Annotated in this window: 52 protein-coding genes, 2 tRNA genes and 2 rRNA genes; 2 read left to right on the top strand and 54 right to left on the bottom strand. The window is 36.9% G+C overall.

Features of this window, described 5'->3' with window-relative positions; translation table 11 throughout:
• From J7Q84_RS16835 to spoIIE, 17 genes are all read right to left on the bottom strand, one after another.
• Positions 1-60 (bottom strand): 16S ribosomal RNA (locus J7Q84_RS16835); the annotation flags it as partial.
• 273 nt (positions 61-333) lie between these two features.
• Positions 334-1827, bottom strand: a complete 1494-nt coding sequence (gene lysS, locus J7Q84_RS16830) for a lysine--tRNA ligase (protein ID WP_209096237.1) — start codon at positions 1825-1827, stop codon at positions 334-336.
• Positions 1828-1960: 133 nt separating this feature from the next.
• A complete protein-coding gene (dusB, locus tag J7Q84_RS16825; protein WP_209096235.1) occupies positions 1961-2959 on the bottom strand; it encodes a tRNA dihydrouridine synthase DusB in 999 nt (332 codons plus the stop codon).
• 15 nt (positions 2960-2974) lie between these two features.
• Positions 2975-3190, bottom strand: coding sequence for a helix-turn-helix domain-containing protein (locus J7Q84_RS16820; protein ID WP_209096233.1), 216 nt, complete (start codon positions 3188-3190; stop codon positions 2975-2977).
• A complete protein-coding gene (folK, locus tag J7Q84_RS16815) occupies positions 3142-3654 on the bottom strand; it encodes a 2-amino-4-hydroxy-6-hydroxymethyldihydropteridine diphosphokinase (protein WP_209096231.1) in 513 nt (170 codons plus the stop codon). The genes J7Q84_RS16820 and folK overlap by 49 nt, the downstream gene beginning before the upstream one ends.
• A complete protein-coding gene (gene folB, locus J7Q84_RS16810; RefSeq protein WP_209096230.1) occupies positions 3651-4013 on the bottom strand; it encodes a dihydroneopterin aldolase in 363 nt (120 codons plus the stop codon). Before folB ends, folK begins: the two co-directional genes overlap by 4 nt.
• On the bottom strand, positions 4006-4845 hold the full coding sequence (folP, locus tag J7Q84_RS16805; protein WP_247739336.1) for a dihydropteroate synthase: 840 nt from the start codon (positions 4843-4845) through the stop codon (positions 4006-4008). The genes folB and folP overlap by 8 nt, the downstream gene beginning before the upstream one ends.
• Positions 4820-5716: an aminodeoxychorismate lyase gene (pabC, locus tag J7Q84_RS16800; RefSeq protein WP_209096228.1), complete on the bottom strand. Its 897-nt coding sequence runs from the start codon at positions 5714-5716 to the stop codon at positions 4820-4822. Before pabC ends, folP begins: the two co-directional genes overlap by 26 nt.
• A complete protein-coding gene (gene pabA, locus J7Q84_RS16795) occupies positions 5713-6297 on the bottom strand; it encodes an aminodeoxychorismate/anthranilate synthase component II (RefSeq protein ID WP_209096226.1) in 585 nt (194 codons plus the stop codon). The genes pabC and pabA overlap by 4 nt, the downstream gene beginning before the upstream one ends.
• The gene (gene trpE, locus J7Q84_RS16790) at positions 6294-7700 is read right to left on the bottom strand and encodes an anthranilate synthase component I (RefSeq protein ID WP_209096224.1); all 1407 of its coding nucleotides are present in this window, start codon (positions 7698-7700) and stop codon (positions 6294-6296) included. Before trpE ends, pabA begins: the two co-directional genes overlap by 4 nt.
• A gap of 184 nt (positions 7701-7884) precedes the next feature.
• Positions 7885-8808: a cysteine synthase A gene (gene cysK / locus J7Q84_RS16785; protein WP_209096221.1), complete on the bottom strand. Its 924-nt coding sequence runs from the start codon at positions 8806-8808 to the stop codon at positions 7885-7887.
• A 197-nt stretch (positions 8809-9005) separates the two neighbouring features.
• Entirely contained in the window at positions 9006-9881 is an 876-nt protein-coding gene (hslO, locus tag J7Q84_RS16780) for an Hsp33 family molecular chaperone HslO (protein ID WP_209096219.1), read from the bottom strand.
• A 5-nt stretch (positions 9882-9886) separates the two neighbouring features.
• Positions 9887-10675: a type III pantothenate kinase gene (locus J7Q84_RS16775; RefSeq protein WP_209096239.1), complete on the bottom strand. Its 789-nt coding sequence runs from the start codon at positions 10673-10675 to the stop codon at positions 9887-9889.
• A gap of 186 nt (positions 10676-10861) precedes the next feature.
• Positions 10862-12778: an ATP-dependent zinc metalloprotease FtsH gene (gene ftsH, locus J7Q84_RS16770; protein WP_209096217.1), complete on the bottom strand. Its 1917-nt coding sequence runs from the start codon at positions 12776-12778 to the stop codon at positions 10862-10864.
• An 89-nt stretch (positions 12779-12867) separates the two neighbouring features.
• On the bottom strand, positions 12868-13410 hold the full coding sequence (gene hpt, locus J7Q84_RS16765) for a hypoxanthine phosphoribosyltransferase (protein ID WP_209096215.1): 543 nt from the start codon (positions 13408-13410) through the stop codon (positions 12868-12870).
• Positions 13391-14821, bottom strand: coding sequence for a tRNA lysidine(34) synthetase TilS (tilS, locus tag J7Q84_RS16760; protein ID WP_209096213.1), 1431 nt, complete (start codon positions 14819-14821; stop codon positions 13391-13393). The genes hpt and tilS overlap by 20 nt, the downstream gene beginning before the upstream one ends.
• Positions 14822-15342: 521 nt before the next feature.
• A complete protein-coding gene (spoIIE, locus tag J7Q84_RS16755) occupies positions 15343-17766 on the bottom strand; it encodes a stage II sporulation protein E (protein ID WP_481747563.1) in 2424 nt (807 codons plus the stop codon).
• Between the two features lie 518 nt (positions 17767-18284).
• On the opposite strand from spoIIE, the gene arcA reads away from it, so the two are divergent.
• Positions 18285-19517, top strand: coding sequence for an arginine deiminase (arcA, locus tag J7Q84_RS16750; RefSeq protein ID WP_209096209.1), 1233 nt, complete (start codon positions 18285-18287; stop codon positions 19515-19517).
• A gap of 111 nt (positions 19518-19628) precedes the next feature.
• On the opposite strand, the gene J7Q84_RS16745 is transcribed toward arcA, so the two are convergent.
• The 27 genes from J7Q84_RS16745 to metG form a co-directional block, all read right to left on the bottom strand.
• Positions 19629-19700: transfer RNA gene (locus tag J7Q84_RS16745), tRNA-Glu, on the bottom strand.
• A 7-nt stretch (positions 19701-19707) separates the two neighbouring features.
• Positions 19708-19781, bottom strand: a tRNA-Met gene (locus J7Q84_RS16740).
• Positions 19782-19941: 160 nt separating this feature from the next.
• On the bottom strand, positions 19942-20397 hold the full coding sequence (locus tag J7Q84_RS16735) for a S1 domain-containing RNA-binding protein (protein WP_209096207.1): 456 nt from the start codon (positions 20395-20397) through the stop codon (positions 19942-19944).
• 89 nt (positions 20398-20486) lie between these two features.
• Entirely contained in the window at positions 20487-20855 is a 369-nt protein-coding gene (locus J7Q84_RS16730; RefSeq protein WP_209096205.1) for an FtsB family cell division protein, read from the bottom strand.
• A complete protein-coding gene (gene yabQ / locus J7Q84_RS16725; RefSeq protein WP_209096203.1) occupies positions 20852-21502 on the bottom strand; it encodes a spore cortex biosynthesis protein YabQ in 651 nt (216 codons plus the stop codon). The genes J7Q84_RS16730 and yabQ overlap by 4 nt, the downstream gene beginning before the upstream one ends.
• Positions 21499-21804, bottom strand: a complete 306-nt coding sequence (yabP, locus tag J7Q84_RS16720; protein WP_209096201.1) for a sporulation protein YabP — start codon at positions 21802-21804, stop codon at positions 21499-21501. The genes yabQ and yabP overlap by 4 nt, the downstream gene beginning before the upstream one ends.
• 53 nt (positions 21805-21857) lie before the next feature.
• The gene (locus J7Q84_RS16715; protein ID WP_209096199.1) at positions 21858-22130 is read right to left on the bottom strand and encodes an RNA-binding S4 domain-containing protein; all 273 of its coding nucleotides are present in this window, start codon (positions 22128-22130) and stop codon (positions 21858-21860) included.
• A gap of 14 nt (positions 22131-22144) precedes the next feature.
• Positions 22145-23608 (bottom strand): bifunctional methyltransferase/pyrophosphohydrolase YabN, encoded by a 1464-nt coding sequence (gene yabN / locus J7Q84_RS16710; protein ID WP_209096197.1) that lies wholly within the window; start codon positions 23606-23608, stop codon positions 22145-22147.
• Between the two features lie 14 nt (positions 23609-23622).
• Positions 23623-25218 (bottom strand): putative polysaccharide biosynthesis protein, encoded by a 1596-nt coding sequence (locus tag J7Q84_RS16705; RefSeq protein ID WP_209096195.1) that lies wholly within the window; start codon positions 25216-25218, stop codon positions 23623-23625.
• 152 nt (positions 25219-25370) lie between these two features.
• Entirely contained in the window at positions 25371-25907 is a 537-nt protein-coding gene (gene spoVT / locus J7Q84_RS16700) for a stage V sporulation protein T (RefSeq protein WP_209096193.1), read from the bottom strand.
• A 151-nt stretch (positions 25908-26058) separates the two neighbouring features.
• Positions 26059-29589, bottom strand: coding sequence for a transcription-repair coupling factor (mfd, locus tag J7Q84_RS16695; protein WP_209096191.1), 3531 nt, complete (start codon positions 29587-29589; stop codon positions 26059-26061).
• Between the two features lie 79 nt (positions 29590-29668).
• On the bottom strand, positions 29669-29893 hold the full coding sequence (locus tag J7Q84_RS16690; protein WP_209096189.1) for an anti-sigma-F factor Fin: 225 nt from the start codon (positions 29891-29893) through the stop codon (positions 29669-29671).
• A gap of 72 nt (positions 29894-29965) precedes the next feature.
• Complete coding sequence (gene pth / locus J7Q84_RS16685) at positions 29966-30529, bottom strand: aminoacyl-tRNA hydrolase (protein ID WP_209096187.1); 564 nt, start codon at positions 30527-30529, stop codon at positions 29966-29968.
• Positions 30530-30602: 73 nt separating this feature from the next.
• A complete protein-coding gene (locus J7Q84_RS16680) occupies positions 30603-31556 on the bottom strand; it encodes a ribose-phosphate diphosphokinase (RefSeq protein ID WP_209096185.1) in 954 nt (317 codons plus the stop codon).
• 18 nt (positions 31557-31574) lie between these two features.
• A complete protein-coding gene (gene glmU / locus J7Q84_RS16675) occupies positions 31575-32954 on the bottom strand; it encodes a bifunctional UDP-N-acetylglucosamine diphosphorylase/glucosamine-1-phosphate N-acetyltransferase GlmU (protein ID WP_209096183.1) in 1380 nt (459 codons plus the stop codon).
• A 246-nt stretch (positions 32955-33200) separates the two neighbouring features.
• Positions 33201-33494: a septation regulator SpoVG gene (gene spoVG, locus J7Q84_RS16670; protein WP_209096181.1), complete on the bottom strand. Its 294-nt coding sequence runs from the start codon at positions 33492-33494 to the stop codon at positions 33201-33203.
• Between the two features lie 151 nt (positions 33495-33645).
• A complete protein-coding gene (locus tag J7Q84_RS16665) occupies positions 33646-34017 on the bottom strand; it encodes a RidA family protein (RefSeq protein ID WP_209096179.1) in 372 nt (123 codons plus the stop codon).
• 86 nt (positions 34018-34103) lie between these two features.
• Positions 34104-34955 (bottom strand): pur operon repressor, encoded by an 852-nt coding sequence (gene purR / locus J7Q84_RS16660; protein WP_209096176.1) that lies wholly within the window; start codon positions 34953-34955, stop codon positions 34104-34106.
• Positions 34956-35009: 54 nt separating this feature from the next.
• Positions 35010-35879 carry a 4-(cytidine 5'-diphospho)-2-C-methyl-D-erythritol kinase gene (ispE, locus tag J7Q84_RS16655; RefSeq protein ID WP_209096174.1) on the bottom strand — a complete coding sequence of 290 codons (870 nt, stop codon included), beginning with the start codon at positions 35877-35879 and terminating at the stop codon, positions 35010-35012.
• 308 nt (positions 35880-36187) lie between these two features.
• On the bottom strand, positions 36188-36370 hold the full coding sequence (locus tag J7Q84_RS16650; RefSeq protein ID WP_209096172.1) for a small, acid-soluble spore protein, alpha/beta type: 183 nt from the start codon (positions 36368-36370) through the stop codon (positions 36188-36190).
• 79 nt (positions 36371-36449) lie between these two features.
• Positions 36450-36722, bottom strand: a complete 273-nt coding sequence (veg, locus tag J7Q84_RS16645; RefSeq protein ID WP_209096170.1) for a biofilm formation stimulator Veg — start codon at positions 36720-36722, stop codon at positions 36450-36452.
• Positions 36723-36926: 204 nt separating this feature from the next.
• Complete coding sequence (yabG, locus tag J7Q84_RS16640) at positions 36927-37802, bottom strand: sporulation peptidase YabG (RefSeq protein ID WP_209096168.1); 876 nt, start codon at positions 37800-37802, stop codon at positions 36927-36929.
• A gap of 157 nt (positions 37803-37959) precedes the next feature.
• On the bottom strand, positions 37960-38838 hold the full coding sequence (gene rsmA / locus J7Q84_RS16635) for a 16S rRNA (adenine(1518)-N(6)/adenine(1519)-N(6))-dimethyltransferase RsmA (RefSeq protein ID WP_209096166.1): 879 nt from the start codon (positions 38836-38838) through the stop codon (positions 37960-37962).
• Entirely contained in the window at positions 38816-39394 is a 579-nt protein-coding gene (rnmV, locus tag J7Q84_RS16630) for a ribonuclease M5 (protein WP_209096164.1), read from the bottom strand. Before rnmV ends, rsmA begins: the two co-directional genes overlap by 23 nt.
• A gap of 132 nt (positions 39395-39526) precedes the next feature.
• A complete protein-coding gene (locus J7Q84_RS18640) occupies positions 39527-40720 on the bottom strand; it encodes a ubiquitin-like domain-containing protein (protein WP_348519870.1) in 1194 nt (397 codons plus the stop codon).
• Between the two features lie 191 nt (positions 40721-40911).
• On the bottom strand, positions 40912-41679 hold the full coding sequence (locus J7Q84_RS16620) for a TatD family hydrolase (protein WP_209096160.1): 768 nt from the start codon (positions 41677-41679) through the stop codon (positions 40912-40914).
• A gap of 216 nt (positions 41680-41895) precedes the next feature.
• On the bottom strand, positions 41896-43878 hold the full coding sequence (gene metG, locus J7Q84_RS16615) for a methionine--tRNA ligase (RefSeq protein ID WP_209096158.1): 1983 nt from the start codon (positions 43876-43878) through the stop codon (positions 41896-41898).
• Positions 43879-44250: 372 nt separating this feature from the next.
• Between metG and J7Q84_RS16610 the strand changes: the two genes are divergently transcribed.
• Entirely contained in the window at positions 44251-44535 is a 285-nt protein-coding gene (locus J7Q84_RS16610) for an AbrB/MazE/SpoVT family DNA-binding domain-containing protein (protein WP_209096156.1), read from the top strand.
• Between the two features lie 53 nt (positions 44536-44588).
• On the opposite strand, the gene rsmI is transcribed toward J7Q84_RS16610, so the two are convergent.
• From rsmI to rrf, 10 genes are all read right to left on the bottom strand, one after another.
• Positions 44589-45455 (bottom strand): 16S rRNA (cytidine(1402)-2'-O)-methyltransferase, encoded by an 867-nt coding sequence (rsmI, locus tag J7Q84_RS16605; protein ID WP_209096154.1) that lies wholly within the window; start codon positions 45453-45455, stop codon positions 44589-44591.
• Positions 45427-45714 (bottom strand): GIY-YIG nuclease family protein, encoded by a 288-nt coding sequence (locus J7Q84_RS16600; protein WP_209096152.1) that lies wholly within the window; start codon positions 45712-45714, stop codon positions 45427-45429. Before J7Q84_RS16600 ends, rsmI begins: the two co-directional genes overlap by 29 nt.
• Complete coding sequence (locus J7Q84_RS16595; RefSeq protein WP_209096150.1) at positions 45704-46444, bottom strand: tRNA1(Val) (adenine(37)-N6)-methyltransferase; 741 nt, start codon at positions 46442-46444, stop codon at positions 45704-45706. The genes J7Q84_RS16600 and J7Q84_RS16595 overlap by 11 nt, the downstream gene beginning before the upstream one ends.
• Positions 46445-46587: 143 nt before the next feature.
• Positions 46588-46944 (bottom strand): DNA replication initiation control protein YabA, encoded by a 357-nt coding sequence (gene yabA / locus J7Q84_RS16590; RefSeq protein ID WP_209096148.1) that lies wholly within the window; start codon positions 46942-46944, stop codon positions 46588-46590.
• A gap of 12 nt (positions 46945-46956) precedes the next feature.
• A complete protein-coding gene (locus J7Q84_RS16585) occupies positions 46957-47784 on the bottom strand; it encodes a PSP1 domain-containing protein (protein WP_209096146.1) in 828 nt (275 codons plus the stop codon).
• Between the two features lie 4 nt (positions 47785-47788).
• Complete coding sequence (gene holB, locus J7Q84_RS16580) at positions 47789-48778, bottom strand: DNA polymerase III subunit delta' (protein WP_209096144.1); 990 nt, start codon at positions 48776-48778, stop codon at positions 47789-47791.
• Positions 48779-48812: 34 nt separating this feature from the next.
• Entirely contained in the window at positions 48813-49442 is a 630-nt protein-coding gene (gene tmk / locus J7Q84_RS16575) for a dTMP kinase (protein ID WP_209096142.1), read from the bottom strand.
• 16 nt (positions 49443-49458) lie between these two features.
• Positions 49459-50877, bottom strand: a complete 1419-nt coding sequence (locus J7Q84_RS16570; RefSeq protein WP_209096140.1) for an aminotransferase class I/II-fold pyridoxal phosphate-dependent enzyme — start codon at positions 50875-50877, stop codon at positions 49459-49461.
• Between the two features lie 79 nt (positions 50878-50956).
• On the bottom strand, positions 50957-51175 hold the full coding sequence (locus J7Q84_RS16565; RefSeq protein ID WP_209096138.1) for a sigma factor G inhibitor Gin: 219 nt from the start codon (positions 51173-51175) through the stop codon (positions 50957-50959).
• Between the two features lie 246 nt (positions 51176-51421).
• Positions 51422-51537: ribosomal RNA gene (gene rrf / locus J7Q84_RS16560) — 5S ribosomal RNA — on the bottom strand.
• Positions 51538-51596: the final 59 nt, after the last annotated feature.

The raw sequence follows: 51596 nt of genomic DNA, 5'->3' as shown, positions 1-51596 counted from the left end.
TTGCATGTATTAGGCACGCCGCCAGCGTTCGTCCTGAGCCAGGATCAAACTCTCCATAAAAGTGTTTGACTTGCTCATTTAAAACTTGACGTTTGTTTCTTGTTTTGTTCAGTTTTCAAAGAACTACTGTGCCGCTCAAGGCGACTTTAATATCTTATCATTTATTTAAAACGCTGTCAACAATCTTTTGTATTTCTTTTTCGATCTCGTTCGTGACAACGAATATAAATATACCAGTTTAAAGAAGGGAATGCAATAGTTTTTTAAAATATTTTTAATAACATTATTTTATATATAAAAGCTTCGGAGATCCAACCTCCGAAGCTTTTAACCTTACTTATGTCTCATTGTAGGGAATAATAGTATATCGCGAATAGATGGTGAGTTTGTTAATAGCATTACCAAACGGTCGATACCTATTCCTAATCCACCTGTAGGAGGCATACCATACTCAAGTGCTTCAATGTAATCATCATCCATCATATGTGCTTCGTCATTTCCTTGTTCACGCTCTTTTAACTGAGCCTCAAATCTTTCTTTTTGATCAATAGGATCATTTAACTCTGTAAATGCATTCGCATGCTCACGAGCAACAATAAATAATTCGAAACGATCTGTAAAACGAGAATCCTCATCATTTTTCTTCGCAAGTGGGGAAATTTCCACAGGATGACCGTAAATAAATGTAGGCTGTATTAAGTGTTCCTCTACTTTTTGTTCAAAGAACTCATTAATAATATGACCTACTTCCATATGTTGAGTTATTTCTATGTTATGTTCTTTCGCTAAAGCACGAGCTTCTTCTACAGTCATTTCATTCCAAAAATCCACTCCTGTATGCTCTTTAATTGCGTCAACCATATGAAGTCTCGTCCATTCTGGTTGTAAATCAATTTCGTACTCGCCATATGTGATTTTCGTAGTGCCAAGCACTTCTTTTGCAATATGTGCGATTAATTCCTCAGTTAATTTCATGATATCTTTATAATCCGCATACGCTTCATACAATTCAATCATTGTAAATTCCGGATTATGTCTCGTAGAAATGCCTTCGTTACGGAATACACGACCAATTTCATATACCTTTTCTAATCCACCCACAATTAAACGCTTTAGATGCAGTTCAATGGCAATTCGCATATACAACTCCATATCTAGTGCATTATGGTGTGTGATAAACGGACGTGCCGAAGCCCCACCTGCAATAGTATGTAGCATCGGTGTTTCTACTTCTAGGTAACCATTATCATCTAAATACCTTCTCATAGCACGGATAATTTTACTTCTCGCAATAAAATTTTCACGACTTTCCATGCTCATGATTAGATCTAAATAACGCTGGCGATAACGCTGTTCTACATCTTTTAAACCATGGTATTTATCCGGTAGAGGACGAAGTGATTTTGTTAACAATGTATAGTTTGTAACTTTAATAGATAGTTCGCCTACTTTAGTTTTAAAAACCGTTCCCTCTACACCGACAAGATCACCTAAATCGGCTAAGTCAAACAACTCGTATCCTTCTTCTCCGACTGCATCTTGACGAACATAAATTTGAATTTGACCTTCTAAATCCTGTATATGCGCAAAACCCGCTTTCCCCTTTCCGCGTTTTGTCATAATACGGCCTGCGATAGAAACAATTGCAGCTTGCTCTTCTAATTCTTCTTTTGAAAACTCACCATACTTTTGCAGTAATTGCTTTGTAGAATAAGTACGTTCAAATCTCTTGCCAAACGGGTCCATTCCTTTTTCACGCAAGCTATTCATCTTCCCCCTGCGCACAAGCAATTGGTCATTTAATTCTTCGTGACTCATTTTATCCACTCCAACTCTGATTAAGGTTACAATGTATATAATATAACATTTTCTCTCCAACTAGAAAAACTGCCAGTGCTTCACTGGCAGTTTTTTTATCTTAGAGGTAATTATAGGTTAGTGTAACCAAGCATGTCAAACGTTATCCCACGTGTATAGTACGTTGCTTTTCTTCTATTTCATCGACAAATGCAGTTAAAAGATTTACTAAATCGTTTCGAGTATTACACTCATTAACAGCATTTCGAACTCTCGCATTGCCTCTCACGCCCTTTAAATACCAAGCTGCATGCTTTCTCATCTCTCTTACAGCAATACTCTCATTTTTCAAATCTATTAAACGATCTAAATGAAGAATACATACATCAATTTTTTCACGCACACCTGGCTCTGGCATAAGTTCACCGGTTTCCAAATACTTGACCGTACGATAAATCATCCATGGATTACCTAAAGCAGCACGACCAATCATAACACCGTCTACTCCTATTTCATCAAGCATACGCTTTGCATCTTGAGGAGTTTCCACATCGCCATTTCCTATAACAGGAATATTCACAGACTGCTTCACTTGTTTAATAATGTTCCAATCTGCTTTCCCCTCGTACATTTGTGCACGAGTACGGCCGTGAACCGCAACTGCTTGACCACCTGCACGTTCAACTGCTTGAGCATTTTCAATTACATAAATATGATCTTCGTCCCAACCCGTACGCATTTTAACAGTTACAGGTTTTTCTACAGCATCGACTACAGCAGCCACCATCTCGTATACTTTTTTAGGATCTAGCAGCCACTTAGCGCCTGCATCACATTTTGTAATTTTGGGAACCGGACATCCCATATTAATATCTATTATGTCTGCAGTTGTATTTTTATCTACAAATTTCGCAGCTTCTACAAGTGTTTCTTTTTCACCGCCAAAGATTTGTAGGCTTAATGGCTTCTCACGCTCATCAATATACAACATATCCATTGTTTTCTGATTGTTAAATAATATTGCTTTATCGCTTACCATTTCTGCACATACTAACCCAGCACCAAATTCTTTTACAGTCAAACGAAACGCAGAATTACATACTCCTGCCATCGGTGCTAATACAACGGGGTTTTTCATTTCGATGTTTGCTATTTTCAACATCGTTATTTCCTCCCTTCATTTTGTCTTTTCTATCGGCATTAATTCTTCTCGCGTCAAATTGAGATTTTCAACTACCTCCGCAATAAAATCTTCCGAAGGAAGGCGGTTGCCTCTCTCAATTTCTCCAAGAACAGAAACTGATACTCCCAATTGTTTAGCAAAGCCTTCTTGTGTATAGCCTTTTAATTTTCGAAAAGCGCGAATGCGCCTCCCCCATTTTTCTGCTTCCATACCGTAACTCCCTCTCGCTTCTGCATCTCTTCTATTTGCACTTGTTTTATTTCCCCTACATTTGCATTTAACTCAATTAAAGGCACTAAAACGAATGCCCGTTCAAACATACGCGGATGAGGAACAATTAGTTGCTCTGTTTCAATATTTTCTTGATTATAGAGCAAAATGTCAAGGTCAATTGTTCTCGGACCCCATCTTATTTCCCTTTTTCTTCCTAATTCACATTCTACACTTTGTGTAATTCTCAGTAGTTCATCAGGTGATAAACTGGTAGAAATTTTTATTATGATATTTAAAAATTTATCCTGGTCTGTGTATCCAACAGGGTCTGTCTCATATACAGAAGAAATATCCTCTACAAAAATTTCAGATTGTTCATGCAGAAGTGAAACGGCTTGCTTTAAATAATCAAAACGGTTTCCTATATTAGATCCAAGACTAATAAAAGCCACATTGCTCATCCGCGTGACCTCATAATTTCAACTGCTACAGAACGGTAATGACCAGGAATAGGGGGATCTGGCTTGATGATTTTCACTGTACAGTTTCGAATTAAATCGTACTTATCTAAAATAATAGACGCTATCTTTTCTGCTAGGGTCTCCACTAATTTAACCGGCTTCCCTTCCACAATCATCTTACACAGTTCATATAATTCTCCATAATTTACTGAATGCTCAAGCTCATCAGTTTCACCAGCTCGCTTTAAACTTAATTCTACAGTTAAGTCTACCTTGAATCGCTGGCCGAGCTTGTTCTCTTCAGGAAATACACCATGATAGCCGTAAAACTCCATTTCATGGATGTGTATCTTATCCAATACAAATCCCTCCTTTCCCCATCATCATATCCATCATCTTTGCCATTCTAGACATTTCCAACACATCATGAACCCGAACGATATCGCAGCCTTTTTGAATCCCTAGACAAACTGTAGCTCCCGTTCCTTCCATTCTCTCTTCTACAGGTAATTCAAGAGCTTGCCCGATAAAGGATTTTCGGGACGTACCTAATAAGAGAGGATACCCTAATACAGTGAGTTGCTCCAAGTTCCTCATAACCTCTAAATTTTGATTAGGTGTTTTAGCAAAACCTATACCTGGATCTAAAATAATATTTTCATCACGCACTCCTGCCATTTTAACCAGCTTCACACTATCATATAAATCAGCAATCATGTCAGCCATTAAATTATTATAATTTCGATTCTCCCGATTGTGCATGAGAATAATTGGCACATTATAAAAAGCAGCAACCTCTCCTATCTTAGGATCAGCCTTCGCTCCCCATATATCGTTAATAATATTAGCCCCTGCTTCAATCGCTTGTTTAGCTACTTCTGCTTTGTATGTATCTACAGATATAGGAAGCTTAACCTTATTAGAAACAGCTCTAATAATGGGGATAACTCTTCTCAATTCCTCTTCTAATGGTACCGTCTCTGCCCCCGGTCTCGTCGATTCTCCTCCGATATCAATTATGTCCGCTCCTTGGCCGGCCATTTCTTCAGCATGTTTCACTGCAGCTTCAACTTCATTGTAGTTACCTCCGTCTGAGAAAGAGTCCGGAGTCGCATTTAAAATCCCCATAATTACTGTTTTCTCTTTAATATTAAGTTCATATGGTTCACACTTGATGTTTTGCACTGCCAAGCGTATTCATTCCTTTCAATTCATCATTTTTCCATAATGTCTTGCGATATACTTTATATTCCTGAGCAAGGAAGCTTGTTATCTCTCCCTGCTTGCCTTTGTATACAACATCACCTATTTGTTTAATAGGTACAATCTCTTGAATAGAATTTGTGACAAAAACTTCCTCACTTGTGAAAAGGTCGTCTTCTGTAAACAACCCAACATTACTTTGTATACCATATGTTTCTGCCATGCATAACACAAATTCTCTCGTAATACCATTTAAAATGCCTGTTTCTAAAGACGGGGTGCACAGTCTTCTATCCTTCACAAAAAATACGTTAGAAACAATCCCTTCCGCCACATGGCCTTCTTTCGTTAAAAAGATGCCTTCCTGATCCGGATCTGCTCCTATTTCTCGTTTTCCCAAGATGTTGTTTAAATAATGATGGGATTTTAGACGAAACATTCCCTCTGGAGTATTTCGAGTCTGCTTCAAAATTACACCCGTCTTTTCTATCACTTCATCCTGGACAGGTAATGATTTAATAAACACAATTGTAGTAGGAGATGTATACTCTTCCGTTTGCAGTCCAATCTCTCCGACACCAGCTGAGACATTAAAACGAACATATGCATTTCGCAAGTCATTCCGTTCAAGCAGTTCCTCAAGAACAGCTAGCACTTCCTCCTTCGACATACTCCAACTAATATTAAGCTCCCTAACAGCCCGATTCAATCGATTATAATGATCATTAAATAAAAAAGGATGTCCTTCATATATACGAAAGGTTTCAAACACACCTAAACCATACAAATACCCATGATCGTACGGAGATATAACAGCATGTTTTGCATTTACATACTGCCCATTCACAAAAATTATCATTGTACCGGACTCCGTTTATATTGCACAATAAAGTTTTTTAATAATTCCTTCCCGTGGGATGTCATTATGGACTCAGGATGAAATTGCACTCCTTCGATTGGCAGAGTTTTATGGCGGATTCCCATAATCTCACCCTCTTCTGTCCATGAAGAAATTTCTAAACAATCCGGCAAAGTCTCTTTTTTGACTATTAATGAATGATAACGAGTAGCAGCAAACGGATTAGGAATGTCAGTAAAGATCGTTTTTCCATCATGATACATTTGCGATGTTTTTCCATGCATTAATCTCTCTGCACGTACAACATCCCCGCCAAATACCTGGGCAATCGACTGATGTCCTAAACACACTCCAAAAATGGGTATTTTTCCAGCAAAGTATTTAATCACTTCCATACTAATACCCGCTTCGTTAGGGCTGCACGGCCCAGGAGAAATCATTAAAAAACTTGGATTCATTTCTTCAATTTCAGATATACTTACTTGATCATTTCGCCGCACAATTAACTCTTCTCCCAGTTCTCCTAGAAACTGAACTAAATTAAACGTAAAGGAGTCATAATTATCTATCATCAAAATCATAATTTCACCTGTCCATTCGTAATTTCACTACTTTCTTTTGCACGCCATAAAGCAATAGCTTTCTTTAAAGACTCTTTGTATTCATTCTTTGGATTTGAATCAATAACAATTCCTGCTCCTGCTTGGACATGGGCTTGGCCATTTTTAGCAAGCAAGGTACGAATTACAATATTTAATTCCATTTCTCCTGCATAGCTAATCCACCCTATCGACCCTGTATAAATCCCGCGTCGCACAGGTTCCAGCTCTTCAATAATTTCCATCGTACGTATTTTAGGAGCGCCAGTTATTGTCCCTCCCGGAAACACAGCTTTTACTACATCAAATGCATCGTATTGTTCACTTATCTCTCCACGTACATTAGATACAATATGCATAACATGAGAGTACTTTTCAATTACCATGAACTCATTAACTTCCACAGATCCGTACTCACAAACGCGCCCTAAATCGTTTCTTTCTAAATCTACCAGCATTACATGTTCAGCACGCTCTTTTTCATTTTCAATTAATTCATTTGCTAAAGCTTCATCTTCTGCTGCATCTTTCCCACGAGATCTTGTCCCTGCAATCGGACGAGTGCTCACTTCCGTTCCCTGCTTCTTAATGAGCAACTCTGGAGAACCGCTTACAATTTGAAAATCATCAAGCTCCATATAAGCCATATAAGGAGACGGATTAATTTCTCTCAATTTCGTATAAATTTCCATTGGATGTGAAAGCAATGGTTGCGTTTGACGAACAGATAAGTTCACTTGGAATATATCCCCTGCTGCAATGTATTCCTGTACTCTCTTTACTGCATCTATAAAACCTCCCTCTGTAAAAGAAACAGAAGGGCGAGCCTCATCTGCATGGGATAAACTTATATATGGCACATCTACAGACTTTGACCATAGCTGCTCTAACTCTTGTAATCGAGCTTCCGCTTGCTGCCGATTATTAGTATAGTGGGTAATTAACCACAATGCTTTTTCCTGCTGGTCGTATACAAACACATCATCAAACAACAAGAAATATACATCAGGAATATCGAGATCATCTTGTGCAATAGCAGGAATCTTTTCAATATAGCGGATACAATCATAACTAAAATAACCAATGGCACCACCTTGAAACGGCGGATAGTCTTTATTTTGTTCTGTTTTATACTTTTCCATATAACTCTGCATCGATTCTAGTGGATTACCATGCAGTACCGTTTCCTTGTCACCTTCTGTTATACGAAGCTCCTGGTTTTTTCCACGCAATATAGCTACAGGGTCCAAGCCCACAATATTGTACCTTCCTCCTCTGCCGCTTTCCAGCAACACATGGTAAGGCTTAGATTGTGATAATGCTTTGTATTGGGTAAAAAAAGATTTTTCATAAGATATTTTCTTTGCTAACGCCGTACGGTCCATTCTTGACGCACACTCCTATTTCATTAATGACTACACCCTATTTTACATGAGATTCCCTGAGTGTTCACTCTTTTCCTAATAACACAGCTATATCCACTAGCTGATGAATCAGTTTTGTTAATGCTGAATGTACTTAGCTTATGTAAAAAAAGCATTCCTCATTGATGAGGAATGCTTAAATTATTTATGATTCAAATTGATAAAGCGGTGTACTTAGATAACGCTCTCCATTACTTGGGATAATTGCAAGAACTTTTTTACCTTTTCCAAGCTCTCTGGCAACCTGAATAGCTGCGTAAATTGCTGCTCCTGATGAAATGCCAGCTAAAATCCCTTCCTCACGTGCAGCTCTTCTTGCATATTCAAATGCTTGATCATTTTTCACCTGAATGACTTCATCATATATTTTAGTATTTAAAATTTCCGGAATAAACCCTGCTCCGATTCCTTGAATTTTATGAGGGCCCGGCTTTCCACCCGATAAAACCGGAGAATCCGCAGGCTCTACTGCAAAAATTTTAATAGCTGGATATCGTTCTTTTAAGACAGAGCCAGCACCCGTAATAGTTCCGCCAGTTCCGATACCGGCAACAAAAGCATCCAATTGGTCCCCCATCTGTTCCACAATTTCCGGTCCTGTCGTTAGCTGATGAATTTCAGGGTTAGATGGATTCTGAAACTGTTGCGGCATAAAATACCCATGCTCCTTTGCAAGCTCTGCTGCTTTGCGGATAGCACCACCCATCCCTTCTTGCCCCGGTGTTAAGACAAGCTCTGCACCGTAAGCACGCAGTAGATTTCTGCGTTCCAAACTCATTGTTTCCGGCATTACAAGAATGGTTTTATATCCTTTAGCTGCAGCTACCATCGCAAGACCTATACCTGTATTACCACTTGTAGGCTCTATAATGGTGTTACCCTCTTTTAAAAGACCCTTCTTTTCAGATGCTTCAATCATCGCAAGAGCGATGCGATCTTTTACACTGCTTCCAGGGTTCATAAATTCAAGCTTTACATAAATATCAGCACTGTCTTCATCAACGATACGATTTAATTTAACAACGGGGGTTTTACCAATTAATTCAGCAACCGATTGAGCAACTTGCATTTCATCCACCCCTAATACTAAGTATTTTTATTGGTTTTATATAAATTCTCACAAAGTTGAGTCTTTTTGTCAACCCATTTCACTCTATTCATATGCAAAAGTTTAATTACCTAATACCAGTGGACAAAAACCTCGTATTACTTCAAAGAAATACAACTACTCATAAGAAATTTCGTTATTTTTCTTAGATAACATTTCTACAATTTACTTATTAAGTCTGTTAAATCTGCTTGTGTAAATATATACCTCTCGTTACAGAAATGACAATGTACTTCTGTTTCTTCTTCTTCCTCACGAATTTGCTCAAGCTCTACTTTCCCAAGACTGACTAGTACACCCTCAATCCGTTCTCGAGAACATGTACAACGAAATTGCACATCCATCGTTTCTAATAATTTAAGATTTTGTTCTCCAACCAATGTATTTAAAATTTCTTCTGGTGTTAACCCTTGCTCAATCAAATTAGAGATTGGCGGAATGACCTGCAATTGCTTTTCAATATACCCAATCGTCTCCTCCTCCGCACCCGGCATGATTTGTAGAATAAAACCTCCAGCCGCTTGGATGCTGTCGTCCCCATTTACAAGCACTCCCACTCCAACAGAAGCCGGTGTTTGTTCAGATACAACAAAGTAATAGGTAAAATCATCACCTAATTCTCCAGATTGCAGCGGAACCTGTCCAACAAATGGATCTTTTAACCCAATATCTTTAATAACCGTTAAAAATCCATCCGCCCCTACTGCCTTATATACACGAAGCTTGCCTTTTTCGTTTCCTTCAAAATCTACATGGGGATTGGATACATAACCGCGAACCTCACCCTTAGCATTTGCATCTACCAAAATTGTTCCAAGAGGTCCTCCCCCTTGGATTTTAATTGTGAGCTTTTGATCACCCTTCAACATTGCCCCCATCATAACACCTGCTGTTAAAGAGCGTCCAAGTGCTGCAGAAGCAGTTCTCCATGTATCATGGCGACATTGTGCTTCTTTTACAATATCCGTCGTTCTAACAGCATAGGCTCGAACTTGCCCATTAAATGCTAACGCCTTCACCAAATAATCTCTCATATTGGTCATTCACCCTTTTCCTGCTGTAAATTCATATTACGTTCATACAGCATATATAAGCCTTTTAATGTTAAAAATGGATCTACAACATCAATTACATCTGATTCTTCTGCAATTAATGACGCTAATCCACCTGTCGCAATGACAGTAGGTACCTTCTTAGCTTGGTTTTTCATTCTTTTTACAATACCTTCTACTTGTCCAACATAGCCGTAAAGAATACCAGATTGCATTGCACTTACTGTATTTTTCCCAACTACATCACTCGGTCTTGAAATTTCAATTCTCGGGAGCTTCGCAGCCCGAGTATACAAGGCTTCAGCTGAAATCATGATACCCGGTGTAATAGCCCCACCCATATAATGCTTTTCTTCATTAATATAACAATATGTAGTCGCTGTTCCAAAATCTACTATCACAAGCGGACTTCCATATAATTGGATAGCTGCTACAGCATTTACAATTCGGTCTGCTCCTACCTCTCTTGGATTTTCATATTTAATATTTAGACCCGTTTTAATTCCCGGCCCTACTATAAGAGGCTTCAATTTAAAGTATTTATGGCACATTCTTTCTAACGCAAACATAATTGGCGGTACAACAGAAGAAATAATAATGCCGCGAACATCATTAAACGTAATACCTTCATGTGCCAGCAATTCTTTTACAAGCATTCCGTATTCGTCTTCTGTTTTATTACGATTTGTCTCAATTCTCCAATGCTGTTTGAGCTGACCTTTCTCAAAAACGCCAAGTACAGCATTTGTATTCCCTACATCCAATACAAAAATCATGCTCTCACCACTTATCATCATTTTTTCCCCTTCATCATACCACAATTATTTCTACTACGGTTTTATTTACACTGTAGCATAATTCCAAGGAAGACTCGAAATATATTCTAACAGATGCAGTTTATTTTATTGATTCCCTAACCTCCATAAAAATAAGAGCGGCTTGTAATTCAGCCGCTCTTATTTTTATTTATCTTCTTCTTTTGGTTCTTCCTGTTTTTTAGAAGAAATATTAACTTTCACATCTTCTGAAGAAAGTGGGCTTACTTTAGCTTTACGCTCAGGTAATGTTCCATGGTCACACAGATGTCTGATTTGTTCTGCATCTAAAGTTTCAACTTCAAGAAGCGTTTTTGCGATAATTTCTAGCTTGTCGCGATTTTCTGTTAAAATCTCTTTTGCACGAGCATAGCTTTCTTTCATAATGTTTCTCATTTCCATATCAATTTCATGAGCGATTGCATCACTGTAATTTTGCTCAGAATGGAAATCTCTTCCTAAAAATACTTGCCCCTGCGAATTCCCGAATTGCATCGGGCCAAGCTTATCGCTCATACCAAATTCTGTCACCATACGTCTTGCAATACCAGTCGCACGTTGAAAGTCATTATGAGCACCCGTGCTGACTTCACCAAACACAATTTCTTCCGCTACACGTCCACCAAGCAACCCAACAATCTTATCAAGCAGCTCTGGCTTTGTCATAAAATAACGATCTTCTTTTGGAAGCATTACTGCATAGCCGCCTGCTTGACCCCGTGGCACGATTGTTACCTTATGAACCATATCTGCTTCATCTAAGACTACACCAATCACCGTATGACCAGCTTCGTGATATGCCACAATCTTGCGTTCCTTTTCAGAAATAACACGGCTTTTCTTAGCGGGCCCTGCAATAACACGATCTGTTGCTTCATCAATGTCAGCCATATCAATTTTCTTTTTGTTTTGCCTTGCCGCTACAAGAGCAGCTTCATTTAACAAATTCTCTAAATCAGCACCTGAAAACCCAGGTGTACGCATTGCAATTGTTTTTAAGTTAATGCTGTCATCAAGAGGCTTATTTCTAGCATGAACTTTTAATACGGCTTCCCGCCCATTTACATCTGGACGATCAACTGTAATCTGACGGTCGAAACGACCTGGTCGTAATAATGCAGGATCTAAAATGTCCGGTCTGTTGGTTGCAGCAACAATAATAATGCCTTCGTTTGCCCCAAATCCATCCATTTCAACAAGCAATTGATTTAGTGTCTGCTCACGCTCATCGTGACCGCCGCCTAAACCAGCACCGCGTTGACGACCTACTGCATCAATTTCATCAATGAAAATAATACACGGAGCGTTTTTCTTTGCGTTTTCAAATAAATCACGAACTCGGGATGCCCCCACACCTACAAACATCTCTACGAAATCCGAACCACTGATAGAAAAGAATGGAACCCCAGCCTCTCCCGCAACTGCTCTTGCCAGCAATGTTTTACCTGTACCCGGAGGTCCTACTAATAGAACACCCTTAGGAATACGAGCACCAAGCTCTGCGAATTTTCGAGGATCTTTTAAGAATTCTACTACTTCTACCAATTCTTGTTTCTCTTCATCTGCTCCCGCTACATCTTTAAAACGAACTTTTTTCTTATCATCATTGTATAGTTTAGCTTTGCTTTTTCCAAAATTCATCACACGACTTCCGCCGCCTTGCGCTTGATTAAGCAGGAAAAAGAATAAAATAAAAATGATAACAAACGGGATGATAGAGGTAAAGAAGGTTACCCATGCACTAGTTTCTTCAGCAGGCTCATATTTAACCTCAGTACTTGTCGAAACTTTATCTACCTTCTTTTGAAGCTCTTCACTGTTTGCTACGTATGTAACGAAATACTCATCTTGTTCAGATGCCTTCAACTGCCCTTTCACTTCAAAAACGCCATTTTTCGGCTGTAATTTAATAGAGCGGACCTCACCGTTTTCCAGCTTAGTAATGAATTGATCGTAACTGAGCGGCTTTGTTTGTTGGGTTGATCCATTAAAATAACTTACAACACCGATTACTACTAGAAAAATTAGTAAATAAAATATGGTATTACGAAAGATGCGATTCATCCCTAACCTCCTCTCACAACATACGGACTACATTCAATAGTACCATAGAAAAACATTCCAATCCAAATGGAAAGCCTGTCATTATCCTTTTATTTTGAATAAACACTAGGTTTTAATACCCCTACATACGGAAGATTACGGTACTGTTCTTTATAATCTAATCCATATCCCACTACGAATTCATTTGGAACAATAAATCCAACATAGTCCGCTTGAATATCTACCTTTCTTCCAGTTGGTTTATCTAACAATGTGACAATCTTCACGGACTTAGCTTTGCGGTATTTAAATAAATCTACAAGATAGTTTAATGTTAGACCGCTGTCAATAATATCCTCTACAATTAAAATGTCTCGTCCTTCGACAGAAGTATCTAAATCCTTTAAGATTTTCACCTCTCCAGAAGAAACGAATGCATGACCATAGCTTGATACTGCCATAAAATCCATTTCTAAATACGTATCCATACGCTTTAAAAGATCTGTCATAAACGGCATAGCTCCCTTTAAGACTCCAATAGTCAAAGGAACAGTATCCTTATAATCGGCTGCAATGATAGCGCCTAATTCTTTAACTTTTTCCTGTATTTCTTCTTCTGACACTAATACTTTTTCAATATCTTGATTCATCATGACTTATCCTCCTAGAAGACTCCTTGCTTTTATAATGTATCAATACATAACTATCTGCGTTTCTTTCTGCAGTTTCCAATGATGACTTTTGTATCAATGGTACCCAAATAATAACACCATCATTATCACAAACGATAGGCCAATAATCACGCAAATGCTTTGGAACTTTCTTATCAATAAAGATAGCTTTTATCTTTTTCGTTCCATTCATACCTTTAACCGTCATTCGGTCTCCATCTTTTCTCGATCGAACTGTCAATGGCAATTTCAATTCTTTTGTTAAGGCTACAAAAGTAGTTGTTGTATCATAAGAATCGAGAAAACAGCTACTCTTCTCCACAATAAGTTGATCACCATTTGGTAAATCAATGGTTCCGGGAACAGCAACATTATAAGAAAAAGGAAAACACTGCTCCTTATCAAAGGAGAATATACACTCTTCATATGTACGAATTACCTTTAAACCTTCTGGAAAATCCAGAGAACCAGATGGATGATCCCGCTTTATTAACGACAATACTTTGTTAATATGTATAGAGGAAAGAGACGAAGGATTGTCTTGATACAGATAGTTTAATATTAGTTGAATACCTCTTCTTTGTAAAGCCATAGCCATTGATTCAAAAGAAGGAATTGCTAGTACTACCTTATTTTTGTCCTTTTTCTTAACTACTTTATTCATTTTTTCTATGGCTAATTCCTGCAAATAATCCTCATCCTCTTGCATAATCTTGCTAAAGGTTTGAAAGCGTTCATGCACACGATGGTTTTCTTTCTTTAAATAGGGAAGAACATGTTTTCTGAAACGATTTCTTGTATAATCTTCTTTAAAATTACTTTTGTCTACTCTTGGAACAATGTCACGTTTCTTACAATATTCTTCAATTTCTTCTTTAGTTACAATAAGAAATGGACGAATAATCCAACCTGTGCTAAACTGCCTTTTCATAGGAATGCCAGCATACCCTGCTGCCGTGCTCCCTCTTACTAACCTCATTAGAATGGTTTCCACCTGGTCATCTCCATGGTGACCCAAGGCTAAATAATCACTGTTATATTTTTTCATTACTTCCTCAAAAAAACGATATCGGCATTCACGTGCAGCCGCTTGTACTCCTAACCCATGCTTTCTTTGATACGATGCTACATCAATTTGAACAAACTCACAAGGGATAGAAAGGTTGTCGCTTACCTTATGAACATAACGAAGATCTTCATAGGACTCTTCCCCACGAAACATATGGTCTACATGAGCTACAATAAGACGAAGATTGTACTTTTCCTTCCGAGAATGTAGGTAATAAAGAAGCGCTAAAGAATCTGCACCTCCCGATACTCCTATAACTACGGTTGTTTCTTTCTGCAGCAGCTTATTTTCTTCTATAAAAACATCAATTTTTTCTTCAAACATGGAATTTCTCTGTCACCCTTCATTAAATAAAAGTAAACTAAGTATATTCCCCCTCATCCTATCATTTTTTTCTTGTAATCATCAAAGAAAAGGCTCAAGTGTATAACAGATACCAAGCTTTCTATCTGCTTTCATTTCTATTCTTTTGCCGTTGCTGCAATTATATGAATGATTAGTGAAAGGTTTTAGAATTTCTTTTCTTTATATGAACCATCTGCATCTCAGTTAGTTCTTTATTTTCTATATTTCCAAGCACCACATTCCCTCCTTGTTACCCACTCTATCGAATAAAAACAAATTCTTTTATCTAAACTCAATAAAAAAGGCCCGAGGGTTGACCCCTGGACCTTCATAAAAATGCTTTAATACATTTTTTACTTTATTTTGTATTATGTTGACCATAGCAGGAGTCACAGAACCCTATCCTAATAGAAACAACCAGTCTCCATTATGAGAATTTACCTTTCAACCTAAGCAAAGTATTACTATCTTAGACTGTGTAAAATGGATTTATACCTTTCTTATTGAGCTTGCGACTTGAAGACTGGAATTGTTGCCCACTGCGGCATATTTTTCTTAACCTTTGCTACTACAATAGTCATATCATCCTCTATAAAACCACCGCGTGAACGAATGACTTCTTCCATAATGATATCAGCTATCTCTTGAGGATCTTCAGTCTCTAGCTCCTTAATTTTCCGTCTCATCCACGCTTCATGGTTTTCAACATGCTTCGGCCCTTCAAAAATTCCATCGCTCATCATAATTAAAATATCATTTATTTTCAATTGTTCGCCAACCACTTCAACGTCAAAATCTTCAATAATTCCCATCGGCAAATTATTTGCTTGAATTTTTATCACTCGGTCTCCTCGTTTCACAAAACTAGGAGTAGACCCAATTTTCAAGAATTTAGCGCTGGCATCATGCAAATCTATCATCGCTAAATCCAGCGTTGCGAAAATTTCATCTGTAGTACGAAGAGATAAAATTGAATTAATAGATTTAATAGCGATTTTTTCATCAATGCCTGATTGTAAAATCTTTTGAAGCAATTTCAATGTTTCATTGCTTTCCATATGGGCACGTTCGCCATTTCCCATTCCATCACTAATGGCCAAGGCATATTTTCCTGCACCTAATTCCATTGTAGAATAAGAGTCTCCTGAAACAAGCCCCCCTCCTTTAGCTGCCGTTGCGAGTCCTGTATCTATTTCAAATGTTTTCGTAGATCCAAATGAGACAACTGCATAACCATTTGGATATGATGAATCTTCTACTGTTTTCACAACTACTGTTTCATTTAAAATATCAGATATCATAGGCGCAACAAGCTTGTCGCATTCTCCATTCTGATTGCAATACATTGGAATCAGAATCTCAATATCTATATTTCCTTGGTCCAGACTATATATATCTACTTGACCAATTTCAATTCCAAATCCACGTAAAGCTTGTAAAATCTGATCTTCTTGTACTTGATGGTTTTCTTTTTCTCGCTGTATTTCCTTCGCAAAATCATCCATGACTTGGGAAACACCTCGCAGCTGTTCTGCTACTAACCTTCTGCTTTCTTTAACTTGTTTTTTCAGCTTTTGGTTCGCATAAAAATAAAATAACTCCTGCTCAATCAAGCTTATAACCCTTGATCCTTTCACACAATATTTATCCCATTCACGAATGAATTTTGTATTTTGCTTTAAAGTACCATCCTCCGCGCCATTCATAATTTCCTTCATATAATCATACGTTCTATCAAAGTTTGCAGTCCAGCATTGCTCTTTCTTAAAGCATGCTTGGCAAGATTTTGCCGTAATACCGCTTAAGAACAAGTCTAGCTCTCTTTCTTCCTCTTCTTCATCTGTTTGACTATACATGGAGAAACTGCTTGATAAGGCTTGAAAAATGCTTGAGAATTGTTCTACTCGCTGTGCTGTCACATCCCGGATTTTTCGTAAATATTGCTGTTGGTCTGTAGAATATTCCACAGTTCCAGGAATAACTCTTGAAATTTTATCAAACACAATCTTTGGAGTGAGTAAAAATACAATAATTGCTGCACAAGACTCTAATAAAGTAACAATGATATCCGCTTGTTTATCTACATATAAGGTGATTAAGCTTGTCCCAATCAATAATCCTAGCCCAACACCAAGACGTTTTCCTTCTTTCAAGAGACCGCCTAACAGACCCGAAAATGCTAATAAGCTCATCTGATATAAACTTGCTACATTTGCCAAACTCAAAATTAACCCTGTTAATACTCCGACTGTTGATCCCATGGTAGCACCGGCAACGAAAGCAAAAACAAGAATTAAATACCGAGTAAATATATGCTGAATTGATAAATGATATATAAACCAATCTGTCGTTCCCGTTAAAATAGAAGCCAATAGAATAATTAAACATACAATTTCTTCTGTTTCTAACGACCGTTTCCCCTTATATGTTGTTAATAAAGGAACACTTTGCAAAAAAATCATCGTTAATATAAAACTTAAACCCGCTTCAACAGCACTCATTAATACATCATACATAACAACGGAATTTTGATAGAAGTAAGTAACAATCAGATGACTTGTTAACATGGAGACAAAAACTTGAAATGGAACTAGACCCACTATTTTTTTAGTGAATGGACGGAAGAAGAGATTGTAAATAAAAAACATAAAAATCGAAGCAAATGTATAGCTGGTATTTTCAATTGAAACTGTAAGTGATCCCCCTAATAACGCCAAGAACGCTAAAGCCATTCTTTCCCGTTTCATGACATATACTGCCACAAAAAACGGCAAGGCAAACGGTAGTATGTTTGTTAAAATATACGCTCGTCCAAGAAGGAATCCCACTAACGCAATTACGAAGCCCCAACGAAAGAAGATATGCTCAAGTTGAGCTTTTATCTTATTCATCCATTGTAGCATTGTAAACTGTATGCGATTCATAGCCATAAGGTCTGAATTCGAATTAACAATACTTCTCCCTGCTTTTGGCATACAATTAGCACCACCCGCATATGTTATTGATTGTAATTATAAGGGAGGAGCAAGGGAAATCTTGTCAAAACATCAAAGCGAAAATTAAAAATCGTTCGACTGTATATACTAAATCCCCCTATAACAATACATAAAAAAATAATAATCTTGTGTCTGCAACTTTAAATTTTCTGAATATTTATATTATTTTGTAGTTTTCAAGAAAATTTTTACCGTCATGATTTTATAATAAAAAAATCATGGTCATATTTTATAAATATATATAACATCAAATCAATTTTTTACAGTCTTAGGAGAAAATCTATAAAAAACCCATACAATGAAGTAACCCTTTGCATAACGTTCTGTACTCTTTGATTATTAAGTAAACAAGTCAAAACTTAATGGGGGAGTTTCCCTTAATTACATCGCGGAAATGTAAACAAGATGATTATCCAGTAACAAGCAATAAAGAAAGGTGGTTATCTATGCCAAATGCATTACAGATCTATTCGGAAATAGGTGTACTCAACACAGTGTTACTTAAAAGACCCGGTATGGAGGTAGAAAACTTAACACCTGACTATTTAGCAAAATTACTATTTGATGATATTCCTTATTTACCAGCTATGCAAAAAGAACATGATTACTTTTCCTCTCTGCTCTGCTCACGGGGCATTGAAACTTTATATGTAGAAAATCTCTTAATAGATATTCTGAAAACTCATCAAATAAAAGTACAGTTTGTAAATGAATTCTTGCAGGAAAGCGGAACATTTTCACTCCATGTCCTCGAACAGTTAAAAGAATACCTTTTGACGCTCTCAACAGAAGCAATGATTGAAAAGATGATGTCAGGTGTAAGGAAAAATGAAATCAACAAACATCATACTATACACTTGTATGAAATGTTAGAAGACTCCTACCCTTTTTATTTAGATCCCATGCCAAACCTCTATTTTACTCGCGATCCTGCCGCTGCCATTGGTAATGGAATTTCCATAAATAAAATGAATAAAAAAGCAAGACAAAGAGAATCTATATTTATACAATATATTGTCAAATATCACCCTCGTTTTTCCTCATCCATTCCGCCTTTGTGGTTTGAACGTAATAATCCCTTCAGTATAGAAGGCGGGGACCAACTGATTTTAAATGATACTACTATTGCAGTCGGAATTTCAGAACGCACAACCCCTCACGCAATAGAAGCTTTTGCCACCAACCTATTTCGAGCAGAAAATACATTTAATAAAATATTAGCAGTAGACCTTCCCAAGCATCGCAGCTTTATGCATCTAGACACAGTACTCACCATGATTGATCATGATAAATTTACTGTTCATCCAAGTATTTTGAATAAGGATGGTGAAATTAATATATACATTCTTCATAGAAATGACAGTAGGGAATATTTTCGCATTGAAAAACGAACAAAACTTCTTGACACATTAAAAGAGGCATTAAAAATCAAAGACTTAACTCTTATTCCATGTGGTGGCGGGGACCCTATTGCGGCAGCTCGTGAGCAATGGAATGACGGTTCAAATACATTAGCTATTGCGCCAGGAGTTGTAGTTGCATACGACCGAAACTATGTTTCCAATAAACTTCTTCGTTCTTATGGGGTTGAAGTCATTGAAGTATTAAGCTCTGAGTTGGCACGAGGACGCGGTGGTCCTCGGTGTATGACCATGCCTTTGAACAGAGAAATACTATAGTCGCAAACTTCCATTATTAAATATCTTTTTCTCTCCACTGATGGTAAGCATATCAAACATCTTTCTAAGATAAAAAAAAGACTAAACCTAAAAAGGTTTAGTCTTTTTTGATGACCCGTACGGGATTCGAACCCGTGTTACCGCCGTGAAAGGGCGGTGTCTTAACCGCTTGACCAACGGGCCGTTAAAATAGCGGCGGAGGGGATCGAACCCCCGACCTCACGGGTATGAACCGTACGCTCTAGCCAGCTGAGCTACACCGCCATATCCATTTAACGGACAATTACTATAATACCTATAAACAGATTTGATGTCAATTGTTTTTCAGGATTTTTTTCACCAATATTTTTTCATCAAAAAACACTCAGCATACACCGAGTGCTTTTCGATAAAAAATGTTATCATTATATCAGGAAACAGCAAGTTATCCGCGTCGAGCGCCGCGTCCTCCACGCTTAGATTCAGTCTGACGTTTTAGAGAAGCTAAACGATCTTCACTATCTTTCAAAAAACGGTTCATTTTCTGTTCAAACGATTCCTTTGGTACACGATTTTCACGATTAAAATTGGACGAGCGATTTTGGCGTTGAGGGCGTTGAGGACGTTGCTCTCTTTGCTCTCTTTGCTCTTTTTCTCTTCCTTCACGTTCTTTTGCTTTTTTAATAGATAAACCGATCTTACCATCTTTTTCAACATTAATGACCTTTACTTCTACCATGTCGCCGACCTTTAAGTGGTCATTGATGTCCTTTACATAGTTGTCTGCTACTTCGCTGATATGAACAAGACCAGTTAATCCTTCTGGCAGCTCCACGAAAGCTCCAAAATTAGTAATACCTGTTACCTTTCCCTGTACCTTGCTGCCTACCTCGATTGACATAAAAAAAATGCTCCTCCTTAAATTGTGAAAAAATCAAATTTTTTCTTCATTATATATAATACTAAAATATAGTGTCAACAAAACTTCGGTTACTTAGAAATAGGAAAAATTATCTCTCCTGGCTTTGAAAAAAAATAATCCCGACGCGCTATCTTCGCGATATAATCGTCATCATTTAATTTTTTTATTTCATCCTTTAACTTTTGTTCATCAGTCTTTAGTGACGTTAACTCTTTTTGCAATTTCATTCTCTCATGTTTCTTAGCAGTGATTTCTGCTTCTTGCTTATAAAATGTAACGTTCAAGCTGACAACAATGGTAAGGGTAAACACCAAGAAAACGGCTAATCTTCGAACAAGACGTTTATTTCGATCTTGACCTGATTGTATTGTATGCTGATTTTGGTCATTTCGATCGTACTGTCCACTTGGAATATATGACTTCCTTAGTTCCCTCATTTTCGAGGTCCCCCTAACTTTTTAATCTTTTGCCACCATTTTTGTGCAGTCTCTTTGAGTTTCGCTGTTTTTTGCAAAATACCTGCATATTTTCTAATAAAAATTTTAACATTAACAGGTAGTATTTTCCATAAAAGGTGCCCAATAAATTGCAATGGTATGGCTACTATCTTGAATAGAATGAAGCTTATCTTCTTCAATATTTTAAATATGAAGAAACAAATCTTTTGTATGAATTTAATTAAAAATAACAGGATAGCAACGATCACCTGTACTAAAAACAGAATAGGCCTAATAATTAAAACCTTTACCAGCTTAGCTAAAAATAGATACGTTTGGATACAAATATAGATAATTCGTTCCAATATCCGAATATACCAAGCTTTTAATAAACTCTGATAAGCTGCAAATCCGCATGCTAACGCAATGAATACATAAAACCGAAGTTCAGCTTCATTCATAAGCAATAAAGTATAAAAAACAATAAGAGCTTGGACAATCCAAAATAAAATATCATGAATAAAAACAATCCACTTCTTTCGCGTGGATCGCTTTAAAAAACGCTGATATGTGTCAAGTGCAACTCCTACCCAAGCTCCCATACCAATCATTGAAAGCATAGTATAAAACTGAACAGTCAAGCTCATTTAAATAACTTGCTAAAGAGTCCTTTAGCTTTCTCCGATTGCTGTTCATCTAAATAAGCAATTTCATAAATCTTCCCTTTAATTGATACGATGCCTTTTTCTACATCTAAATTCTTCATTTGCAAGTTCTGTCCACGAATTGTTAAAAACCCCATCACTGTTTCTAACAAAAACTCTTCATTATCAAAACTTTCTACTTGTTTTACCCCAGAAATATCCAGCATACGTCTCCCACGTAAAATCACATCTTGATCAGCCACTGGGTTTGTATTTGAAGAAGTTACTTGGTATCCTTTGTTCATTCTGATCCCTCCATACTCATTACTGTTAACATTGTATGAAGGGATAAATGCAATTAGAACAAGCTTTCAGCTTCTATCTTTTCTTCTTTTATGACTGTATACATATCCGTTGCATCTTCTTTTCTTGCTGTTTCTTTTAATTCGTTAATCTTTACCGTTACAATTTTTTGACCAAAACGAATCGATAACTCATCTCCTGATTTTACAGTGGCGCTCGCTTTAGCAATTTGACCGTTGATAGAAATTCTCCCTTGGTCTGCCACTTCTTTCGCTAATGTTCTTCTTTTAATTAAACGAGATACTTTTAAAAATTTATCTAGTCTCATATCTACCCCTCCTATTAAACACCATTACGTTTTGCTTCTTCCCACAACACATCTAGTTCTTCAAGCGTGTAGGTTTTTATATCACGATTTGACTCATGTACTTTCGATTCTATATAGAGAAAACGATTGATAAATTTCGTATTTGTTTTATTAACTGCTTCTTCTGGATCAATGTTATAAAAACGAGCTATATTGACAAGCGCAAATAAAATATCTCCAAATTCAGCTATTACTTTTGCTTCATCAATTTGATTATTTTGAATCTCTTCTTTAAATTCTTGCCATTCTTCTCCTACTTTTTCAAGCATTGGATGAATATCATCCCAATCAAACCCTACTTTTGCAGCTTTTTTTTGAAGCTCATATGCTTTTAATAGTCCTGGTAAGCCTTTAGAAACGCCAGATAACACAGATTCTTTTACATTTCCTTTTTCTTTCTTTTTGATATCTTCCCAATTAGCCAGTACTTCATCAGAACCTTCTACTGAAATCGTCCCAAACACATGAGGATGACGACGGATCATCTTTTCTGTGAGTGTACGAATGATATCGTCAATAGAGAACCAGCCATCATCTTCTCCAATTTGAGCATGAAGCATCACCTGCAGCAACACGTCACCAAGCTCTTCTACAATATGATCATCATCTTCTTCATCAATCGCCTCAAGCAACTCGTATGCTTCTTCTATTAAATACTTCTTTAAACTTTGATGCGTTTGCTCCTTGTCCCAAGGACATCCATTCGGTCCTCTTAGCTCCGCAATAACATGACGCAGCGTTTCAAATTGATGGTATAATAGCTTCTCCTCTTGAACAGGCGGTACATACACACTTGTTAAATTATTTAACTCTGTTTCATGATCCAATAAATGAAGCGGTACTTGCTTTATATTTTCAAACGATGTTCCAGCTGCTGTTACTATGTACACTTCATAATTATCAGGAAGATTTTCCATTAGTGTAAGCTTTACCTCAGAAGCAATAAAGGCATCATACACTTGACACAATATTATATGCTGTCGAAAATTCAATTGTTCTTTTTGAAATGATGTAGCGTCTACAAGCTGAAACCCTTCAATAGGATCTATGCGCAAACTCGCAAACATCGGGTCAAGGAAGCTTTGTCCCCCTTCTACAGATACCGTAATTCCATTCGCTTCTCCTCTTTGCAATAAAAGCTGTACAGTACGCTCTGCTACTAACGGATGCCCTGGTACTCCATATACAACATCATGTTTTTTGCTTTCTTGCATCAAGATATCTACAATGCTTTCATATACTTTTTCAAACGTATCATGAGATTCGTACACATCATCAAACGATGTGTACGAAATCCCCTCTTCCTCTAAATTTTTTACAACCGGATGCTCTTTTGTACGTAAAAATAAACGCTCAGCTCTCTTCAGTTTTCGGTATACCCCAAGTGTAAGCTGCTCTGCTTCACCGGCACCCAGCCCTACAATTGTAATATGAGACATAGGTCACTTCCTTTCTAAATCTTTTTAAGAAATGCATTTATTCTTTTATTTTTAAATACGTTACCTAGTTCTTCTTCAGTGAATACATTTAACTTAAAAATAAAAAACAAATATACTATTCCTCCAACTATAACAGATGTTAATGCCTCTACAGCAAATATGCTGCGGCTGAAAGATTCTACTATAAAGATACCTTCAACTGCTTTTATATACAATAATAATGCTGCTACCATAAGAAAATTACATATAATAATATGACGAACATTTTTTCTTTTTACTATTGTATCTCCTAATACACTATACAAATATACACTATTCACTAATGCTATGATTGCAAGAGCTAAAACCGTTGCAATAGCGGCACCCTTAATGCCCATAAAAGGAATTAACAAGGCATTACCCCCATATTTCACAAATATTCCTCCTATAACAAAAAAAGCAGGCTCAAGCATTTTACCCATTCCTTGCAGAATAGAAGCAGTGGTAATAGATATCGCACTAAATACTATAGATAATGCAAGAATTGCAATTACATTTGATCCATCAGCATTCTCAAATAACATGATATTAACAGGACGTACAATACAGACTAATCCAGCCGTAGCCGCTAATCCTATAACCAACGTAATTTTCATAGCTAAATTAACTTTTTCTTTAATAAAACTCCCGTTTTTCCGCTGAATGGCAGTAGTAATTATAGGGATCAATGACAAAGAAAATGAAGTAGCAACTATGGTACCGAGCTGCATAAGCGGAATTGCCCTGTCATAAACCCCTTTTATCACTTTAGCTTCGTGAGCATTCTCTCCTGCTTGTAAAAGGAAACTATATAATGAAACAGAATCGATAAGCTGAATTAGAATCAGCACCAAATTGGTAATACATATAAAAATTCCTTGCCAAAATACAACCTTTACAATCGTTCGCTTTGCAAATGCATTTTTCCATCTTCTTAATAACGTCGCCTGCATGTGAGGCCTCATAAAAAAGGCCAAGACAATGATGCTGCCAACTGCGCCAGCAACAGCACCAAATACAGCGCCAGTGCCTACATCATACAGGTCAAAGCCTTGTGAAACAAAGAGTATAGAAACTGAAACAATAACAATAACTCGAACAGATTGTTCGATAATCTGAGAAATAGCCGTTGGAAGCATCTCTTCTAACCCTTGAAAATACCCTCGAACTACTGATATAAACGGCATAAATAAATATGAAAAAGAAACCATCCGTAACAATTTAACCAGCCCAGAATCACCCATAGCTCCTGCAATAAAAGGGGCACCCAGGTATAAACTAAGAAAGGCGATGCATCCCAATATCGTGAGAAACCAAAACGATACAAATATCACTTCATTTGCTTGCGTATACTCTCCTTTTTCTCTATGCTCCGCTATCATTTTAGAAATAATAATAGGGAATCCATACACTGATAATATTAGACAAATTCCATAAAACGGATAAACTTGCTGATATATATAAAATCCAACATCTCCTACAATATTTTGATAAGGAATGCGGTAGAATGCACTAAGTATTTTTACAATAATACTCGCTGCAGTTAATATAATGGCTCCTCTCCAGAAAGCACTATCCTTCTTCGCTTCCATATAACAACTCCTTCTTTCTTTGCTCACGATTCGTATTATATCATATCACTATCAGCAAAAGAGGGAGGTTCAGGTATTAAAAAATTGTATTACAATAATATCTATATCCATAAAATACAAAAAAGGTAGCCATACAGCTACCCCAGTTAAAATTATTGTTCCATTTGTCTTGCCAAGAAGCTGGCAGCAGTATCAACTGCTTTATGCTCGACATCACCAATGATTCTTTCTTTTGAGAATATAATAACAGCGCCTATTGGATCCCCATTCGCAACAATAGGACCAATTGTATAGGAAGTTACTTTTTCTGGAATACCGTCAATAATAGAAATTTCACTTTCGTCTGTCATGACTACAGAATTTCGGTCTTCCATTGCTTTTTCCACTAAATCACCGATGTTTTTATTTAAATACTCCTTTTTTGAAACACCTGACACAGCAATAATGGAATCACGGTCACAGATTAATACGTTATGTCCTAGACTATCATATAAAGCATCAGCATATTCTTTGGCAAAATCACTAAGCTCGCTAATGGGGGAATACTTCTTCAGAATAACTTCTCCATCCCTATCAACAAAAATCTCAAGAGGATCTCCTTCACGGATACGAAGAGTTCTGCGAATTTCTTTCGGAATAACTACTCTGCCTAAATCATCAATTCGACGTACTATTCCAGTTGCTTTCATTCTTGTGCTGCCTCGCTTTCTACTGATGATGAAAATGTGGTGATTTTCTCTAAGTTATCCTTTGTTTGTAAAAATCACCAACTGTTAAGCATAGTATCTTACACATTAATGGTTCTATACACGTCGAATATGATTTTTTCTTTCAGGCTTCTTAAGCATTCACAATTTCTTTTTTTACATCTTTCAAACCTTTTAATAGGTTTTCTGCAATCGTAAGCCATTTGGAGGTTTCCAGTCCTTTTACCTCCAATACAATTTTCAACTTTGCGCCTTCCATGCCAAGACGAACTATCCGGCCGAAACTATTTCCAAGCATGAACAGCTTTCCGCCATCGATATTTTTACTTGCTTTCTCAGAAAACAAAAAGATCACTTCCTGCTTTACCTGTTTTACACTTTCAATTTTTTCTTCTTTGGCTAATGCCTTTAAGTTTGTAATCTGTAATAAATACCCTACTTCTTGCGGGTACTCACCAAAACGGTCTATCATTTCCTCTTGTAATTCCTCAATATCTTCGATTGTAGATACGCCTTTGAACTGTTTATACATCATAATTTTCTGCTTGCTGTCCGAGATATACTCATCTGGGAGATAAGCATCTACTTCTAAATCAATCTCAATATTAAAACGATCTTCTTCAGAAAGTGTGCCTTTTCGAACCTCAATTGCCTCTTTCAACATTTGAGAATATAAATCAAAGCCAACCGAATCAATAAAGCCATGTTGTTCTGCTCCTAATAAGTTTCCAGCACCACGAATAGATAAATCACGCATTGCAATCTTAAATCCAGATCCTAGCTCTGTAAATTCTTTAATCGCTTGCAAACGCTTCTCTGCTACTTCGGACAATACTTTATCACGTTTATAAGTAAAGTAAGCATATGCCACACGATTTGAACGGCCTACACGTCCCCGCAGCTGATATAATTGTGATAGCCCCATACGGTCAGCATCAAATACAATAAGTGTGTTTACATTCGGAATATCTACTCCTGTTTCGATAATTGTTGTACTTACTAATACATCGTACTGCCCTTCTAAAAAAGAAAGCATAACAGATTCTAACTCACCCTCATTCATCTTTCCATGGGCAAAAGTTACACGAGCATCGGGTACTAACATAGAAATTTCTTCTGCTTTTCGTTCAATATCTTCTACTCGATTATATAAGAAGTAAATTTGTCCATCCCGCGCCAATTCTCTTTCAATCGCCTCACGAATAAGACCCGGATTGTATTCTACAACATAAGTTTGTACAGGGAATCGGTTTTCAGGAGGAGTTTCTATAACGGATAAATCTCGTACACCAAGCATTGACATATGAAGTGTTCTAGGAATCGGTGTAGCAGTTAATGTCAGCACATCTATATTCGCTTTCATTTGCTTAATTTTCTCTTTATGTGTAACACCAAAGCGCTGCTCCTCATCAATAATCAGCAATCCTAAATCTTTAAATATGATATCTTTAGAAAGAACTCGATGTGTGCCAATTACTATGTCTACTGTACCCTCTTTTAACCCTTTAATGGTTTCTGTTTGCTGTTTCCTTGTACGGAACCGGCTTAGTAAACCGATATTGATAGGATAATCTTGAAAACGCTCTCGAATCGTTTCATAATGCTGTTGAGCTAAAATTGTAGTAGGTACTAAAATAGCAACCTGCTTTCCATCCATTATAGCTTTAAAAGCAGCTCGAATCGCTACTTCTGTTTTCCCGTATCCTACATCACCACAAAGAAGACGATCCATCGGGCGTTCACGTTCCATATCTTTTTTAATTTCTGTAATAGAACGTAACTGATCCTCTGTCTCTTGATATGGGAAAGATGATTCAAACTCACTCTGTTCCAGTCCATCCGGCATAAATGCATATCCCTTGGATGCTTCACGTTCTGCATACAGTTTAATTAAGTCATCGGCAATATTTTGAACCGAGCTCTCTACTTTATTTTTTACTCTCTTCCAATCCGTACCGCCAAGCTTATAAATTTTCGGTTCCTTCCCTTCGGAACCTACATATTTTTGAACTTGATCTATCTGTTCAACGGGTACATATAATTTATCATTACCTTGATATTTAAGGTGTAAATAGTCTTTATGCACTCCATTAATGACTAGGGTTTCGATGCCAAGAAATTTACCTATTCCATGATTAACATGGACAACATAATCTCCAACTTTTAGTTCAGAGTAGTTTTTAATTCGTTCAGCATTCGATAACTTTTGTTTACGCTGTGTTTTCTTTACTTTTTTCTTGAATAGCTCTTTTTCTGTTATTACTGCCAATTTCTGCATCGGAAGCTCAAATCCGGTATTTAAATCTCCTATCATGATTTGTACTCGTCCGGGCAGCAGCATATCAGAACTTACAACTGGATCAGCTTCAATATCATAATCTGCTAAAATATGCTCAATTTTTTTCGCTCTCTCTTCATTCGCCCCAAGTAAAACGACTGTAGCTTTACTTTTCTTCCATCGCTCAATTTCACTTTTAAATACATGCATTTGCCCGTGAAAATCCTGCATGGTTTTACACATTACATTTACAATATTTTGAGGATGGGTATGGGGAATATGCCTTAAAAATAAATTTAAATACACAAAACTCCGTTGCGTCTTCTGTATCAGTTTTTGAAAATCATGAGAAAAATGCAGATTACGAATGATTTCTCCCTCTGCTAACAATGCTATATACCACTCGGCTTCTTCGTTCTCTAAGTGCTCGATAGTTTCTTGCACACGAGATACTTCATCTAATACAATCACTCCATCTTGAGGAAGATAATCTATTAGACTAGCAGGCTTTTCGTAGAACAGAGACATATATTTAAAAAGCTGCTCTATCGTTTGATTGTTTTTTAAACGTTCTACCTCATAGCCTATATTTTCTGCCATACTGGTTTTTATTTTTTCATCTTTTATACTTCTTAAAGTATCAGCCAATCCTTCTTCAAGCTTTTGAATCCCTTGTTGCTTTTGATCATGGGTTAAAATAAACTCTGTTGCTGGACCTATTGCAACAGACTCTATCTTTCCTTGCGAACGTTGGTCCTCGATTGTAAAAGTCCGAATAGAATCTACTTCTGTATCAAACAATTCAACCCGAATGGGCAATTCTTCTGTCAATGGATAAATATCAACAATACCCCCGCGCAAGCTAAAATCTCCAGGTGTCTCCACCATGGATTTTCTTTCATAGCCCATATGGTTTAATTCTAACAGCATACGTTCTAGATCTATTTCATCTCCAACTGCAAATGATATTTGGTGCCGTGCCCATACATCTTTTGCAGGCAAAAACCTCCTCAACCCTGCTGCAGGTGCTATAATAATCCCTTTTTTATTCTCACATAAATAATTCAGTACCTCCAGCCTTTGCGCTTTCAGCTCTGGGCTTGCTACCCCGATTTCAGAAGCAATCAGTTCATTTACCGGATATAACCACACCTCATCTTCATTTAAGAGAGAACTTAAGTCTTCATATATCTTTTGTGCCTGATACAAATTATGAGTAATGATTAGCTGACTGCGGTTAGTTTTTTTATACAGTGCTGCCATCATTAAAGAACGAGAAGATGCTGCCATCCCTGATACAAGTTGCTCTTTTAACCCTTCTTCCAATCCTGTAATAACAGAATTGATCTCTTTGTTAGCATAAAAACTTTCTAATAAGCCTATCATTTTCAAAACTCCCCTCAAGTAAAGAGCAGGTCAATATATTTAAATAGAAAAACGCTTTGGACAAGCCAAAGCCTATATTTTACTGTATAAAAGTATTGTATTGATGATATTGAGGATATTGCTCCAGTGTTTGCTGACACCCTTCACATATCGCTTGCACATACAAATCCCCGTCTTCATGGAAATGAGTCATTTGCAGCTGTTCCTCTTCTGACAGCTGCCCCAATACAAACGATACAGAATATTGATGTTTGATAGAGCCTATCTCATGTCCACAATGCCGACAGTAATAATGAGCGCTCATATAGTTCCTCCTAAAGGCTGTCTCTATTACCACTATTATGGATGAAATAAATCTAAAATATTCAATACTCTTTTATACGCCATTAAATTTATTCATGACTTGCAGAAATGGCGTTTTCAACCATTCTTCACATGCATCAGCACTTTTTTTGATAGATTGTACCACATCCATTTTTTCTTCTTCAACAAAACGTCCAAGTACATAATCCGGTACTTTCATGCCGTTCTTTGGCCTGTCAATTCCGATGCGAATACGATTAAACTCTTGCGTGCCTAAATGGGCTATCATGGACTTAATTCCGTTATGCCCTCCAGCACTGCCTTTCATGCGTAAACGAAGTCTTCCAACTGGTAAATCTAAATCATCATAAATGACCACAAGGTCCTCTATATCAATTTTATAATAATCCATCAGCGGGCGAATACACTCACCGGAAAGGTTCATATATGTAAGAGGCTTCAATAAAATAACTTTTTCCCCGTTGATTACTCCTGAACCATACAAACCTTTAAACTTTTCTTGATTGAGCGAAATACCCCATCGATGTGCCAGCTCATCGACTGCTATAAAACCGATATTATGTCTTGTTAATGCATATTCTCTTCCAGGGTTCCCAAGTCCTACTATGAGCTTCATTTTTTCCCTACTTTCTTTATTTCATTGCAGAAAAGACGTAACCATTGTTAGGGCTACGTCTTTTCCTATCTTATCAATCAAAAAGAGTACTTACAGATTGTTCTTCATAAATACGGATAATTGCTTCTCCGATTAATGGAGCAACGGATAACTCTTCAATTTTATCTATTTTCTTTTCTTCTGGTAAAGCGATGGAGTTCGTTACAACCAACTCTTTAATCTTAGAATTTTGAATACGCTCAATTGCTGGTCCAGAAAGTACTGGATGTGTACAGCATGCATATACTTCTGACGCACCATTTTCTACTAGAGCATTTGCAGCAAGTGTGATAGTTCCTGCTGTATCAATGATGTCATCAATTAGAATCGCCGTTCTTCCCTCAATATTACCTACGATGTTCATAACCTCAGCCACGTTCGGACGCGGGCGTCGCTTATCGATAATTGCAATTGGCGCTTTTAAGCGATCTGCCATTTTTCTCGCTCTTGTTACTCCACCATGGTCAGGTGACACAATCACGATATCTTTTAGGTTTTTCTTACCAAAATAATCCGCCAAAATAGGTACACCCATTAAATGATCAATTGGGATATCAAAAAATCCTTGAATTTGTGGAGCATGCAAATCTAGAGTAATAACACGAGTAGCACCCGCTGTTTCTAATAGGTTTGCTACAAGCTTTGCCGTAATCGGTTCACGTGAACGTGCTTTACGATCTTGGCGAGCATAGCCATAGTACGGCATTACAATATTAATCGTCTTTGCAGACGCACGCTTCAGAGCATCAATCATGATTAATAACTCCATAATATGCTCATTTACCGGATAGCTTGTAGATTGGATGACAAATACATCACAACCACGGATACTTTCTTCAATATTGATTTGGATTTCACCGTCACTGAAACGAGTAACATCACATTTTCCTAACTCTACACCGATATGCTTTGCAATTTCCTCTGCTACCGTTTTATTTGAGTTTAGTGTAAACACTTTCAAGTTTGAATCAAAATATTGAGTAGGCATCTAGATTAATCCTCCACTTTAAAAATTTTTCTTTTGCTTTAATTGTGCAACATAACCCTCTTTATTTACTTGCCTTGCTCTAGCAACAGACAATGCCTCTGCAGGAACATCATGAGTAACAGTAGAACCAGCTGCTACATAAGCATTTTTCCCAACTGTTACAGGTGCAATCAGATTGGAGTTACAACCTATGAACGCATCGTCCTCTACTACAGTTTTAAATTTATTTTTCCCGTCGTAATTGACAGTAATAGAGCCACAGCCTAAATTCACACGCTCTCCTATTTCTGCATTACCAATATAGCTTAAGTGAGAAGCCTTACTTTCATTTCCAAATACAGACTGCTTAACCTCTACAAAGTTCCCAATCCGCACTTCATGACCGATAGTAGAATCTGGACGAATATGTGCAAATGGCCCAATTGCAACACCATCTCCTACTTTACTTTCGTGAACAGTAGATTGTCGAATAATTGTATTGTTTCCTACTTGACTGTTTTTCATTTCAGTATGCGGTCCGATAATACAATCGGAGCCGATAGAAGTCGTACCTTCAATTACTGTGCCCGGATAAATAATCGTGTCGTTTCCAATAACCGTATCTGCTGAAATATAAGTATTTGCTGGATCGATAATTGTCACACCATTGACCATATGTTTATGATTAATGCGTTTTCTCATAATAGCTTCCGCCTGCGATAAAGCAACTCTGTCATTAACTCCTAATGTTTCATCAAAATTGCTCGTTTGATAAGCGGAAACAACAGCACCCTGGTTCTTCAAAATTTCAATTACATCTGGAAGATAATACTCTCCTTGTGCATTTTCATTAGAAACTTTAGAAAGGGCTTCAAACAACGCTTGATTATCAAAGCAATACGTCCCTGTATTAATTTCTTTTATTGTTAGTTCTTCTTGGTTCGCATCTTTATGTTCGACAATCCGCTCTACACGGCCTTCACTATTACGAACTATGCGTCCATAGCCAGCAGGCTCTTCTGTATAAGCAGTTAATACCGTCGTCTTTGCTCCTGTTTGTTCATGGTGCTTTAGCAATTCTTCCATTGTCTGTGTTGTAATTAAAGGCGTATCACCACAAACAACCAAAGTCGTTCCCTGTTCTTGCGCAAGAAACGGCACAGATTGCATTACTGCATGTGCGGTCCCTAACTGCTCTTCTTGAAGAGCAAATTCACTTTTGTTTTTGAGTTGTTGCTTCACTTGCTCAGCACCGTGTCCCACAACAGTAATCAGCTTCTGTAAACCTAATTCAGAAACTTGGTCTACAACATGCTGTACCATAGGCTTGCCGCACACCGGGTGCAATACTTTATACAGCTTGGACTTCATTCGCGTACCTTGTCCTGCTGCTAAAATAACTGCATATCGATTAGACATATAAACCCTCCATCGCAACCTATTATTCCATTATGAATATTATATTAAAATTCCTTGTATTTCAACAAATGAACGTCAACTATAAAATTTTACCACAAAAAAGAACCTATTGCATAAATAGGTTCTTTTTTAAAGGTGAGAAAATAATAATTTTTTAATATTATTCGTTCCCTACCTTTGGAAGTTCAATAAGGTAGCCGCCTATCCCTAAGGTTTGGTAGTTACCAAATTGTCTTTATCATATTTTTACGAAGCTCCTGCTTCTTCAAATTCAACCTCTTCCAGTTCACCTAAACGGTGATACTCGGCTAAAACCGCATCTTGGATTTTACCACGAGTAGACGAATTAATTGGATGAGCAATGTCACGGAATTCTCCATCCGGAGTCCGTTTGCTTGGCATTGCGACAAACAATCCATTATTGCCATCAATAACACGAATATCATGAACTACAAATTCATGATCTAATGTAATTGAAGCAATCGCTCTCATACGGCCTTCTGTGTTTACGCGGCGTAATCTTACGTCAGTCACTTCCATCTTATGTTCACCACCTTTTTCCTGAATCAGCGATATAATTATAATTTCCACAGTGGCGTCCATTTTCCTTCAATTTTTCAAAAAAATTTAAAATTAATAAAAAATATTGAATTATTTGTCTAAAAGATGGAAGTTTATTAAGTTATTTTACTCATACTAAAGCAATTACTTCGATTTCAACCGCCACATCCTTAGGCAGTTTAGCCACTTGTACACACGAACGAGCAGGCTTATGTTCAGAAAAATATTGACTATATATCCCGTTAACATCATCAAAATCATTCATATCTTTTAAAAATACTGTTGTTTTTACTACGGTTTCAAATGATGCACCTGCTTCTTCCAATACAGCCTGCAAGTTTCGGAATACTTGATGTGTTTGTTCTTGTACATCTCCTGTTACAAGAGTTCCGTCAGCCTTTAATGGAATCTGGCCGGAGCTGTAAAACATACCATTTACGACTATCCCCTGTGAATATGGTCCAATTGCTTGCGGTGCGGCTTTTGTAGAAACCACTTTCATTATTCATCTCACCTTTCTTATCACTTTTTTAACTCAAGGAATCTAACGTTATTCGAAAAAAGATAAAGCGTACAGCTTCATCTTTTCTACTCTTCCACTATTAATACCTCTTCTTGCAGTGCATGAAGAGAGTAATTTCCTTTTTCTACTTCAATCCGTTTCTCTTTTATATTTACTTCAGAGAGACGAACAAGTGAAACATATTCTTCAACTAAACGTTCTTCAATGTCTTCAGATTCTATTAATACTCCGATACCAACAACAGTTGCTTGGAACTCTTCAAGCATGCTTACCATGCCTTGAATCGTTCCCCCTGCTTTCATAAAATCATCAATAATCAGTACATTTGCACCTTCTTGCAGGCTACGTTTCGCTAATGTCATCGCTTGAATGCGTTTAGAAGATCCCGATACATAATTAATGCTGACTGTGGAGCCTTCTGTAACTTTGTTATCCTTGCGCGCCACTACAACTGGCACACCTAAATAATTGGCTACTGCATATGCAAGAGGAATCCCCTTTGTTGCCACCGTCATTACTACATCTACATTTTCTTTTGCAAATAAAGAAGCAAATAACCGCCCTGCTCCATTAATATAATGTGGGTTACTTAACAGATCGGTCATATATAGATAACCGCCAGGGAGAAGCCGATCCGGGTTGGACAGCAAATCACAAAGATCATCAATTAATGTATTTGCTTCTATTTCGTTCATGTACGGTATGTACTTCACTCCTCCTGCTGCTCCCGGTACTGTTTGTAACGTACCTGCTCCTTGCTGCTCAAATGTCTGTTTAATGATGACTAAATCTTCACTAATCGAGGACTTTGCAGATTGATACCGGTCAGCAAAGAAAGTGAGAGAAACTAAACGACGAGGATTTTGTAACAAATAATATGTCATATCAACAAGTCGTGTACTCCGCCTAATTTTCATACTCTCACCTCAAATCACGAATATTCTAAATAAATAATACCTTATTATACGTTTTTATTCAAGTTTTTCTCGTTCTCCTAACATTCTAACCGCATATACTTGATCACAGAATCCTTTTAACCCATTATAAATACGATGCATACGAGAATCATGGTGAACCAATCCAAATACTGTCGGTCCACTGCCGCTCATAAGCACGGCATCTGCACCAAACCGTTTCATTTGCTCCTTAATATGAGCGACTTCCGGGTGCATGCGAAAGGTGACTTCTTCTAATACATTGCCAACCGAGTTGCAAATCCCCTCATATTCTCCACTTTTGATATAACGAATCATCTCTTCAACATTTGGATGTGTAACAGCATCTACTCTTAAATTACGATATACTTCGGCAGTAGATACTCCAATTTGCGGCTTAGCTAAAATAACCCAACATGGGGGTGGTGCAGAAATATGTTCAATTTTTTCTCCTCTTCCCGTAGCAATAGCAGTTCCTCCATACACGCAAAAAGAAACATCTGAACCAATTTCTGCTCCTAATCCTGCTAATTCATCAGCAGTTAATCCGAGCTTCCAAAGCTTATTTAACCCTCTCAGTGTTGCAGCAGCATCACTGCTCCCCCCAGCCAACCCCGCTGCTACTGGAATAGCCTTTTCAATCGTAATAGACACTCCTTTTTTCACTTGAAAACGTTCCTTCAATAAATAAGCTGCTTGATAAGCCAGGTTTCTCTGGTCATCCGGAACATACCGATTATGAGACAAAATTTCTATTCTATCTTCCTCTAGTTCCTTCAATTCTAATCGATCGGCTAGATCAATTGTGGTCATGATCATTTTCACTTCATGATAGCCATCTTCTCGCTTTCGTAATACATCTAATGATAAATTAATTTTAGCTGGTGCTTTCACTAGCAGCTTCAATCTTTTCACCTACTCTATAGTCAATCTCTTGTGAATATTTTACCATGAATTAAAAAAATAACTATTTTATTATATAGCAAATTACAGCGAATGAAAAAGGCTGGGGTAATTAGGTTGACTTAACAGACAGTAAGACACCTAAAAACCTCCCATAAATAGGCTTCTAGCAGTAGAGAAAGAATTTTCGCTGACGGCCATTTTACTTTATAAAACTCTTGTTTCCCTATAACAATAAAAAAACAGAAAAAGCCGAGGCTGTTTTACCCCGACTTTATTACCACGACATTGACAAGCAATCATAATTACAGCTATTGATTACTTTTTCCCGCAAGCTGTTGCTCAGCTATTTGAATTGCACGCTTTACCATGTTTCCTGCATCTTTTGCACGTATGCCGCCCCAACCTTCCTTTTGAACAACATCATAAAACCCAAGCTCTTTAGCAAGCTCTTCTTTAAAGTGTTCGGACATTACACCTTTGCGTCTGCTCATGATAAGCAACCTCCTTCTTTGCCGCGGTAATCTTAGTATACGAAGATTTACCTATATTCTGTTTAGTAAAATATGTAATTTACAATTGGACTCCCCATGCTAAACCATTGCTTTGGTCATCCATAAAGGTTAATTCAACTGTCTCAGTTAAAATATCAGCATAACTGAAAGATACACGTTCAAATGCGTTTTCTTGTTGGTCCAATTGCACTACAAATACAGAGGGATATGTTTCAGCTAACACACCAGACCTTTCTACTGTTTTTCTTCTGCCGCTGTTTGCTTTTAGTGTCAGTCTCTTGCCCAGTTGTTCGTCTAATTCACTTTTTATCTCTGTTAATTGCTTCGCCATACGTTAACACCTCGCTGTAAATTTATGGTCATTTTGTACCAAAAACCTTTGCTTAGCAGTATATATAACTCCCTATTCATAAAAAAGAAGTTTTCAATCCTATTATTCCTACTGCACACAATTTACCTTCCTCATTTATTCTGTACATATTATTGGAAATTATGTATCTATATACAAATTAAGCAAGGCGAGAACCTGCCTTGCTTATTCTTGGTAATGTTGAAACGGCAATCCTGTACGCAGTATTCCTTTTGTTTCTATACCACCTAAGCCTCTTTCACCAGTGATAGTATTTCGTACTACATCCCATACATTTACTCTTTCCATAAAAGAAGTAAAACTTATTTTAGCCACTACATATACTGGGTCTAGTGCATGGATATTAATGCGTGAGGGAGAACTTGCAAAATTAGCACCAGCTCGTATTATTGCTTCAAAATGGGATTGACACGCCCCTGCAAATATAACAAGATGGTCAAGCGACGGATATTTTTTCCTTGCCTCTCTTACAGCTTGCACAAAATAACGAGAGTTTCGATAAGCACGCAAATCTGCTGCTTTTCCTTTTGCTTTTGTGTAAGCATCGTGACCTGTAATAACTAAAATATCCGGGCGAAATTGATCTAGAAGCTCACCGATTCGTTCGTGCATCTCAGTTTCTTTACAATGAATTCCTTGAACAGGAACTCCAATCTTCTCATATAAATCTAAACACTTCCGTAAGTACAATGAATCTCCATCTAAATGTAATACTCTTCCAGGCATTTGAAAATAAGACACTTCATTTGTATATCCTCCTGTAGAGTAATATTCATTTCTCTGTTTAATTAAATGATAATCTTGCTGAAATAATCTGTATGTTTTTTCTAATTTATCTTTTTCTTGAGTAGCTCTCTCACTATACTCACGTTGGTTTACTTTAACCAAATCATCAATTGGAGCATCTGCTACAAGTCGAAATTCTTCTCCAAATAACACAGCGATTTTCACACCGTTATCTTCCTTAAGTTCTGTCACACGAAAAAGCAAATCCCGTTTATAAGACTTTCTTTCAACTAAATCTCCAACCTTTACCTCCACTCTTTTTCCCTCCAAGCTTATAATCGTATGAAAGAGAAAGAAGGACTATAAGCATACATATTCTTTATCTAGCCTATGAAAAAAGTAAAAAAGAGTGCTTGTAACAACGAATAGAAAAACAACACACAAAGGCGCTCCAAAATTGGAACGCCTTTGTTTACGCCTGTTTTTTTTCGAATAGTGCATCGCTTAACTTTGCAAATTCTTGGATAGTTAACGTTTCACCTCTTCGCTTTGCATCAATTCCCACTGAAAGTAATACCTGCTCAATTAATGCCTTATCTTTTGGAAAACTGTTTAAATTATTGGTTAGATTATTTATCAATGTTTTACGACGTTGAGCGAAGCTCGACCGTACTACTTCAAAAAAGAAATCTTCATCCTTAACTTCTACTATAGGTTTCATCCGCTTCGTAAGACGAATAACCGCAGAATCCACATTCGGTTGTGGAACGAATACCGTACGAGGAACAACCATCACCGTTTCAGCCTCTGTATAGTACTGAATAGCAATGGATAAAGAACCATAATCCTTAGTGCCAGGCTTCGCTGCAATACGGTCCGCTACTTCTTTTTGTAGCATTACAACGATTCCCCTAATCGGCAAGCGATCTTCTAATAATTTAAATAAAATAGGCGTAGTTACATAGTAAGGCAAATTTGCCACTACCATTAAGTCCTGTTTTTCTTCAAATTCCTCATGAATTATTCCTTGAATATCTGCCTTGAGTACATCTTTATGTACTATCCTAACATTTTCATAGGGCGCCAATGTCTCATTTAAGATAGGTAACAGTCTTTGATCAATTTCAAATGCCACAACCTTCTTTGCTCGCTTTGCAAGCTGTTCTGTCAATGCCCCAATACCGGGTCCAATCTCAATTGCTCCCGTTCCTTCCTGCATATCTGCAAAATCAACAATACGATTCAAAATATTGGTATCAATCAAGAAGTTTTGCCCTAGGCTTTTCTTAAAAGAAAAACCATATTTTTCCAATATATTTTTTGTCCGATTAGGAGTTGCAATGTCTTTCATTTTTCTTTTCCTCCTGTAATACTTGAATAATTGCTTTACCAAAAGTCTCTTTCGAAATTTGAAACATTTGAATTCTTTTATATAACTGCTTTCCATTTGTATAACCAATTTTTAGAATTTTACCAAGACGCTCTCTTCTGTCTTTTGCTTTATCTCCACCAATTAAACCGGCATCAACTAAGTCCTCCCACGTGACCTCACCTTTGTATTCTGCCATTTCCTGTTTAACTGTCCCTAAAGCTCGCCGTATAGACTCATTTGAAGCATGCTCAATTCCTACACCTTTATTTCTCTTTGCTAATGCTTCCTCTTTCGGCAAAAAAGCATGCTTACACCCTGGCACTTTTTCAGAAATAATCTTGCGAATTCGCTCTCCAGGATAATCTGGGTCCGTAAAAATAATAACTCCTCTTGTTTGTTGTGCTAAGCGGATTCTGTCAATTACAGCATTATCTACTGCTGAACCATTTGTTTCGATTGTATCTGCATTTACTGCTCTCTTGATAGCAGTCGTATCATCTTTACCTTCTACTACAATAATTTCTTTAATTTTCATGTAATCCTCCAATAGAAAAGCTACCTATATCATTAGACAAGAAAAAGCAAAACTTTTCAATTCTTATTTTCGACCATAATCATAAAAACAATAAGAAAAGCAGAGAATTTTTCTATTCTCTGCTTTTGATAACTACTTTAAAATACGAATAATTACTCTCTTACGGCCCCATTTATTTGCTGCTGCTTTTGTCGGCATTAATACATCAATTTTATTTCCTTTTATAGCTCCTCCTGTATCTCCTGCAATTGCGTATCCATATCCTTCTACGTAAACTTTAGTACCTAAAGGGATAACGCGGGGATCTACGGCAATCATCTTCATATTAGGGTTACCCTTATAGTTGTATCCCCCTGCGCTGATTCCTGTACACCCTGTACAGTATGGAGTATATGCCGTAGCTTCTACAACAAACTCCCTTACTACAACTTCATTTCCGCGAGATGGAATAGAAGGCGTTTTCTTTGTTCCTACAACAACAATACGATTTTTACTCTCTTTCATTTGCACTTCTTTTTGTAAAATACGAGAAACTTCTATACCATTTTCTTTAATTATTTCAAAAAACTTCTGCTTAGACCCTTGCTTTCCTTCTTGCAGAATTTTTTTAAAGCCCTGTGTTAAATTTCTGTCTTTTTGAATTACTTCGGCAAACGGAATTGGTTCTTCCACCACATCGGTGACTTTTTCTACTCGGATAACTTTTACTGGAGTATTTGTATCCACCATTTGATCCATTGAAGGTTCTACTCTATCGAGCTCATTTAATGTAATATTTTGCTCCTTTAAAAAGTCACCGACAGTGATCGAAGTTGACCATACTTGCTTTGCTTCTCCCCCAACATTGAGATCGACTACAAAAGCTCTATCTATTAAAATACTTCCTTTTGCCTTGATAGCAGAACTTAAAGACGATGAAACTTTATCGTGTTCTTGGACGATAATATTTTGTTCTTTTAATAACTCTTCCACTGTATCTGCTGTAGTCCATACTGCTTTTCTCTTACCATCTACAACTACTTGAACAGGTACGGCTTTATCTACAATAATCTTCATATTATCCTTAATTTTTGTACCGACTGCCGGTTGTACCTTGTCTTTGGCTGTTATATTAATGCTTTCATCCTGCAATAACTCTCTTATCGTCTCAGCATGCGTATGGACGACTTCCTTCTTTCCATCTACTTCAATTGTTACGGTTTCTTTCATGCCTGCGTAAGCTGCTGTACCGACTGAACTGGAAATTACTAGAGCACTGGTAAGTTGGATTGCTAGTTTTTTGCTTGTCCCTAACCTCGATAATAGGTTCCTCGTGTTAAGATTCACGATTAGACCTCCTCCTTCTTGTTCGTTGAGATAAGATTTGACTAGCTTTCTTCCCTCTATCATTCTAGTAGCCCAGCACGGCTATTATAGGAAATAGGAAGAAGCAAATATCTAAAAAATGATACTTTATGTAACAAGAGGCTTGTAATTCATCTTTACTTGAAGAAACAAACCTCTTGAAAAAAGTTAAATTAATTAATACCGAAAAGTTTTTTTGCATTATTTGATGTAGCCTTCGCCACATCTTCGTATGTAATTCCTTTAATAGCTGCAATCTCTTCAGCAACAAGCTTTACATAACTCGGTTCGTTCCTTTTTCCTCTAAAAGGATGAGGAGTTAAATATGGACAATCTGTTTCAATAAGAAGTTTTTCCAACGGCAATTCTGCCGCCACTTCTTTCGGTTTTTTAGCGTTTTTAAATGTAACTGGACCACCTAAAGAAATAAGAAAATTCATTTCAATACATTCTTTTGCAGTTTCTACACTTCCACTAAAGCAATGCATAATGCCTCCTACTTCGGAAGCGTTTTCTTCTTTTAGAATATCTAAAATATCTTGTGTTGCATCGCGATTATGAATGACGATAGGCAATTTGACTTTTTTAGCTAGCCGTATTTGTTTGCGAAATACTTCTTTTTGAATATCCTGAGGTGACTTATCCCAATAGTAGTCTAATCCCATTTCACCAAGCGCTACTACCTTTGGATGAACAGCGAGTTCTTCAATCCACTCTAAATCCTCATCTTTCATATCAATAGCATCTACTGGATGCCAGCCGATAGCAGCATAAATGAAATCGTATGCTTCTGTAAGCTCCATTGCTTTGAGAATAGTCTCTCTATCAAATCCTACAACTACTACATGAGACACTCCTGCCTCTCGTGCGCGTTGTATAACTTCTTCTAAATCTTCTTCGAATTGTGTTGCATTTAAATGAACATGTGTATCAAAAAGCATAGCACTTTTCTCCTTTGCTTTGTCTAAGTCTAACACAACAAAAAATTACTTTCCTAACAGTCAAATGACAAATATGTTACAAAATAGATACAAAATATGATATTTTCCACTCATAATTATAGAAATTTTAGGGGATTTTGTATGCTAATAAAAAGAGATGTTCCGTATTTTGATATACAGGAAACATCTCTTTTGTAGTATTTACACCCTTATGATTTACTTCACCTTTGCTCCATTCGGTAAAGTCTGATCAATGGTAGCCAAAGATAGTGTTCCATTATCACTTCCTGCTAAAATCATTCCCTGAGATAATTCTCCACGCAGTTTTACAGGTTTTAGATTGGTAACACAAATAACTTTCTTACCGATTAAGTCAGTTGGTGTGTAATATTGTGCGATACCGGAAACTACTTGCCGTTTCTCTGTTCCTAAATCAAGCTGAAGTTTGAGCAACTTATCTGCTTTTGGAATAGGTTCTGCTTGCAGTATTTCCGCAACACGTAAATCTACTTTAAAGAAATCATCGATAGAAATCTCTTCAACGTTTTCTGTTTTTTTAGGTTGCTTTTCTTCCTTAGGTGCAGTTCCCTGCATTTTTATTTTAATATATTCCACTTCTGTCTCTACCTCTAGACGTGGGAATAACGGTTGTTCTTTTACTACCTTTGTCCCTGCTGGAATAGACCCAAAGGATTGCAAACTTTCCCATGTTCGCAAGCCTTCATCTGTCACACCAAGCTGGTTTAAAATATTTGCAGGAGATTGCGTCAAAAACGGCATAAGCATAATAGCTGTCTGGCGCAAAGATTCAGCAAGATGCGACATAACAGATTGAAGCTTTTCATGCTCTGTTTCATTCTTTGCTAGCACCCAAGGCTGTGTTTCATCAATATATTTATTTGTTCGGCTAATTAGTTGCCAAATCGTTGTTAATGCAACAGAAAACTCCATGCTCTCCATCGCTTCCTCTACTTTTTGAACTGTTTCTTTTGCAAAAGAAGCTAACGTCTCATCATATTGAGTCACATTTCCTCTATAAGCAGGTATTTCTCCATTAAAGTACTTATCAATCATTGCTACCGTTCGATTTAATAAATTTCCTAAGTCATTAGCTAAATCATAATTGATACGTTCTACGAACCCTTCTGGTGTGAATACACCATCAGAACCAAATGGTACTTCACGTAATAAGTAATAGCGTAAAGAATCCAAACCATAACGATCAATCAACGTAACAGGATCTACTACATTACCTTTTGATTTGCTCATTTTACCGTCTTTCATTAAAATCCACCCATGTGCAAATACTTTTTTCGGCAAAGGTAAATCTAACGCCATTAAAATGATTGGCCAATAAATAGTATGGAATCTTACAATTTCTTTGCCAACTAAATGTACATCAGCAGGCCAATATTTTTTATAGTTTTCTTCATTATCGCTTCCATATCCTAATGCGGTGATATAGTTAGATAGAGCATCTACCCATACATAAATAACATGTTTTGGATTCCCTGGAACCTTAACACCCCAATCAAATGATGTTCTTGAAACAGCCAAGTCTTCTAAGCCTGGTTTAATGAAATTATTAACCATTTCATTTTTACGGGATTCTGGCTGAATGAACTCCGGATTCTCTTCATAAAATTGCAATAAACGATCGACATATTTCCCCATACGGAAGAAATAAGATTCTTCTTTTACCAATTCCACTGAATGACCGCTGTCAGGGCTTTTGCCCCCTATAACCTTACCGTTTTCTATAATTGGTTCAACAAGTTGATGCTCTGTATAGAATGTTTCATCTTGAACAGAATACCATCCTTCATACTCATCTAAATAAATATCCCCCTGGTCGACAAGACGTTGGAATATTTTTTCGACAACCGTTTTATGACGCGATTCTGTAGTACGAATAAAATCGTCATAGGAAATATCCATTTTACTCCATAATTCTTTGATTCCTTTAACAATGTCATCAACATATTGCTGTGGTGTTATGCCCAGTTCTTCTGCTTTCTTTTGAATCTTTTGCCCATGCTCGTCCGTTCCAGTTAAATAATAAACATCAAAACCGCGCAAACGCTTATATCGAGCCATTGCATCTCCAGCTACTGTAGTATACGCATGACCAATATGTAATTTCCCGCTTGGGTAATAGATTGGTGTCGTAATATAAAATGATTTTTTGTCTTCTGCCATAAAAAATGGTGACCTCCCTGTAGGTTTCTTATAAACAGTATAACAAAAACCCACGTACGAAGACGAGAGTTGAATAGTAATCATTACACATATCATCATCTATTTCTCTTTACAGTAAAATTTATACATTAAATTCATAAGGATTAATTTGAATTCGAGAAAATTTAATTAAAAATAGACAAAATAGTACATAAAATACTAATTTTCTGTTATATATTATGATAAAGGCATATTTTTATCTCTACAAATTTCCTGTATTTTTAAAAATATATGGATTGACGTAAATGTAAATGATTGGTATCATAGTTCCGTAGGGTATTTTGTCGAAAAATGACGAAAAAAGAGAGATGTATGTGAGAGGGGAAAGCAGGTATGAAATCTACTGGGATTGTTCGTAAAGTTGATGAATTAGGACGTGTAGTAATTCCCATCGAATTACGCCGTACATTAGGTATTGCAGAGAAAGATGCATTAGAGATTTATGTTGATGACGATAAAATCATCTTAAAAAAATATAAACCGAACATGACTTGTCAGCTTACAGGTGAAGTTTCTGACAAAAATCTTTCTTTAGCAGAAGGCAAAATTGTCTTAAGCCCTGAAGGTGCTGAATTAATTTTAAAAGAGCTTCAAACTTACCTTGCAACAATCAAGTAATAATCAATGGGTGCATAAATAAGGCTTCTCTTGTTGAGAAGCCTTATTTATTTTTATTCAATATGATATAGCTGATACACCTCACGCTTTGCCATATCTCGATCTTTAGCTACGGCTTTGATAGCATCTTTAGAAGACATTTGCTGCTGTTCGATATAATATTCTATATGTTCTAGGATTGATAGAGAGTCCCACCATATTTCTTCTTGGATTTCCTCAAATGATCCTTCTATAAGTAAACAAAATTCACCACGTACTTCTTCCTCGTTTGTCCATTGAATTGCTTCTTCTATGCTACCTCTAATAAATTCCTCAAACTTTTTCGTAAGTTCCCGACATAGAACAATCTGTCGGTTCCCTAATACTTCTAGCATGGCCGATAACGTTTCTTTTAAACGATGAGGAGCTTCATAGAATATGATGGTTTCTTTTATATATTTAATTGCCTCTAGCTGCATTTTTTTTTCTTTTTTCTGGCGGTCTAAAAAACCATAGAAATGAAATTGACGTGCAGGGAGCCCTGAAGCAATCAATGCTGTAAGGGCGGCGTTTGCGCCAGGCAATGGAACGACAATTTGTTCTTCTTTTACAGCTTGGGCAACTAGTTCATATCCTGGGTCCGAAATACAAGGCATTCCCGCATCGCTTACAAGTGCAATTTTTTTTCCTTCTTTTACAAGCTGAATTATTTTGTCACCCGCTGTTTCTTTATTGTGCTCATGATAGCTTATAAGTGGAGTCTCAATTTCAAAGTAATGACATAGCTTTTTAGTTTGTCTTGTATCTTCTGCCGCTATGTAATCTGCTTCTTTTAAAATACGGATTGCTCGAAATGTTATATCTTCCAGATTTCCGATAGGAGTTGGAACTAAAAACAACGTACCTCTCGTTTCATCCCGGAAGCTCTTCTGTTGCAGCATGGTACTCTCTCCTTTCTTGCATATATCCTTCTTTTTCGTGCCGCTTAAACTGTTTAAATCTATATTCTGCTTTTAATGCATCAGATTTAGAACAAAACTGTTCGTAATAAATCATTTTCACCGGTAAACGAGATCGTGTATAACGAGCGCCTTTTCCCTTATTATGCACTCGCACCCTCTTTTCTAAATCATTTGTGTAGCCTGCATAATAGCTGCCATCCCTACACTCTAATACATAAAAGAAATGGTTACTCTCCATATAAGATAGAACGAAGCTCCTTTGTATACTCATTGTTTTGTTCATAAACAACGAGAGGTGGAAGGACTTTTAAATCTGGATTTCCATCCTTAATTCCCTCGATTAAAATAGTATTTGCTTCTTTACCAAGCTTTGGATAAACAAATTGTAAACGTTTTGGCTCGACTCTGTACTTTCTCATTAGCGTCACAATGTCTAGCAAACGACCTGGTCGATGTACAAATGCTACTTTTCCTCCTTGTTTAACCAATTGACTGCTCACACGAATAGCATCTTCTAATGTACATAATATTTCATGTCTTGCTATAGCTAAGTGTTCATTTAAATTTTGTTCAGATGAATTTGGTGTTTGAAAATACGGTGGATTACATGTAACAACATCAAATTTATGATGTCCAAGCTTCTCAGGCATATGTTTGATGTCCCCGTTAATAAGCTGAATACGGTCTTGAAGGTGATTATATTCAATACTCCGTTTTCCCATATCATAAATACGTTCTTGGATTTCTACTCCTGTTATCTTCCCTTTTGTTCGTGTACTTAATAGAAGCGGAATAATACTATTTCCTGTACATAAATCAATTAAATTTCCTTTTTGAATAGGAACGTATACAAATTTCGCAAGTAAAATAGCATCTAACGAAAAATTAAATACATGAGGACTTTGAATAATCTTCATATCCTCTGCTAACAAATAATCGAGGCGTTCTCCTTCGCGTAATTGTACCATCTTTTTGCTCCTTTCTATGCTATTTTCTATCCTTAGTATGTATTCAAATACAAAAAATTACCTTTCCAACATTGTGGAAAGGTAATTTAATATACTGCATATCAACAAAAATGAAGAAAACTTCCATTTTGGAAAATTCTCTATCACTTCTTATTGAGAAAGGACAAGCAAAACAGACAATCCCCTTCCTTACGAACACTTCCGTAATGCAGATTACAAATATGAAATCCTTCTTGGTATAGTCTTGCCAGATTGTCATAACCTTCGCCAATATCAGTTTGAGTTTTTTCCCTCTTTTTATTAGTATATTTTTGCTTTTTTTGTTTTTCAAGAGATTCTGTTTCAAATCTGCGGCGTAAATTCTCATTTTCAATTTTGATATGCTGGTTTTCTTCGAGCAATTCTGCGAGGTGCAGCTTTAACTCTCCGAGCTGTTTATACAAATGTCCGATTTGCTCTTCCATATTTGAAACTGCTGCAAATATGTCTTTTTTATCCACAATACCACCTCATTAATCCGTGGTTCGACTAGAAACGACTCCTTCTTTAATGAGTTCATCCAGTGTATATTCAATTATGCGTCCATTGTCGATAAGCTCCACTTGAATTAATCGTTCTAATATATTTAATCCTACCACACGGCCCAGACCACTAGGTGTTTTAATCTTTTCATCTAAATCTGGCAGCTGTTCTTTCGCAGTTTCGTATTCATCATTTTCATACTTAAGGCAGCACATTAATCTGCCGCATAACCCTGAAATTTTAGCAGGGTTTAATGATAGATTTTGATCCTTTGCCATCTTAATAGATACAGGCTCAAAATCTCCTAAAAATGTTGAACAACACAGCATTCTTCCGCACGGTCCAATTCCCCCGAGCATTTTTGCTTCATCTCGCACTCCAATTTGACGAAGCTCAATACGCGTGCGGAAAATAGCAGCTAAATCTTTTACAAGCTCTCTAAAGTCAATTCGGCCATCAGCTGTAAAATAAAAAATTACCTTGTTGCGGTCAAAAGTATATTCTACATCTACAAGCTTCATATCTAATTCATGAGTATCCACTTTATGCGAACAAACCTCATAAGCTTCTTTCGCTGCTTGTCTATTTTCTTCCACAACTTTACGGTCATTTTCGTCAGCGATACGAATAACCTTTTTCAAAGGTAAAACAACATCATGCTCGTCTACCTTCTTTTTATTGATAACGACCTTTCCGTACTCTATCCCTCTTACTGTTTCCACAATAACAAATTCATTATCAGGAATATCGAGCTCGTTGGGGTCGAAGTAATAAATTTTACCAGCCTTCTTGAAACGAACGCCCACTACATCATACAAGCTATTATCCCTCCTGCAAACGCAATACTAACTGCTCAAACACTAACTGTAGACTTACATTAGCATTTATCTTTTGTTTTGCTTCTAATATATTAGAAAGTGAGGATACTATTCGTTTTTGCGAATATTGAAGTGAATGCTGTTTTAATGACTCTATTTGATCCTTAAATACAACATTCTCTTCTTCACTAATTTGGACATATAACAAATCCTTATATATGAGAAGTAACATATCTAACCCCAGTTGCATTTGCTCTTTCTCTGAGAAATGCTTAACCCATTTTTCTTGTACAAAGAAAAGTGATGGATCTTCTTTGGCTAATGCTTTATATAATTTTATCACTAAAACTCGTGCTTGTGCAAACCATTCCTCCTTACAAAGCTGTAATGCTTCCTCCCAATTATTGGTCAACTGTGCGGCCAATAAGGCTAAAGTAAGGTTTATTTCTTGTTCTTTTAATGATTCTATAAGCATTTCTTTTGGAAGTGGACGGAAGGTTACAATTTGGCAGCGTGAAAGAATCGTGTTTAGTATTTGATGACTTTGCTCTGTCAGCAGGACAGCTGTTGTTTGACTGTTCGGTTCTTCTAAAAACTTTAAAAGAGTATTAGCTGCAGTCACCGTCATACGATCAGCATGTTCTAAAATATATACCTTTTGATTAGATTCTAACCCCGTTTTTGAAAATTCTTCTTGAAGCTGTTGAATTTGCTGTTTTTTTATCGATAAGCCATCCGGCTTTACAACATAAATATTAGGATGGTTACCAGATTCAATTCTTCGACAATTATGGCACTGTTGGCATGGCTCATGCCCAGATGGGTTACTGCAAAATATACGCTTCGTCAGTTGCATCGCCGTTGCCAGTTTCCCAGTTCCCTTTGGTCCTTCAAATAAATAGGCGTGAGAGACTCGCTTCTTAGCAATACTATTTATCAGCATTTTTACAGCGATTGGCTGCATTAAGTGGAGCTGTTCCCACGTCTTGGACATACTTCATCACTCACCTATATAAAATTTGATGATTCTATCGCTTCAGGTTTTCTTCAATTATGTCTTTTACACTTTCAAACACTTCTCCTAAAGGTGCATCAGCATTTACAACCTTAATACGATCTTTAAATCGTTCAACTAGATGCAAGTATCCTTCATGAACACGTTTATGAAATTCTATTCCTTCTAAATCTAAGCGGTTGATCTCTCTTCCTGTATCCTGATGGATACGCTGTAATCCAATAGATGGTGCAAGATCTAAATAAATAGTAACATTAGGCATACAATCTTCTATCGCAAATCGATTGATCTCAAATATTTTTTCTACTCCTAATCCTCTTGCATAACCTTGATAAGCAAGAGAGCTATCAACAAAACGATCGCATAAAACAATGTAATTATCTTGTAAAGCCGGCATCACTTTTTCTGCTAAGTGTTGTCTCCTGGCAGCAGCATATAATAGAGCCTCTGTTCGTGCATCCATCATCGTATTTTCTGTATTATGAATAATGCTTCGAATTTCTTCAGCAATTCTAATGCCTCCTGGCTCACGAGTAGCCATCACCTTATATCCTTTTTCTTGAAAATAGTGAAACAGCATTTGCAGAATAGTAGATTTTCCTGAACCATCTGGACCTTCTATCGTAATAAATGTACCAGCCACATTTATCAACCCTTTCCTATACTATATACACTTCTATTCGTTCTTCATCTGAAAATCCTTGAAAACGTGCGCCGCTACTTTTGAGGGTGTTAAAAGACTTAATATGCTCCTTCGTGATCCTTTCACCATTCATAATAAGCGGAATACCCGGAGGATATGGGAGAATTTGCTCTGCTGCAATTCTCCCTTGTGCTTCTTTCAATAATATAGTTTCTTTTCTCATTTTTTTTAACTCTTTATAACTGTACGGAAAAATTGTAAGATTTGCTTTCGAAGCATCACTAGAAGCAATTTTTGATTTTGTTAGTATAGGATAACTTTCAAGGGCTATCTTTATCTTATTTATTATTATCTTATAATCATCCTGTACTTCTAATGGCAGAACTAATAAAACATTTAACGGATCTGCCAGCTCTGTATAGATTCCTTCTCTTTCCAGTACCTGCTGGAGTTCATATCCAGATAAACTGCATCGACTTTGAATAGTAATTTTTATCCAATCTTGTCTTGCGTGCTCCAGCACCTGAATTTGTGGAATCGAACAAAGATCAGTCCGGAAATTATACAAAAATGAAAAAACCTCTTCTGTCCCAATCTCTTTAAGCTCTTCCAAGAATGCCCGTGCAATATCTAAAGAGGCCATAATTGGATAAGATGGACTGCTTGACTGTAGCATACTTAAGCAGTTCTCTACCTTACTGCTATCAATGAGACTACTATTAATATGTAAATAAGCTCCCATAGTCATTGCTGGCAAGGTTTTATGAGCTGAATGAACTACTATATCTGCTCCATATGCAAGCGCAGAGCGAGGAAATGGATCTCCTATACAAAAATGAGCTCCATGTGCCTCATCCACTAATACAGGAATATTTTGTGCATGTGCCGCCTCTATAATAGGCTCTAAGTTTATACTCATGCCATAGTAGTTCGGGTGTGTTAGTATAAGTGCTTTAGCTTGTGGGTACCGTTGTAAAGCAGCTTGTACTATTTCATAAGATACTCCCACTGGAACTTGCGCCTGTTCATCAATGTCAGCAGATAAAAAGATCGGCTTCACTCCAACCAGCTGCAAGGCATTCATAATTGATTTATGACAGTTTCGTTGTACAAGAACCACGTCATCCTCTTCACACACCGCTAACACCATAGCGAGATTTCCTACAGTTGAACCATTTACCAAAAAATAACTGTTTTGCACATCATATACTATAGCTGTGAGTTTCTGAGCTTCCTCTATACAAGAAGATGGATCATGCAAATCATCTAATCCTGTTAATTCAGTTACATCTATTTTTAATATATTATAATAATGAACATTTCTCTTCATTATATTTATCTTACCATTTTTATGCCCAGGGACATGAAAAGAGTAAGGTTTTCGTTTTGCAAATGCTACTAACTCTTCATAAAGAGGGAGCTTTCTTTTTCCCATTTTTCTCTTCCTTCTTATTCTAAGTGTATAACCATTATACTTTTTAAGACAAAAAAATAATAGGCATAGCGCCTATTTGTTATCGGTTTACTGTAGGTAAGTTTATTTTTTTCATCTGTTGCAGGTAAAATAAGTATCTAGGACTATCTGTATTTGTTTTTACAATCTCTCTTTCACAGTCATTGCACATAAAGCTGTTATATACATGGATTCCTTCCTGCTTTTCCTGTTCACAGATTACACACAGTTTTAGTGGCTGTTGCTTTACTGCTGCCGAATTCACGTTCCCCACCTCCATATTTAACAGCTTTGACAAATTGTTTAAATATATACAAATTTTACGAATTTTTGTTTTTGTTTTATGTTTATATATATGTAACTCTTTGGGCTAGTGTGTATGTCTTCATAATAAAGAAAGGTATGTATCTTGAAAAAATAATTTTTCTTCTTAAAGTACCCTTACTTATGTTCTTGGAACAGAAATTAAAAGCTATACTAATAAAGGATAAATAAAAAAACCAGTCAAATCGACTGGTTTTTACTTGCCTAGCGACGTCCTACTCTCACAGGGACAAGGTCCCAACTACCATCAGCGCTGAAGAGCTTAACTTCCGTGTTCGGAATGGGAACGGGTGTGACCTCTTCGCCATCATCACTAGACCTATTAGAGAAAACTTCGTTCTCTCAAAACTAGATAACGTCATCATCTTGGTTAAGTC

It is taken from the genome of Bacillus sp. 165 (assembly GCF_017742235.1).
Lineage (GTDB): Bacteria > Bacillota > Bacilli > Bacillales > Bacillaceae_G > JAGHKQ01.
The sequence above is the reverse complement of the archived record's forward strand: the minus strand, read 5'-3'. Positions and strand labels throughout refer to the sequence as shown.

Bases quoted from the DNA above. Each gene is read 5' to 3' on its own strand.
- J7Q84_RS16610 (WP_209096156.1), top strand. From the start codon at position 44,251: ATGAAATCTACTGGGATTGTTCGTAAAGTTGATGAATTAGGACGTGTA.
- J7Q84_RS16570 (WP_209096140.1), bottom strand. From the start codon at position 50,877: ATGGGAAAAAGAAAGCTCCCTCTTTATGAAGAGTTAGTAGCATTTGCA.
- metG (WP_209096158.1), bottom strand. From the start codon at position 43,878: ATGGCAGAAGACAAAAAATCATTTTATATTACGACACCAATCTATTAC.
- pabC (WP_209096228.1), bottom strand. From the start codon at position 5,716: ATGATAATTTTTGTGAATGGGCAGTATGTAAATGCAAAACATGCTGTT.
- J7Q84_RS16775 (WP_209096239.1), bottom strand. From the start codon at position 10,675: ATGATTTTTGTATTGGATGTAGGGAATACAAATGCTGTACTTGGCGTT.
- glmU (WP_209096183.1), bottom strand. From the start codon at position 32,954: ATGTCTAATCGATATGCAGTTATTTTAGCAGCAGGACAAGGTACGCGA.
- tilS (WP_209096213.1), bottom strand. From the start codon at position 14,821: ATGTTTGAAGAAAAAATTGATGTTTTTATAGAAGAAAATAAGCTGCTG.
- J7Q84_RS16680 (WP_209096185.1), bottom strand. From the start codon at position 31,556: ATGCCTACTCAATATTTTGATTCAAACTTGAAAGTGTTTACACTAAAC.
- J7Q84_RS16650 (WP_209096172.1), bottom strand. From the start codon at position 36,370: ATGAGCAGACGCAAAGGTGTAATGTCCGAACACTTTAAAGAAGAGCTT.
- pabA (WP_209096226.1), bottom strand. From the start codon at position 6,297: ATGATTTTGATGATAGATAATTATGACTCCTTTACGTTTAATTTAGTT.
- veg (WP_209096170.1), bottom strand. From the start codon at position 36,722: ATGGCGAAGCAATTAACAGAGATAAAAAGTGAATTAGACGAACAACTG.
- spoVT (WP_209096193.1), bottom strand. From the start codon at position 25,907: ATGAAAGCAACTGGAATAGTACGTCGAATTGATGATTTAGGCAGAGTA.
- yabN (WP_209096197.1), bottom strand. From the start codon at position 23,608: ATGTCTCATATTACAATTGTAGGGCTGGGTGCCGGTGAAGCAGAGCAG.
- yabQ (WP_209096203.1), bottom strand. From the start codon at position 21,502: ATGAGCTTGACTGTTCAGTTTTATACTATGCTTTCAATGATTGGTATG.
- J7Q84_RS16620 (WP_209096160.1), bottom strand. From the start codon at position 41,679: ATGCTTTTTGATACACATGTTCATTTAAATGCAACACAATTCGAAGAA.
- yabP (WP_209096201.1), bottom strand. From the start codon at position 21,804: ATGAACAAAGGATACCAAGTAACTTCTTCAAATACAAACCCAGTGGCT.
- pth (WP_209096187.1), bottom strand. From the start codon at position 30,529: ATGAAGCTCATAGTAGGACTTGGGAACCCTGGAAGAGAATATGCATTA.
- trpE (WP_209096224.1), bottom strand. From the start codon at position 7,700: ATGGACCGTACGGCGTTAGCAAAGAAAATATCTTATGAAAAATCTTTT.
- folK (WP_209096231.1), bottom strand. From the start codon at position 3,654: ATGAGCAATGTGGCTTTTATTAGTCTTGGATCTAATATAGGAAACCGT.
- mfd (WP_209096191.1), bottom strand. From the start codon at position 29,589: ATGATAGGCTTATTAGAAAGTTTTTATGCTAACAAAGAGATCAATTCT.
- ftsH (WP_209096217.1), bottom strand. From the start codon at position 12,778: ATGAATCGCATCTTTCGTAATACCATATTTTATTTACTAATTTTTCTA.
- spoIIE (WP_481747563.1), bottom strand. From the start codon at position 17,766: ATGAATCGCATACAGTTTACAATGCTACAATGGATGAATAAGATAAAA.
- J7Q84_RS16705 (WP_209096195.1), bottom strand. From the start codon at position 25,218: ATGGAAGCGAAGAAGGATAGTGCTTTCTGGAGAGGAGCCATTATATTA.
- rsmA (WP_209096166.1), bottom strand. From the start codon at position 38,838: ATGAAAGACATTGCAACTCCTAATCGGACAAAAAATATATTGGAAAAA.
- J7Q84_RS16600 (WP_209096152.1), bottom strand. From the start codon at position 45,714: ATGGAGAGTAACCATTTCTTTTATGTATTAGAGTGTAGGGATGGCAGC.
- spoVG (WP_209096181.1), bottom strand. From the start codon at position 33,494: ATGGAAGTGACTGACGTAAGATTACGCCGCGTAAACACAGAAGGCCGT.
- J7Q84_RS16820 (WP_209096233.1), bottom strand. From the start codon at position 3,190: ATGGAAGCAGAAAAATGGGGGAGGCGCATTCGCGCTTTTCGAAAATTA.
- cysK (WP_209096221.1), bottom strand. From the start codon at position 8,808: ATGCAAGTTGCTCAATCGGTTGCTGAATTAATTGGTAAAACCCCCGTT.
- J7Q84_RS16735 (WP_209096207.1), bottom strand. From the start codon at position 20,397: ATGTCAATCGAGGTAGGCAGCAAGGTACAGGGAAAGGTAACAGGTATT.
- holB (WP_209096144.1), bottom strand. From the start codon at position 48,778: ATGTCCAAGACGTGGGAACAGCTCCACTTAATGCAGCCAATCGCTGTA.
- J7Q84_RS16730 (WP_209096205.1), bottom strand. From the start codon at position 20,855: ATGAGGGAACTAAGGAAGTCATATATTCCAAGTGGACAGTACGATCGA.
- purR (WP_209096176.1), bottom strand. From the start codon at position 34,955: ATGAAAATTAGGCGGAGTACACGACTTGTTGATATGACATATTATTTG.
- J7Q84_RS16665 (WP_209096179.1), bottom strand. From the start codon at position 34,017: ATGAAAGTGGTTTCTACAAAAGCCGCACCGCAAGCAATTGGACCATAT.
- dusB (WP_209096235.1), bottom strand. From the start codon at position 2,959: ATGTTGAAAATAGCAAACATCGAAATGAAAAACCCCGTTGTATTAGCA.
- J7Q84_RS16565 (WP_209096138.1), bottom strand. From the start codon at position 51,175: ATGGAGGTGGGGAACGTGAATTCGGCAGCAGTAAAGCAACAGCCACTA.
- J7Q84_RS16595 (WP_209096150.1), bottom strand. From the start codon at position 46,444: ATGGTACAATTACGCGAAGGAGAACGCCTCGATTATTTGTTAGCAGAG.
- hslO (WP_209096219.1), bottom strand. From the start codon at position 9,881: ATGAGAGATTATTTGGTGAAGGCGTTAGCATTTAATGGGCAAGTTCGA.
- J7Q84_RS16690 (WP_209096189.1), bottom strand. From the start codon at position 29,893: ATGAGCGCTCATTATTACTGTCGGCATTGTGGACATGAGATAGGCTCT.
- arcA (WP_209096209.1), top strand. From the start codon at position 18,285: ATGCCAAATGCATTACAGATCTATTCGGAAATAGGTGTACTCAACACA.
- rnmV (WP_209096164.1), bottom strand. From the start codon at position 39,394: ATGAAAATTAAAGAAATTATTGTAGTAGAAGGTAAAGATGATACGACT.
- hpt (WP_209096215.1), bottom strand. From the start codon at position 13,410: ATGATGAATCAAGATATTGAAAAAGTATTAGTGTCAGAAGAAGAAATA.
- rsmI (WP_209096154.1), bottom strand. From the start codon at position 45,455: ATGCTGCAACAGAAGAGCTTCCGGGATGAAACGAGAGGTACGTTGTTT.
- J7Q84_RS16715 (WP_209096199.1), bottom strand. From the start codon at position 22,130: ATGAGACTAGATAAATTTTTAAAAGTATCTCGTTTAATTAAAAGAAGA.